Genomic DNA, 56,682 nt, shown 5'->3' on the forward strand with positions numbered 1-56,682 from the left:
GACCGGGGCACCGCCCTCGCCACGCAGGTCCACCTCCGGCCGCTCCCGGTGCCGCCAGTACCAGCCGGTCGGCCGCTGCCGCAGCGCCCCCGCCGCCACCAGCTGGTCCACCGCCTCCTTCGCCCCGTCGCCGAAGAGCGCCAGGTCGTCGGGGGTCAGCGGCGCCTCGACCGCCGCGGAGGCGAGCTGCGGTGCCAGCACATACGGGTTGGCCGGGTCGAGCACGGTCGCCTCCACCGGCCGCCCGAACAGCGCCTCGGGGTGGTGCACGAGATAGGTGTCCAGCGGGTCGTCCCGGGCGACCAGCACGGCGAGCGCCTCCTGCCCGGAGCGCCCCGCCCGGCCGGCCTGCTGCCAGAGGGAGGCCCGGGTGCCCGGGTAGCCGCAGATCAGCACCGCGTCGAGGCCGACCAGGTCGACGCCCAGCTCCAGCGCGTTGGTCGAGGCCAGCCCGAGCAGGTCGCCGTGCAGCAGCGCCCGTTCCAGTTCGCGTCGTTCCTCGCGCAGGTAGCCGGCCCGGTAGGCGGCCACCCGGTCCCCGAGCCCGGGCACCGCCTCGTCGAGGGACCGGCGGGCGTTCGCGGCGACCACCTCGGCGCCGCGCCGGGAGCGTACGAAGGCCAGCGTGCGTACCCCCTCGGCGACCGTGTCGGCGAGCAGGTCGGCCGTCTCCCGCAGCGCCGAGCGGCGGACCTGGGTGAGGTCCGCCTGCTGGTCGGCGGCGGAGTCCGGCGGCAGCAGCGGCGGCTCCCAGAGCGCGAACGTCACCCCGCCGCGCGGCGAGGTGTCCTCGGTGACGGCGGTGACGGGCAGCCCGGTGAGCCGCCCGGCCGCCGTCGCCGGGTCCCCGGAGGTGGCCGAGGCCAGTACGAAGACGGGCGTGCTCCGGAACCGGGCGCACTGCCGCCGCAGCCGGCGCAGCACGTGCGCGACGTGCGAGCCGAAGACCCCCCGGTAGGTGTGGCACTCGTCGATCACCACGTACGTGAGCCGGCGCAGGAAGCCGGACCACTGGGCGTGCCCGGGCAGGATGCCGTGGTGCAGCATGTCCGGGTTGGTCAGCACGAACCGGGAGTGCTTCCGGATCCACTCCCGCTCGGCGCGCGGGGTGTCCCCGTCGTAGCAGGCGGGGCGTACCCCCTCCAGTTCCAGCGCGGCGACGGCGCGTAACTGGTCGGCGGCGAGCGCCTTCGTCGGCGCCAGGTAGAGCACGGTGGCCCGGGGGTCGGCGAGCAGGGTGGCCAGCGCGGGGAGCTGGTAGGCCAGGGACTTGCCGGACGCCGTGCCGGTGGCCACCACCACGTGCCGGCCGTCGTACGCCAGGGTGGCCGCCTCGGCCTGGTGCCGCCAGGGCGCGACCACGCCCCGCCGGGCGAACGCCGCGCGCAGGTCCTCCGGTGCCCAGTCCGGCCACGGGGCGGGCTCGCCGGCCCGTGCCGGCACCCGCTCGACGTGGGTGACCGGGTCGGCGCCGGTGCGGGCGCGCAGCCGGCCCAGCAGGTCGGCCGGCGTTCGCCCGGGGCCGCCACCTGCGACTACGGTGGCCGCGGGCGACGGCCCCGGGTTGCCGCGCGCCGGGTCGGAGGTCACGTCCTGCACTCTCGCACTGGTGTTCGGAGATGGAAAGCGGGGGGCCGGGGTAAGGGGAGGCCCCCGCCGGTGAGCAGAGCCGGTGTCCGGCGGGGATGGTTAGATGCCCAGGAGAGTTTACGGCTCTTGCGAGGGAGGACCGATGGAGCTGTCGCTGGCGACCCGCACCGTGGGCGAGCACACGGTGCTCGAGGTCGGCGGTGAGGTGGACGTCTACACCGCGCCCCGGCTACGGGAGCGGCTCCTGGAGCTGGTCGACGGCGGGGCCCGCCACGTCGTGGTCGACCTGGGGCGGGTGGACTTCCTCGACTCCACGGGGCTGGGCGTGCTGGTCGGCGCGCTCAAGCGGCTGCGCGCGGCCGGCGGCTCGTTCGCCCTGGTCTGCGACAAGGAGCCGCTGCTCAAGATCTTCCGGATCACCGCGCTCGACCAGGTCTTCCCGCTGCATCCCACGGTCGACGCGGCGATCGGCACCGACCCGGCCGGCACCGGCGTCTGATGGCCACGGTCAAGCTCTCCTTCTCGCCGGCCCCGGTGCACGTGCGCACCGCGCGCCTGGTCGGCGTGGCGGTCGCCCGGCGGGCCGGGGTCCGCGAGGAGCTGCTCGACGAGGTGCGGCTGGCCATCGGTGAGGCGTGCACCCGCGCGGTCGCCCTGCACCGCCAGTACGGCGTGTCCGAGCCCGTGCTCGTCGAGATGTCCGACACGGGGGCGTACGCGGTGCGCGTCGTCGACCGCGCGCCGATCGAGGCCGGTCTCGGCCTGGCCGCGCTGAACGCCGACCAGCTCGCCAACGAGTCGCTCAACGAGGACGACCTCACCACCGGTGTCGGCTTCGCGCTGCTGGCCGGTTTCGTCGAGGACCTCCAGGTCCGCCCGGTCGACGAGGGCATCGGCACCGAGGTGCGGATGGTCTGGCCCGTCGGCCGTTGAACTGATCTTCCACCGCTCTCGCCGAGGGCGTCGTGCGCCGTGAGAGGCCGCGTCCCGCCGGGGCGCGGCCTCTTCAGCATGGATGGGCTCCTATATCAGATTTTTCCTCATAACACAGCGACGAAGATCATCGCGGCGGGGTGCCCCCTCGATGTGACCTCCAACACTGTGGAGGGCTACAGTACGCGGGTTGTCAGCAAGTGATCCATCCCGCACCCAGCGCGAACTGTCGTTCCTCGCTGGTCCGTTCGGGGTGGGGTGGCGCGCGCTTGCGACTCCGCATCCAGGCGCCGGGTCGGTGCGTCTGCACCGGCCGGCGCGAGCGTTCGGTACAGGAGGACACAGATGTCCGACACGTTGGCCGCCGAGGGCGGCGGGATCTCCCTCACCGGAAACAACGTCACGTACGTCGTCATCGCCGCGGTCATCGCGCTGGTGGCGCTCGCCTTCGCCGGCGCGCTGACGAAGGCCGTACTGGCCGCCGGCAAGGGCACCGACAAAATGCAGGAGATCTCCGGCGCGGTCCAGGAGGGCGCCTCGGCCTACCTGCTCCGGCAGTTCCGGACCCTGGCGATCTTCGTGGTCATCGCCGTGGTGCTGCTCTTCCTGCTGCCGGTGCACGGCACCGACGGCAGCGAGACGGCGGTGAAGATCGGCCGGTCCGTCTTCTTCGTCGTGGGCGCGCTGTTCAGCGCGTTCATCGGCGGCGCCGGCATGTGGCTGGCCACCCGGGCCAACCTGCGGGTCGCCGCCGCCGCCCGGGAGCGCGAGGGCGGCCGGGAGGCCGCGATGAAGATCGCCTTCCGTACGGGTGGTGTGGTCGGCTTCCTCACCGTCGGCCTCGGCCTCTTCGGCGCCGCGCTGGTCGTGCTGTTCTACCGCAGCGACGCGCCGACCGTGCTGGAGGGCTTCGGCTTCGGCGCCGCGCTGCTCGCCATGTTCATGCGGGTCGGCGGCGGCATCTTCACCAAGGCCGCCGACGTCGGCGCCGACCTGGTCGGCAAGGTCGAGCAGGGCATCCCCGAGGACGACCCGCGCAACGCCGCCACCATCGCCGACAACGTGGGCGACAACGTGGGTGACTGCGCCGGCATGGCCGCCGACCTCTTCGAGTCGTACGCGGTCACCCTGGTCGCCGCGCTGATCCTCGGCCGCGCCGCCTTCGGCGAGCAGGGCCTGGTCTTCCCGCTGATCGTCTCCACCATCGGCGTGCTCATCGCGATCGTCGGCGTCTTCATCACCCGGCTGCGCGCCTCCGACCGCAACGGCCTGACCGCGATCAACCGGGCCTTCTACATCTCGGCGGTGCTCTCCGCGGTGCTGGTGGCGATCGCCACCTACGCGTACCTGCCGGCCACCTTCGCCGAGCTGGAGGGCGGGCTGACCGACGTCGACGAGAACCCGCGGGTGGTCGCCATCGGCGCGGTCGTCATCGGCATCGTGCTGGCGGCGGCCATCCAGGCGCTGACCGGCTACTTCACCGAAACCAACCGGCGCCCGGTGCAGGACATCGGCAAGAGCTCCCAGACGGGCGCCGCCACCGTCATCCTCGCCGGCATCAGCGTCGGCCTGGAGTCGGCGGTCTACTCGGCGCTGCTGATCGGCGCCGGCGTGTTCGGCGCGTTCCTGCTCGGGGGCAGCTCCATCACGCTCTCGCTGTTCGCCGTGGCGATGGCCGGCACCGGCCTGCTCACCACGGTCGGCGTGATCGTCGCGATGGACACCTTCGGCCCGATCTCCGACAACGCCCAGGGCGTGGCGGAGATGTCCGGCGACATCGACGAGCACGGCGCCCGGACGCTCACCGAGCTGGACGCGGTCGGCAACACCACCAAGGCGATCACCAAGGGCATCGCGATCGCCACGGCGGTGCTCGCCGCGACGGCGCTGTTCGGCTCGTACACCGACACGCTGCGCACCGCGTACGCGGACGCCGGGGTGGGCGACGTCGGTGCCGAGATCCTCAACTCGCTGAACGTGGCGAACCCGCGCAACCTGGTCGGCCTGATCATCGGCGCGGCCGTGGTGTTCCTCTTCTCCGGCCTGGCCATCAACGCGGTCTCCCGCTCGGCGGGCGCCGTCGTGATGGAGGTACGCCGGCAGTTCCGCGAGCTGCCCGGCATCATGGACGGCACCCAGCGTCCCGAGTACGGCAAGGTCGTCGACATCTGCACCCGGGACGCGCAGCGCGAGCTGATGACCCCCGGCCTGCTCGCCATCCTCGCGCCGATCGCGGTGGGCTTCGGCCTCGGGCCGGGCGCGCTGGCCGCGTACCTGGCGGGTGCGATCGGCGCCGGCACGCTGATGGCGGTCTTCCTGTCGAACTCCGGCGGCGCGTGGGACAACGCCAAGAAGCTCGTCGAGGACGGCGCGTACGGCGGCAAGGGCTCCGAGTCGCACGCCGCCACGGTCATCGGCGACACCGTCGGCGACCCGTTCAAGGACACCGCCGGCCCGGCGATCAACCCGCTGATCAAGGTGATGAACCTGGTCTCGCTGCTGATCGCGCCGGCCGTGGTGGCGTGGAGCGTGGGCGACGAGCGGAACACCGCCCTGCGGGTGGGGATCGCCGTGGCCGCGACGTTGATCATCGCCGCGGCGGTGGTGTTCAGCAAGCGCAAGGGCGTGGCGATGTCCGACGCCGACTCCGGCAGCGGCGCGGGCAGCCCGGACCAGCGGCCGGAGACGGTCAACGCCTGAACCGTCCGGCATCCCGGTCCCCGGTCGGCCCGCGCGGCCGGCCGGGGACCGCCCGTACACCCCGGCAAACCTGTCCGGTGCCCGGACTCGACAGAGGCCGTACGCTGCAACGCATGCGCACGTGCCGGGCGGCAGCCGCCGGAAAGCTCACGGTGGTCCTGGCCACGCTCGTACTCGTGCTGGCCGGCTGCGGCGGCGGCCCCAGCCCGCGGGCGTGGGCGGCGTCGGTCTGCTCCGCGCTCACCCCGTGGCGGGCCGAGATCAGCAAGCTGACCAGCAGCACCGACCAGCAGATGACCGCCCAGACCACCCCGGCGCAGGCGAAGGAGAACCTGGTGCGGCTCTTCGGCGGCGCGGAGCAGGCCAGCGAGACCGCCCGGCGCAAGGTCGAGGAGGCCGGCATCCCCGACGCCGAGCACGGCGAGGAGGTCTCGGCGGGCTTCCGGGCGTCGCTGGCGAAGGTGCGCGACGCGTACGGCAGGGCCCGCGACACCATCGACGGGCTGGGCACCGGCCAGCCCACCGTCTTCTACGACGGCGTCCGGGCCGCCGTGGACACCCTGAACAAGGAGTACGACGCCAGCGCGCTCGACACCAGCCGGCTCAACTCCGAGGAGTTGAAACGCGCCTTCGACGAGGTGCCGGAGTGTCGCTGAGCGGGACCGGTGACCCGTCGGGCGGCGAAGCGCTGCCGGTGCTCTTCCCGGCGCCCGCGGACCGGGTCGCGCCGGCCGCCCGCCGGGCCGCCCCGCCCCCGCCGGCCGACGCCGACGAATCCGCCCGGCAGTTGACCTTCTTCGGCGCGGAGGCGGCGGACCCGTCCGTCGCCGATCTCGCCGGCCTGCTGGCCGGCCCGGGCGAGGCGGTCCGGATGGGCGGCACGGCCCGGCTCTCGGTCGTGGTCGACGCGGCCTGGCGGGTGCACGTCCTCGTCGCCGAGCTGGCGCTGCGCGGGGTGGCGGCCACCTGGGAGGCGACCACCGACGGGCGGCACGCGGTGCGCACCTCGTACGCCCGCTCGCTGAAGCCGCTCGCGGTGGCCTGGCTGCGCGGTGCGGGCAAGCGGCCGCCCGCCGGCTTCCACCTCAACGGGCGGCGGCTGCGGCTCTGGCTCGCCGCGGCGGGGGCCGCCGAGCCGTCCGGCTTCCTGCTCCGGCTCGGCGCCGCCGACGAGGAGTGCTGGGCGCCGGTCGGCGGGGCGCTCGACGCGGTCGGCCTCTCCGGGGTGCTGCTCGGGCCCGGCGAGGGCGGGCCCGCGTACCGGATCACCGGCCGGCGGCGGCTCGCCCGCCTGGCCGAGCTGGTCGGCGACCCGCCGCCCGCCGCCCCGGCGACGGAGTGGCCGGCCCGGTCCTGACCGCCCGTCGGTGCCCGCCCCGTCGAGCCGGTCGTGCCTGTCCGATGGGGGACAGCAAGTGCGCAATTTCGCGGAAAACGGCCGGGTGGGGCCTCGGCCGAGGGTCCGCCATCGTCACAGTGTCCCGCCCGGCGGCACACGCACGGTGTACGGTGGCGCCGTCCGGCACGCCCCGCCGTCGGCGGAGAAAGAGGCCGCCCCGCCGGGACGGTTTGCCGCCCGCGAAACCCGAAACGCGGGCGGCGCGTTACGTTGGACATCCGGACCGCCGGGGGTCGGCGGGCCGAAAGTGGCCCGAACCGGGCGCCGGTGGCTACGAGCAGGAGTGAGGTCGGGGAGAGACGTGCCGAGCAACGCTGGAACCACCCGTCTGGTCATCGTCGAGTCACCGGCGAAGGCCAAGACGATCTCGGGCTATCTCGGCCCGGGGTACGTCGTGGAGGCCAGCTTCGGCCACGTCCGGGACCTCCCGCGCAACGCCGCCGACGTGCCGGCCAAGTACAAGGGCGAGCCGTGGGCCCGGCTCGGGGTCGACGTCGACAACGGCTTCCACGCCCTCTACGTGGTCTCCGCCGACCGGAAGCAGCAGATCAGCAAGCTGGTGAAGCTGGCCAAGGAGGTCGACGAGATCTTCCTGGCGACGGATGAGGACCGCGAGGGCGAGGCCATCGCCTGGCACCTGGTGGAGACGCTCAAGCCCAAGGTGCCGGTCAAGCGGATGGTCTTCCACGAGATCACCAAGCCGGCCATCCAGGCGGCGGTGGCCAACCCCCGCGAGATCGACCGGGACCTGGTCGACGCCCAGGAGGCCCGGCGCATCCTCGACCGCCTCTACGGCTACGAGGTCTCGCCCGTGCTGTGGAAGAAGGTCATGCCGAAGCTCTCGGCGGGCCGGGTGCAGTCCGTGGCGACCCGGATCGTGGTGGAGCGCGAGCGGCAGCGGATGGCCTTCCGCACGGCGGAGTACTGGGACATCCTGGCCACGCTCGCCGTGGCGAACGCCAACGAGGGGCCGCGCACCTTCAACGCCACCCTGGTCGCGCTGAACGGCGACCGGATCGCCACCGGCAAGGACTTCGAGCCGACCACCGGCCGGGTGAGGGCCGGCGCGGGCGTCGTGCACCTCGACTCCGGCGGCGCCCGGGGCCTCGCGGCCCGCCTTCAGGGGCGGCCGTTCACCGTCACCCGGGTCGAGGAGAAGCCCTACCGCCGCCGCCCGTACGCGCCGTTCATCACCTCCACCCTCCAGCAGGAGGCGGCCCGCAAGCTGCGGTTCTCGTCGCAGCAGACGATGCGCACCGCGCAGCGGCTCTACGAGAACGGCTACATCACCTACATGCGTACCGACTCGGTGAACCTGTCGGAGACCGCCATCGCGGCGGCCCGCCGGCAGATCGTCGAGCTGTACGGCGAGCGCAGCGTGCCGCCGGAGCCGCGCCGCTACACCGGCAAGGTGAAGAACGCGCAGGAGGCGCACGAGGCGATCCGCCCGGCGGGGGACAACTTCCGCACGCCGGGCGACGTGGCCAAGGAGCTGTCCGCCGAGGAGTTCAAGCTCTACGAGCTGATCTGGCGGCGCACCATCGCCTCGCAGATGACCGACGCCGTCGGCTCCAGCGTCTCGGTGCGCATCCGCGCCGTCTCCTCCGCCCAGGAGGAGGCCGACTTCGGCGCCACCGGCAAGACCATCACCGACCCGGGCTTCCTGCGGGCGTACGTCGAGTCCAGCGACGACGAGAACGCCGAGGCCGAGGACGCCGAGCGTCGCCTGCCCAACCTGGTCAAGGACCAGCCGCTCACCGCCGACGAGCTGGCCGCGCAGGGCCACCACACCCAGCCGCCGTCGCGCTACACCGAGGCGTCGCTGGTGAAGGCCCTGGAGGAGCTGGGCATCGGCCGCCCGTCGACGTACGCGTCGATCATGCAGACGATCCAGGACCGCGGGTACGTGACCAAGCGCGGCCAGGCGATGATCCCGACCTTCCTGGCCTTCGCCGTGATCGGCCTGCTGGAGCGGCACTACCCGCGCCTGATCGACTACGACTTCACCGCCAGCATGGAGAACGAGCTGGACGAGATCGCCGGCGGCGACCACGCGGCCGTCGACTTCCTCACGGCGTTCTACTTCGGCAGCGCCAACGGCGTCGGTGACCAGGACATCGCCCGCTCGGGCGGCCTGAAGAAGCTGGTCACCGAGAACCTCAACGAGATCGACGCGCGCAGCGTCAACTCCATCCCGCTGTTCACCGACGACGAGGGCCGCGAGGTCGTCGTACGGGTGGGCCGCTACGGGCCGTACCTGCAGCGGGCGGTGCCGGGCGAGCAGCAGGCGCCGGCCGCCGAGGGCGAGGAGGGTGGCGGTCAGGGCGACCGGGCACCGATCCCCGAGGGGCTGGCGCCGGACGAGCTGACCCCGGAGAAGGTGCACGAGCTGTTCCTGGGCGGCGGGGGCGAGCGCAAGCTCGGCGACGACCCGGGCACCGGTGAGCCGATCCTGCTCAAGTCGGGCCGCTTCGGCCCGTACGTGGCCAGCGGCGAGCGCAAGTCGTCGCTGCTGCGCTCGCAGTCGCCGGACTCGCTGACCTTCGACGAGGCGCTGAAGCTGCTCAGCCTGCCCCGGCTGGTCGGGGTGGCCCCGGACGGCACCGAGGTCCTCGCGAACAACGGCCGCTACGGCCCGTACGTCAAGCAGGGTGACGAGTTCCGCTCGCTGGACTCCGAAGAGAAGATGTTCACCGTCACGCTGGACGAGGCGCTGGCCCTGCTGTCCGCTCCGAAGGCCCGCCAGCGCCGGGCCGCCGCGCCGCCCCTGCGGGAGATGGGCGTCGACCCGCTGACCGAGAAGCCGCTGGTCATCAAGGACGGCCGGTTCGGCCCGTACGTCACCGACGGCGAGACGAACGCGTCGCTGCGGCGCGGCCAGACCCCGGAGGCGTTGAGCATCGAGGAGGCCTCCGAGATGCTCGCCGAGAAGCGGGCGAAGGGGCCGGCGCCGAAGAAGACCGCGGCGAAGAAGGCACCCGCCAAGAAGGCCACGGCGGCGAAGAAGACGGCCGCGGCGACCAAGTCGACGGCGGCGAAGAAGACCACGACGGCCAAGGCCACCACCGCCAGGAAGACCCCGGCGAAGAAGGCGGCCCCCCGAAAGGCCACCACCAGCACCGACTGACTGAGCGCCCGGCTCGCCAGCCGGCAACTGCTGCTGCAAGAGATCTTGGCAGGTCCCGGCCCGTGGAAGGCCCACCGCCTGCCAAGATCTCTTGCCTTGTCCACAGGGGCAGCGCGCGGCGGTGCCGCGTGGGCAGGGTGGAGGGCGTGAGACCGCGCTTCACGCATTCCCTGGCGGCGCTGGGCCGGGCGCTGCCAGGCGACGACGCCGACGAGTTGAGCTGGCTGCTCTTCCGGCAGGACGAGGTGATCAGCCTCGACCAGGCGCTACGACACCTGTCCCACAAGGCGATCCGGCACCGGGTGACCAGCGGGCGGTGGCGACACGTCCACCGTGCCGTCTTCGTCGCCCACAACGGGCCGATCGGTCCCGCACAGCTTCGGTGGATCGCGGTGCTGGCCGCCGGGCCGGGCGCGATGCTCGGTGGGCTCACCGCCGCCCAGGCGGGAGGTCTGCGTGGCTTTCCCGACCTGGCGATCCACCTCCTGCTTCCGGCTGGCCGGCGGCGAGAGCTGCCGCAGCGGGTGGTGGCGCATCGAACGACCCATCTGCCGGAGCGGGACGTGCTCGCGGTCGGGCAGTCGCGTCGGACGACGCCCGCCCGCTCGGTCGTGGACGCGGCGCAGTGGGCGCGTACCGATGTGGAGGCCCGGGCGATCGTCGCGGCAGGCTTCCAGCAACGGATCGTGTGCGAGGAGGAGTTGCGCGAGGTCCTCGACCGGATGCCCCGGTTGCGTCGCCGGAAACTGATCCTGAGCGTCGCCACGGACGCGGCCGGGGGAGCGCACTCCCTGGCCGAGTTGGATTTCCTGAGCATGGCGCGCCGTGCCGGACTGCCCGAGCCCACCCGACAGAGGATCAGGTACGACGCCACCGGACGGCGCCGCTACCTCGACGCGTACTTCGAGGAGTGGAGGGTGCACGTCGAGATCGACGGCGGCCAGCATCTCGACCCGCGTGCCGCCTGAGCGACATGCGCGGCCAGAACGACCTGTGGGTCGAAGGAGACCGCGTCCTCCGCTTCCCGTCCTGGACTCTCCGCGCCCACCCCGCCGAGGTCATCGCCCAACTCCGCACGGCACTTCGCAGAGCGGGCTGGCGGGGCTGACGTCCGCCACGAGATCTTGGAAGCTGCCGTCCCCTGGAGGGGCCCTTCTTCGCCAAGATCGCGCCGAGTGCCTTTGCGCGGCGAGCAGCGCCGTCGCGCGGCAGCACCGACGGGGTCAGCCCAGGACTCGGGTCAGGTGGGGGTTGGTGAAGATCTGGTGCGGGTCCAGGCGGGCGCGCAGCGCCTGGAAGTCCGCCCAGCGGGGGTAGGCCGTCGCGAGCGACTCCGCGTCGCGCCAGTGCAGCTTGCCCCAGTGGGGCCGGCCGCCGAGGCTTGCGGCGACCTGCTCGAATGCCCGGAAGTACGGCTCGTACGGCATGCCGACGTACTGGTGGACGGCCACGTACGCCGACTCGCGCCCGTAGCCGTGGGAGAGCCAGATGTCGTCGGGGGCGGTGAAGCGCACCTCGGCCGGGAAGAGCACCTTGAACGGCAGCCCGTCGACGATCCGGCGCAGCGCGTCGAGCGCCTCGCGCAGGGCGTCGCGCGGCAGCGCGTACTCCATCTCCACGAAGCGGACCCGGCGCGGGGTGCAGAAGACCTGGTCGGAGCGGCCGGTGTAGCGGCGTTCGGTGAGGGCGCGGGCGGAGATGGCGCTGATGCGGGGGGCGAGCGCCGGCACGGTGCGGCCGAGGCGGCAGGCCGCCGCGAAGAGGGTGTTGGAGAGGAACTCGTCGTCCAGCCAGCCGCGCCACCGGGGCAGCGGCCGGTCGTCGGCGGCCACCCGGTCGTTGACCTTGACCTGCACGCGCTCGGTGTACGGGAACCAGTAGAACTCGACGTGGTCGTGCCCGTCGATCAGCGAGGGCAACTCGTCGAGCACGGCCGCCAGTGGCGCCGGCCGCTCGTGGGCGCGCAGCACGAAGGCGTCGACGCAGCGCAGGGTCACCTCGACGAGCACGCCGAGCGTGCCCAGCGACACCCGGGCGGCGGCGAAGACGTCGGGATGCTCGTCGGCGGAGCAGCGCAGCACCTCGCCGGTGCCGGTGACGAGGGTGAGCGCCTCGACGAACGTCGACAGGCAGCCGTACCCGGCGCCGGTGCCGTGGGTGCCGGTGGAGATCGCCCCGGCGATCGTCTGCGCGTCGATGTCGCCCAGATTGGGTAGGGCCAGGCCGTGTGCGGCGAGCAGTTCGTTGAGTGCGCGCAGGGTGATCCCGGCCGGTACGGTGACCAGTCGGCGATCGACGTCGACGCGTACCCCGGTGTCCAGGTCGGTCAGTTCCATGCGTCGTCCGTCGGTGACCGCGACGCCGGTGAAGGAGTGGCCGCTGCCCACCGCCCTGATCCGGTCCCCGGTCGTCGCGGCGACGCGGACGGCCTCGGTGACGTCGGCGAGGGAAGTGGGGCGCAGGATGGCGGTGGCGTTGGCGCGTTGGTTGCCGGCCCAGTTGGACCAGGCTGTCAGGGTTGGCGGTGCGGTACCGGCCATGCGCACTCCTCGACATGAATGTGAAGTGACTTCATATCAGCAACGTTGTCGCAGGTAAATACCGCAATCGAGGTTTGCTCGTTGTACCGGTAGTCACGAACCCGTGACGTGCAGATATGTTCATCCGTCGAAGGGGGGTGGCGAGTGTCCACACCAGCCGCCACAGCCGGGCCGCTGCGCCGCGTACCGGTGCAGGGTCGAAGTGTCGCACGGGTCCAGCGGATGCTGGACGCCTGTGCAGAACTCGTCGACGAGGTGGGGTACGAGGGTCTGACCACGACCCTGCTCGCCGAGCGTGCCGAGGTGGCGATCGGGTCGGTCTACCAGTTCTTCCCGGACAAGCGGGCGATCGTGCAGGCGCTTACCCTGCGCACGATGGAGTCCTACCTCCAGCGGCTCGACGAGCGGTTCGCCTCCGACGACCTGACCCACTGGTGGGACGGGGTCGACGCGGGCATCGACGAGTACATCACGATGCACCGCACCGTTCCGGGATTCCGTACCCTGCACTTCGGCGACGTGGTCGACCTGCACCTGCTCGACGAGCAGCGGGACAACAACGGGGTGATCGCGGACCAGTTGGCCCGCGTGCTCGCCGAGCGCTTCGGGCTGGACGTGCCCGACCTCCGGTTCCACCTGGAGATCGCCGTGGAGGCGGCCGACGCGCTGATCAAGCTGGCGTTCCGCCGGTTGCCCGAGGGCGACGACCGCGTCCTGGCCGAGGCGAAGGCGCTGATCCGGGAGTACCTGCACCGTCAGGTCGACGCCCCGGCCGGCGCCGACCAGCCCGGCTGACCGGGACCGCGCCGGCGCCCGGGGCCGGGCGGCGGCCGGGGTGCGAACGGCCCGGGGTGGCGGCCGGACAGGAAGAAGGTGGCCCGGGGTGCGCCGGGCCGGTGGATCAGAGGAAGGCATGGCCCTCGCCCCGGTAGGTGGGCACGGTGGCCACGACCGCATCCCCCTCGACCAGGTGCAACTCGTTGACGTGCTCGCACAGCTCGCCGGCCTTCGCGTGCCGGAACCACACCCGGTCGCCGACCCGCAGCGCGCCGGCCGCCGCGCCGGCCAGCGGGGTCTGCACCTCGCCGGCCCCTTCGGTGCCGATGAACTTCAGGCCCTCCGGCAGCCACGGCCGGGGCAGCCGGCTGTCCTCGGCCGGGCCGGAGGCGATCCAGCCGCCGCCGAGCACGGTGGCCAGGCCGGGCCCCGGGCGGCGGACCACCGCGCAGGCGAAGGACGCCGCCGGGGTGGGGCGCCAGGCGCGGTACGCGTCGAACAGCGTCGGCCCGTACAGGCCCGATCCCGCGGTGACCTCGGTGACCGCGGGGTCGGCGCTGGTCGCGGCCACGCTGCCGGTGCCGCCGCCGTTGACGAACTCCAGGTCGGCGTGTTCGCGTACGGCGGCCACCGCCGCGCCCCGGCGGGCCAGCAACTCGCGGTACGACCCGCGCTGGGCCAGCCGGATCGCGGAGCCGAGCACCGCCCGCCCGGGCGGTGCGTCGCCGAGGCCGGCGATCTGCGCCTCGTACGCCATCAGCCCGACCAGCCGGAAGCCCGCGCGGGCCGCCACGGTGGCGGCGAGCGCGCCGGCGGCCCGGGCGCTGTGCACCGGCGACCGGCGCACCCCGACGTGCACCCGCCCGCCCAGCGGTCGCCAGGAGGCGTCCAGGTCGAGGCAGACCCGCAGCTCGGGGCGGCGCCCGGGCGGGCACACGGCGTCGACGAGGTCGAGCTGGTCGGTGCCGTCGATCATCAGCGTGACGGCCCCGGCGAGGGCCGGGTCGGCGGCGAGCGCGGCGAGCGCCCCCCGGTCGGCCGTGGGGTACGCCACCAGCGCGTCGTCGGTCACGCCGGCGCGGACCAGCCAGATCGCCTCGGGCAGGGTGAAGGCCATCACGCCCCGCCAGCCGGGTCGCGCCAGCGCCCGGCCGATCAGGTCCCGGGCGCGGACGGACTTGCTGGCGATCCGGACCGGCTTGCCGTCGGCACGTTCGGCCAGCGCGGCGGCGTTGCCGTCGAAGGCCGCGAGGTCCACGACGGCGTACGGCGGGTCGAGGTGCGCGGTCGCCCGGTCGAGGCACTCACGAAGTTTGTCGCTTTCGATGGCCACGTGTGCACGCTAACTGTCTGGGAGGCAATGCGAAATACCCTCGCGTCTGTCCGGGCTGCGGGCGGTGGTCGCGGCGGCCTAGGCTCGGCGAACAGGAGAATGTCGCGGCGGGGTGGGTCCCCGCCGGGTCTAGAGTGTTCCACCGGGACTGCCCAGCGATGGGCCGGCACGTGGAGGTACGGCCATCGAAAGCCAGTTCAACGGCGAGTCGCCCGGCGTGTCGTCGTCCTCGTCCAAGCCCGGGGGCACCGCCGAGAAGCCCGGCGCGGACCACTCCGGTTACGCCGCCATCCGCTCGGTGCTGCGGATCACCCCGTTCCGCCGGCTCTGGATCGTGCTCGGCGCGGCCTCCTTCGGCGACTGGTTCGGCCTGCTCGCCACGTCGGTCTTCGCCGCCTCCCAGGTCGAGGGGAGCACCGCCCAGGGCGCCGCCTTCGGTGGCGTGATCGCCATCCGGCTGCTGCCGGCGCTGGTGCTCGGCCCGATCGCCGGCGTGTTCGCCGACCGCTTCGACCGGCGCTGGACCATGGTCATCTGCGACGTGTTGCGGTTCCTGCTCTTCGCCTCGATCCCGCTGGTCGCGTTGCTCGGGGCGAGCGGGCCCGTCGTGGTCGGCTGGGCGGCGATCGCCACCTTCCTGATCGAGTCGATCACGCTGCTGTGGATCCCGGCCAAGGAGGCCGCGGTCCCCAACCTGATCCCGCGCGCCCGGCTGGAGGCCGCCAACCAGCTCACGCTGATCACCACGTACGGCCTCACGCCGGTCCTCGCCGCCCTGGTCCTCGCCGCGCTCGACGGCATCGTGCGCGCGGCCACCGGGGGCTCGACGCCGGACTGGGCCGCGCCGGCCGACCTGGCGCTCTGGTTCAACGCGTTCTCCCGGCTGGCCACCGCGCTGGTGGTGGCGTACGGCATCAAGGAGATCAGCCAGGGGCAGTCCGCCGAGCGGGAGGGCACCGAGCAGAGCATGCTGCGCCAGTTCAAGGAGGGCTGGCGCTACATCGGCCAGACCCCGCTGGTCCGCGGCCTGGTGCTCGGCATCTTCGGCGCGTTCGCCGGTGGCGGCATCGTGATCGGCACCGCCAAGTTCTTCGCCACCTCGCTCGGCGCCGGTGACGCCGCCTTCTACCTGCTCTTCGGCGCCATCTTCATCGGCCTCGCGCTGGGCATCGGGCTCGGCCCGATGATCGTCAAGGACATGTCCCGGCGGCGCTGGTTCGGCATGAGCATCGTGCTGGCCAGCGCCTCGGTGATGGCCCTGGCCTTCGCCATCCACCTCTCCATGGCGATGGTCGGCGCGATCCTGGTCGGCGCGGGCGCCGGCATGGCCTTCCTCTCCGGCACCACCCTGCTCGGCGGGGAGATCGCCGACGAGGTGCGCGGCCGGGTCTTCGCGGTGGTGCAGATCGGCACCCGGCTGGTGCTGATCCTCGCGATCGGCCTCAGCAGCCTGCTGGCCGGCGTCGGCGGCTCGCGCCGGCTGGAGCTGGCGGACCTGGGCATCTCGATCTCGTCCACCCGACTGCTGCTGCTCGCCGCCGGCGCCGCCGGCATCTTCGCCGGGATCAGCGCGTTCGGGCAGATGGACGACAAGAAGGGCGTTCCCGTCCTGGCCGACCTCTGGGGCTCGATCCGGGGCCGCCCGCTGATGCCGGCCGAGCCGTTCGTCTCCGCCGGCCTCTTCGTGGTCTTCGAGGGCGGCGAGGGCGCCGGCAAGTCCACCCAGCTCACCGCGCTCGCCGAGCGGCTGCGCGGGCAGGGGCGTGACGTGGTGGTGACCCGCGAGCCGGGCGCCACCGCCGTCGGCGAGCGGATCCGGTCGCTGCTGCTCGGCGCGCCCGGCTCCGACGTGCCGTCGCCGCGCGCCGAGGCGCTGCTCTACGCCGCCGACCGGGCGCACCACGTGGCCACCGTCGTCCGGCCGGCGCTCGTCCGGGGCGCGGTGGTGATCAGCGACCGGTACGTCGACTCGTCCCTGGCGTACCAGGGGGCGGGGCGGACGCTCCCCGTCGACGAGGTCTCCTGGCTCTCGTCGTGGGCCACCGGCGGGCTCAAGCCCGACCTGGTGGTGCTGCTGGACGTCGAGCCGAACACCGGCCTGGCCCGGGTGGCGGCGCGCGCCGAGGCGGCCGACCACCTGGAGGCCGAGTCCGTCGCCTTCCACGAGCGGGTCCGGTACGCCTTCCTCGACCTCGCCGCCGCCGACCCGAAGCGCTACCTGGTGCTCGACGCGTCCCGCCCGGTCGAGGAGATCGCCGGCCAGGTGGCCCGGCGGGTCGAGGAGATGTTCGGCACCCCCGGCGGCATCGTGCACCCGCGCCCCGCGCACGGGCCGGACACCTCGGTGCAGCCGGAGTTATCCGAATCGGAGCTGGTACCGATGGAGCGCCGGACCTGATGCCCGACGTCTTCGCCGACCTGGTCGGGCAGGACGAGGCGGTCGACACGCTGCGCCGCGCCGCCGCCGCGGCGTCCGCCGTGCTGCGCACCGCCGCCGTCCCGCCCACGACCGACGCCGCCGGGGACGGGTTCGACGCGCTCGCCGAGGAGTCCGACGGCGGTCAGCCGGCGGCCGCCGTCGACGCGGGGGCGGGAATGACGCACGCCTGGATCTTCACCGGGCCGCCCGGGTCGGGCCGGTCGGTGGCGGCGCGGGCCTTCGCCGCCGCCCTCCAGTGCGCGTACGGCACCGGCTGCGGCGAGTGCCCCGGCTGCCACACCACGATGACCGGCACCCACGCCGACGTCCGGATGGTGGTGCCGGAGGGGCTCTCCATCGGCGTCAACGAGATGCGGGCGCTGGTGCTGCGCGCCGCCAGCACCCCGTCGGGCGGGCGCTGGCAGGTGGTGGTGATCGAGGACGCGGACCGGCTCACCGAGGCGGCCGGCAACGCGCTGCTCAAGGCCATCGAGGAGCCGCCGCCGCGGACGGTCTTCCTGCTCTGCGCCCCGTCCACCCACCCGGACGACATCTCGGTGACCATCCGGTCGCGCTGCCGGGTCGTACCGCTGGCGCAGCCCGCGCCCGAGGCGGTGGCCGAGGTGCTCGTCCGCCGCGACGGCGTCGCGCCCGACGTGGCGCGGTGGGCGGCGGCGGCCGCGCAGGGGCACGTGGGGCGGGCCCGCCGGCTGGCCCGCGACCCGGAGGCGCGCAAGCGCCGGGAGGCCGTGCTCGCCGTGCCGCGCCGGCTGACCGGCGTGGGTGCCGCGTTCGACGCGGCGTCGGCGCTGATCGAGGCGGCCGAGGCGGAGGCCGAGGCGTCCGTCGCGGAGGCCGACGCGGCCGAGCGGGCGGCGCTGGAGACCGCGCTCGGCGCCGGCGGCACCGGGCGGGGGGCGGCCGGCGCGATGCGGGGCGCCGCCGGGCAGCTCAAGGACCTGGAGAAGCGGCAGAGGTCCCGGGCCACCCGGGCGCAGCGGGACGCGCTGGACCGGGCGCTGGTCGACCTGGCCGGCTTCTACCGCGACGCGCTCACCATGGCGCTGCGCGCCCCCGTGGCGCCGGTGCACACGGACACCGCCGCGCTGGCCGGGGCGGGCGCGCAGAAGTGGGACGCCGAGGGGGCGCTGCGCCGCCTGGAGGCGGTGCTGGAGTGCCGGGCGGCGATCGAGGCGAACGTCAAGCCCCGGATCGCCGTCGAGGCGATGATGCTCTCGCTCTGGAAGGGCTGAGCCCGCCGACCGGCCCGCCCGAGCCGGGCCTTCGGTGGTCGCTCCACCCCATGGAGGTCCCCCCGGCCGGACCCCTTGTCCACAGGCATCGACAGGCGCAATTGCTGTGCGGTACGGTCCGGTGTGCCGCGGTGACGGTGGCGGCACGCACAGTGATGACCTGGTCCGGGAGGAGTCCGCCGATGCCGCGGGGGGAGATCGACGAGGCCTGGATCGAGGAGGCGGTGCGGCGCTACCGCCGGATCGAGTCCCTCCAGACCGAGTTCGACCAGGCGGTGTCGACCGTCGAGGTCACCGTGCGATCGCCCGACGGGCTGGTCGAGGTGGTGGTCACCGCCGGCGGGCGGATCACCGACGTGCGCTTCCTGGGCCCGCTGCACACCCGCAACCCCCGCGACGTCGCCGGCTCGGTGCAGGCGGCGGTCACCGCGGCGGCCGACGCCGCCCAGTGGGCCCGGGAGAAGCTGCACAACGAGACGTTCGCCGCCTACCGGCCGCTGGCGGGAGCCTGAGATGGAGAGCCTGCGCGCCCTCGCCGCCCGGCTCGACGAGGCGAGCGAGACCATGACCGCCGTGTCCCGCACGGTCACCGCCGGCGATCCGGCGCAGGCCGCGTTCGGCGCCGACGCCCCCGGCCGGCCCGGCGAGATCGGGCGGGCCCTGCACCGGCAGTGGACGGCCGCCACCGGCGACCGGGCCCGGGAGGCGCACGTCGCCGCCCAACGGCTGGCCGCCGCCGCGGCGGCGGTGCGGGCCGCCGCCGACCACTACGCCGACGTCGACCGCGCCGCCCGCCACCGGCTGACCGGGGAGGCGTGATGGACGCGCTGGACCGGCTCGCCGAGCCCGGCCTCGACCTGCTCCGCCGGGTCGACACGGTGCTCGCCGCGGGGGCACCCGAGGGGCACCGTGTGTGGCCGCTGCTGCGCCGGATGCAGGTGCTCCCCGGCGAGGCCGTCCGGAACTTCCTCGACCTGCATCCGGCACCGTTGGCCGCCGCCGGCCACAGCGCGCGCCGCCTGATCCGGGGCTACGACGAGGCCTGCGCCGCGCTGACCGACCCAATGCTCTGGTCCGGCCCGGCCGCGTCGTCGTACGGGCAGGCCCGGGCGGCCCTGCTGCGCCACCTCGACGAGGGGCCGGAGAGCCTGGTCGGCCGGCTGGAGTCGACGGCCGGCTACGCCGACGCGCTCGCCGACTGGGTGGAGGGCAGCCGGCTCGCACTGGCCCGGGCGCTCGCCGACGTCCTCCGCTGCGCCGAGGCGGTGACCGTGGTCGCGGCGACGTCGATGCCGGCCGGCGGGCCGGGGCACCGGGCAGCGGCGGGTCCTGGCGGGACCGCGGCCGCCGAGATCGCCGCGCGCGTGCTGGCGGTGCTCTGCGTCGCGTACGACGGGGCCGAGACCCTGCTGCGCCAGTGGGCGCCGAGCCTCGCCGAGTCCCGCTGGCGGGCGCCGGTGGTCGACCGCCCCCGCTACGACACCCCCACCCGCGTCGGCTGGTGACGTGCCGGTGTGGACGTGCAGTAGTCGGTCGGCGACTGCCGACCCGGTCGTTCCGGTCCGCGCGTCGTAGGGTGTGAGGCATGGGCATGCTCTGCGCGGTCAGCTTCCAGCGGTACGGGCGCCTCTACTACCTGGACCCGGGCGAGCTGCGTCCCCAGGTCGGCGACAAGGTGCTGGTGCCCACCGACGACGGGCCCGAGGTGGCCGAGTGCGTGTGGGCGGCGCAGTGGGTCACCGAGGAGACCGAGGGCTTCCCCCGGCTGGCCGGCCTGGCCGGCGAGGAGGACCTGCGCCGCGACGAGACGGTGCGCCGCCGCAAGGCCGAGGCGAAGGTCGCGGCGAAGCGGCTGATCCGGGAGCACGCCCTGCCGATGAAGGTGGTGGCGATCGACCACGTGCTGGGGGCCGCCGAGGGCGGCGGCGAGCGGAGCACCATCTACTTCACGGCACCGCACCGGGTGGACTTCCGCGCGCTGGTCCGGGATCTCGGCGCCACCCTGCACTGCCGGGTGGAACTGCGCCAGCTCTCCGCCCGGGACTCGGCACGGGTGCAGGGCGGCATCGGCTCCTGCGGCCGGGACCTCTGCTGCGCCACCTTCCTCACCGACTTCGAGCCGGTCACCATCCGGATGGCGAAGGACCAGGACCTGCCGCTCAACCCGCTGCGCATCTCCGGCGCGTGCGGCCGGCTGATGTGCTGCCTGAAGTACGAGCACCCGCTCTACCAGCGGTTCCAGGAGTCCGCCCCGGCAGTGGGCAGTCGGGTGACCACCCCCGACGGCACCGGCCGGGTCGTGGGGCACAGCGTGCCACGCGATGCGGTGACCGTCCGCATGGACGCGGACGGCTCCCGGTGTTCCTGCTCGCGTGCTTCGGTCTGTGGTCCGCGCCAGGCCTACGAGAGCCGTCCGCCAGTCGGTCGCGGAAGCCGAGGAGAGGTGACCGGCCCCGCCTGACGGGCTGACGCGCACTCGACGTGAAAGAGGTCACCCTCCGCGTCGGGAGACGCGGAGGGCGACCAGGGTGCGGGGGAGAGGTCTACCGGACGTCGGTGAGGCCGTAGGCGCGGTCGATGGTCTGTACGACGCGGTTGCCCGAGCGGTCCCAGGCCTCGGTGCGTACGGAGACCGCCCCGGTGGTCTTCGCCAGCTTCGGGTGCACGACCAGCGCGTGGTAGCTGCCGCCGAGGCCCGGCACGACCACCGCCTGCTTCCAGGTGGCCCCGTCGTCGTACGACACCCAGGTACGCAGCCCGGCGATCCGAGGCGCGTTCGGCGCGGCGTGCGGCGTGACCTCGAACCGGTACGCCCGCCCGGCCTGCGCGGTGTCGGTGAGCGACAGGTCGAAGTCGTGCTCGAGCTGGATCAACGGCTGCCAGTCACACGCGCCCGTGCCGATGTTGATCAGCGCGGTGTAGCACTGCGCCGGCTCCCGTACCGTGCCGGTCGCGCCGGCCGAGCGGAACGTCCAGTCGGTGGCGATCCGCTTCGCCAGCGTCTGCCCGGAGAACCGGTCCTCGCGGACGGTCCGCAGCGTGTACTCGCCCGGCTCCGGAGACACCGTCCAGTGCAGGAAGTTCCCCCCGCGGCCCGGCGGCGGGTTCGGGGTGATCCGGGCGCCGTCCCGCTCGAGCGTTGCCTGCACCCGCCGCGTCCCGGAGACGGAGCTGGTCAGATCCGCCGCCGACGACGAGCGTTCGAGCAGGTAGATAGTGTCCCCGTCCCGGCACGACATGCAGGTGTGCTGCTGGGGCGGGTGGCTCGGCAGGGTGCCCAGCACGACCGGCGGCTGGTGGATCTTCTCCGTCCGTGACAGCGGCCGGGTGAACGTCCCGATGTGGTCGGTGCCGCGGCTGGCGCCGTCGGCCCGGTTGATCACCGTGAAGTACCGCGCCCAGAGGACGTCCGGGCCGGTGACGTTGTAGTACTCGGTGCGGGCGACCGGCACGTCGTAGTCGTGCGCGGCGTTGGCGCTGAAGGTCTGCCCGGGGACGTAGGTGTGGCTGACCTCGTGCGCGTTCGTCTGGTACTGCGGCGAGGGCACCTGGGCGTGCTGCTCGCTGCGCACCTGCACGAGGTCGCGGTGGCGGACGCTGTCGACCGGCTTCGCCGGCATCCGGTCGGCGGTGTGGTGCCGCAGCTTGTACTGGTACGGGCTGACGAGCTGCGCGTCGATGTCGACGTACGGCCGCTTCGCCCCGGCGATCACCTTCGCCACCTTCGCCCCCTGCGCGCCGTCGAGCCAGAGCAGCGGCAGCCGGGGCTTGACGATGTCGTACGGGGGGATCTGGGCGGGCAGGCCGATGTCGTCGCGGCCGACGAAGTACTGGAGCACGCCGGCCGCGCCGGCCTTCGCGGCCTGCTCGATCTCGTCGACGAACCAGCTGTTGGCCGGGCTGTCGAGCAGGATCAGTTTCCCCTTGACGTCCCGGCCGGCCAGCAGGTCGGCCCGGCTGGCGAGCTGGAGTCGCTGGTCGGTGGCGAACTTCGGCGCGAACTCGCTGTCGGTGAGGTAGGTCGGGTTCACCCGGAGCCGGCCGTTGCCGTGCACGGTGGTGATGGCCTCCGGCGCGGCGCGAAGCTGCTCGAACCAGGTCCCGTACTTGCCGATGGTCGGCTTGGCCCGGCTCGGTACGACGTGCGTCCGCCAGCTGTAGGCGTGGCCGGGTCCGGTGTACCACATGTTGGAGTAGGTCAGACCGGACGCCGTGGAGAAGGTGCTGCCCATGGCGAGGTGCACCGCCTCGCTCGGCAGCGGCGTGTCGATCTTCTCGACCTCCACCAGGTCGCGGGCGAGGTCGTACTCCAGGGTGGCGTTGCCGCTGATCGTGTACTGCGGGTTCTCCAGCCACGCCTGGTGGCGGAACGCCTCGGTGTCACCCCAGTAGGCGCCCCAGCAGCTCACGTGGTATTCGCCGTCCGGGACGTACCCGACGCCCTGGATGACGTTCTGGCCCGGCACACCACCCATCATGACCAGGTAGGACGTGTCGTCCCGGAGGTTGCGGAAGTCGCAGGGGGCGTTGCCCATCGCGATGGGGTCACCGGGCACGCCGACGATGCGGGTGGTGATCGTGCGCATCGGCGGCTGCCGGATCAGCCCGACCGCGAGGGTCAGCCGGGTCCCGGTGGCCTCGTCGGTGGCCACGAGCGAACCGGTGTAGCTGCCGATCTCCAGCTCGGCGGCGTCGAGCGAGACGGTGACCTCCCCGGTGCCGCCGGCCGGCACGGTGACCGAGGCGGGGGTGTTCAGGGCGCCGGTGGCGTCGCCACCGGAGATCCGGCGCAGGGTCGGGGTCAGGGTCAGGGTGACCGGCTGCGCGGTGGGGTTGTGGTAGCTGACCTGCCGGTCGAGCCGGGGGTCGGTGTTCGGGGAGACGGTGCCGAAGTCGACGTTGACGGTGCCGGTGGTGACCTGCTGACGCACCGCGCGGGCCAGGTCGAGCCGGCCGGCGCCCTGCTCGTAGGCGGTGTGGCCGGCGTCCTTGCTGGTGCCGATCAGCGTCGGCTTGAGCTGGGCGGCGGTCCAGTCCGGGTGCTGCTGGGCCAGCACGGCCGCCGCGCCCGCCACGTGCGGGGTGGCCATGGAGGTGCCGTTCGCCGAGGTGTACCGGTCGTCGACCGGGGTGCCCATCGAGGTGCCGGCGGCGCGGGCCGCGACGATCCCCACGCCGGGCGCGGAGATGTCCGGCTTGATCGCCCGGTCACCGACCCGGGGGCCCCGGCTGGAGAAGTCGGCGAGCTGGTCGGTCTTGGAGGTCGCGCCCACGGTCAGCGCCGCGTCGGCGGCGCCCGGGGCGCCGACCGTGTTCTCCCGGCCGGAGTTGCCCGCGGCGATGACGAACAGGGTGCCCGTCTCGGCGGTCAACCGGTTCACCGCCTGGCTCGCCGGGTCGGTGCCGTCGGTGGGCTCGCCGCCGAGGCTCATGCTGACGACCTTCGCGCCGCTGGTGGCGGCCCACTCCATCGCGTCGATGATCCACGACATGTCGCCGTTGCCGCCGTCGTTGAGCACCTTCGCGACGAGCAGGTCCGCGCCGGGGGCGACGCCCTTGCGCGCGCCGCCCGAGCCGGCGCCCGACCCGGCGATGGTGGCCGCGACGTGGGTGCCGTGGCCGTGCCCGTCCGTCACCGACTCGACGCCCGGCACGAAGCTCTTCGAGCCCACGACCTTGCCCCGCACATCCGGGTGGTCGGCGTCGATGCCGGTGTCGAGCACCGCCACCTTCACCCCGCTGCCGTCGAGCCCGGCGGCCCACGCCTGCGGCGCGCCGATCAGGGGCACGCTCTCGGCGAGGTCGACCTTGACCTTCTGGTCCAGCCACACCTTGCCGACCCCGGAGGCCAACGACGGTCCGGTGCTCCTCGCCGCCGGTCCACGGGCAGCGGCGGCCCGGTCGGCGCCGCCGGTCAGCGCGGTCCAGAAGTCACCGACCCGGGCCTTGTCCACGGACAACCCGGCGCCGGCCACGCTGGGCAGGTCGCGTCGCACGGTGGCGCCGGGCAGCGCCGCCGGGGAGGCAGCGCGCGCCCTCGTACCCGTGCCGTAGCTCACGATCACCGGCATCGACTGGGCGGCGTCGTCGCCGTAGCCGTTGCGGGCCAGGTACCGCACGTCGAACAGTTCCTGGTCCAGCAGGCCCCGGGCCACCAGATCCTGTGCGGACTGGGGGATGACGTAGACCCCGGTCGGGTCCGAGTAGGAACGGAACGCGTCCGTCGCGGCGGGGCCGTCGGGTGAGCTGATCACCGTGGCGCTGCTCCGGCCGTCCGCCCCTTCCGCGTACCGCACCCGGTGGCCGGTGATCAGGGTGACGGTCGCCTCGAGGCCGTCGCCGGTCGCGGTGGTCACGGTGGCCGTGGCGGTCGGGTTCGGCCCCGGTTCGCCCACCGTCGGTGCGGCGGTCACCGGTGCCGGGACGCCGACGGTGGCGACGGCCACCGCGACGGCGAGGCCGCAGGCGACCCCGCCACGCCGTGATCGCCGTGGGATCAGGCTCGACATGAATATTCCTCTCCGAGGGGTGTACGCAGGGGGAACGGATGCGTCCCGTGGAGCTTCGCAGCGGGTCAGGCGTCACGGAAGCTGTCCGTCTGCCTGGTTCACGCCACTGGCGTGAATGGGGCACCATCCGAAGGGGATCTGCGTCTACGCAGGTGACGGTGGGTACGGATCGCATCACCCGGCCAGACGAACAGCCGCACGGCCCTTGTCGCCACCGCCAACCGGGGGCAGCATGACCGGATGCGGGATGATCGACGGCCGTTCCCCGACCTCGGCCTGTCTCCCGGGCAGCAGGCCCTCTACGAGTCGCTGGTCGCCAGCGCGGACCCGGTGTCACCCGACGTCGCGGGAACCGCCGACTTCGCGCGCCTGGCCGAGCTGGGCCTGGCCACGCGGCTGCCCGGTCAGCCTCCCCGGTGGACGGCGGTGGCACCCGACGTCGCGCTGGGCTCCCTGCTGACCGAGCGCCGGGAGTCCCTGCGGGAACTGCGCCAGCGGGTGACCCGGATGGCCGACCGCTTCCAGCGGGCCGCGACCGCCGAACACTCGGAACTGGTCGAGGTGCTGCACGGGCGCGACGCCATCCACGCCGCCTTCCAGGAGCTCAGAGGCAGCGCCGAGCGGGAGCTGCTGATCTTCGACGCGCCGCCGTACCTGAACGCGTTCGCGGTGCCCGCCGAGGAGGCGGAGCGTCGGGAGGTGCGGATGCGCACCATCTACGACCGGGAGGGCGTGGCCATTCCGGGGCGGCTCGCCAAGCTCGCCCGCTTCGTCTCGGCGGGTGAGCAGGCCCGGGTTGCGGACGTCCCGATGAAGTTGATGCTCTGCGACCGGCGGGTCGGCCTCGTGCCGCTGCGACCGGACCTCGCGCTGGAGACCTGTCTGCTGGTCCGCGACTCCGTCCTGCTGTCGGCGCTGCTGGCCCTTTTCGAAAGCTTCTGGGAACGGGCGGTGCCACTGGACGTGGGGGTGCGGCAGCGGGTCGAGTCGGACCCGGACGCGCCGTCGGACCTCGAACGTGACCTGCTCGCCCTGCTGGTCGCCGGGCTGACCGAACAGGACGTCGCCGAGCACCTCGGCTGCCACCCGCGTACCGTCCGCCGGCACATGAACCGGCTGTTCGCCCGGCTCGACGCGGTGACCCGGTTCCAGGCCGGCTACCAGGCCGTCCAGCGTGGCTGGCTGACCGCCGAGGACCGGGAGGAGCTGTGTACGAACTGATCGGCGACGCCGAGGAGACGGGCTACGATCTGCTGCTCGAACGCCCCGGCACCACCCTCGCCGAACTCGCCGCGATGTGGTCGGGGCCCGGCCGGCTGTCCGACGCGCTCGCCCGGCTGGAGGCCGCCGGCCTGGTCGGCGTCCAACCAGGAAACCCGCCCCGCTACACCGCGTCCGCCACCGACGTCGTCGCCGGGCTCCTCCAGGAGCGCGAGGCGTCCCTGGACCGGACGCACGACCACGTCCTGCGGCTCACAAAGGCGTACCGGGAGGCCCGCGCCGACGTCGACCCGCACGTCGTCGAGGTGGTGCGGGGCCGCCGCGCGATGGAGCAGGCGGTCAACCAGGTGCAGCGCAGCGCCCGCCGAGAGCTGTGCTGCTTCGACAAGCCGCCGTACCTCCACCTGGAGAGCACGGCCGCGACCGACCGGGAGTTGCTCGCCGCCGGAGTGCAGAGCCGCTGCATCTACGACCGGGCGGCCGTGGAGGAGAGCGGGGGCCTGCCCACGATCGAGGAGCTGATCCGGGTCGGGCAGCAGGCCCGTGTCCTGCCCGACCTGCCGATGAAGATGTACATCGCCGACGGTCAGCGGGCGATCCTGCCCATGCAGCCCGGCCCGATCGGGCAGGAGAGCGCCATCATCGTCCACCCGTCGGCGCTGCTCGACGCGCTGCGTACGCTGTTCGACAGCCTCTGGCACCGGGCGGTGCCCCTGCACCTGCCCGCCCACCGCGGTGGCGGCGAAAGCCGGAACCGCACCACGGAGATCGACGACGGGCGGCTGGTGGTGCTGCTGCTCTCCGGGCTGACCGACGAGGCGATCGCCCGCCAGATCGGCGTCGGGTACCGCACCGTGCAACGGCGTATCGCCACGCTGATGAGCGACCTGGGCGCGCGCACCCGGTTCCAGGCCGGCGTCCAGGCGGCGTTCCGCCAGATGTCCTCCCGCCCCGCCGGTGGCGGCAGGCCCCCGCTGCCCGACTAGCGGCCGGCACGCCGGCTGCCGACCGGTGCGGACCTGGTGCGTCTCAGACGATGGTCGTGGGGGGTTCGGCCAGGCGGGGGCGCAGCGGCTGCCTCGGAGCCAGCCAGGAGGAGCCGGGGGACTGGTCGGGGTTGACCTGCCAGTCGCGGGCCACCCGGTCGACGGCGACCGGGTAGATCGTCAGGGTGCCGTCGGGGTCGATGCGCAGCCGCAGGAACGCCTTCGCGTCCTCGATGCCCTGGCCCGCGAAGAGCTCGTTGAGGTTCACCCCGAACGCGCCGGCCACCAGCAGGTACGCGGCCACCAACTGGCTCGCCACCAGCCCGCTCACCGGACCGTAGAGCACCGCCGCGGCGACGGCCGGCAGCGGCCACGGCCAGTCGTAGAAAGGCAGGGCCAGCCAGGCCCAGGTGCCGGCGGCGCCCAGCCCGATCTGGGCCAGCCCGTGACCCACGCCGAGGATCCAGTGCCGGGCGTGCCGTTTGCCACCGGAGCTGGGCGGCTTGGCGAAGAACGCCGCCGCGAGCATCGTGACGATCAGCATCGCCATCAGCGGCACGCTGAACAGCCGCTGGTCCGTCCCGCTCGGGTTGGACACGACGCCGGCCATCGCCAGCATCAGCAGCGTGTGCAGGGTGCCCAGCAGGGTGGTGAAGCCCGGGTTGCGCAGCGGCAGGCGGGGGAAGATCCCCCAGGCGTACCGCCGGGAGCGGGCCTTCTCCGGGTAGCGGCCGGCCAGCTCGTACGGGTGGGAGACGCTGGCCCGCCGGGCGAGGGTGTCGCGCGGCGGCACCTCGATCCGCTCCGGGAGCTGGTGCGTCGGGTAGAGGTACGCGCCGCCGCCCCCGCAGGTGATCAGCTGCCGGTCCGGGCCGGCGTACCGGGCGTAGTGGTGCAGGTCGCCGGAGATCAGCAACCGCACCTGTGCCCCGGTGGGCGCGACGATCGTGCGGATGAAGTAGTCGATCGAGTCGTACGCCGTGGGATGGTCGACGGCCTTGACCCACGTCGGCGCGGGCACGGCCAGGATCACCCGGCTCTCCGGACCCAGCCGCTCGGCGACCCGGTCGAAGTAGGTGAGCTGCGGATCGTCCAGGTACGAGCCGGACTGGTCGTCGAGGCCGAGCAGCCACCAGCCGGCGGGCAGCTCCACCGCGAAGTACGAGCGGGACTGCCCGGTCTCCCAGCCACCGAAGTGCCGGTCCCGGGACCGGACGAAGAGCCGCAGGAAGGCGGTCAGGCCGTCGTACCAGTCGTGGTTGCCGGGCACCGCGAACAGCGTGGGCCGCTCGGGCGGGGTGACCGGCAGCGCGGCCTGGTACGGCCCCTTGCACCGGTCCTCGTACGCCTCGAAGGCCGCCGACGGGTAGACCTGGTCGCCGCCCATGACCAGGGTCTGCGCGCGGGGCAGCCGGTGCCCGTCGACCTCCAGCTCCGGCTGGGCGAGCAGGTAGGCGACCGAGTAGGTGGCGTTGAAGCCGTCGCCCAGGTCGGCCACGTAGTCCAGCCAGAGACCGCCGTCCGGCCCGACCTGCCGGGCGATGCCCGCGTCGAGGGAGTTCTGCAGCTCCCGCTTGTCCAGGTACGCCCCGAAGAGCATCGCCAGCAGCGTACGGATGCCGGTGCTGATCAGCAGGAACGGCGCGAGCCACGGCACGGGCTTGCGCGGGGTGAAGCCCAGTTCCCGGGGGTCGATGCCGCGTGGCCGGCGCGCCGCCCGCCCGCCGGCCGCCTCGCTCGTGTGCGCACTCTCCGCCGCGCCGTCCTGCGGATCCACGTCGGGGACGCGATCGTCGTTCACCCGCCGCAGCGTAGTCCCGGCCGGCGGAGGACGCTGTCCGGCGGACGACGGTTCGGGGCCGGATGTCCGGATGGGGATCCGGTTCGGCCACCGGGCGGGTCGTGCCGTACACTTGACGATCGTTGCCGCCTTAGCTCAGTCGGCTAGAGCGACGCACTCGTAATGCGTAGGTCGACGGTTCGATTCCGTCAGGCGGCTCGGTGAAGAAGCCCAGGTCAACGACCTGGGCTTCGCCGCTTTTCAAGCTCGACCACACCGCCGCCGGTGGTGCTGGTCGGCATCCCGCGCCGTGACCGCCTCGTCCAGCCGGTTGGCGGCCGCGTCCAGGTCGTCACCGAACAGCCCGGCGTACACGTCCAGGATCATCGATCACTGTTGGCCGCGGCTACGAGGGGAACGGCCTCCAGTGCCCCTCGGAAACGACCTCGACGGTGCCGTCGGTCACCTTGATGGCCGTCTGGTCGTCGATTGCGTACGCCGGACCGGCGATCTCGGCCGCCCATCTCTCGGCACCAGCCATGGTGTTGTCCGGCTCGAGACCTAGGTGCGGGAAGATCGAGAAGTCGACGACCCCCAGTGTGCGGTCGTCGGGCGCGGACTGCCACTCGACGAAGTCCGCACCGATCCGGGGGGTCAGCACCATGCTCCCCGCACTCAACCCCACCCAGACGGTGTCCCGCAGCGACGGCAGGAGATCCGCCAGCCCGGACTGCTGCATCCAGTGGCACAGGTACGTCGCATCGCCGCCGGCCACGAGCATGACGTCAGCCTCCCGGACCCAGGGGACCCATCGCTCCTCGCCGATGCTGGGCAGCGCTGTCAGCTCGAGGACGCCCAGCGACTTCCAGCCCAGGTCGCACATGGGTAGCGGCGTCTGCCCGGTGATGAAGCGCCAGGCCGATGCTGGCCCGCCCATGGGGTGGGCTGCCGTAGGGATGCAGAGGGCACTGGAGGCGGCGATCGGCTTCCCCAGCAGGTCGACCAGCGCATCGCGGATGCTCGGGTTCTTGACGCCCGCGGACGTGAGAAGGAGTTTCACGCTCGCCTCCTGTGCGTAGCGGTCATGACGCTCTCCCCGAGAGTTGGGAGATCGGGTGCATGGGAGTACAGACTGGACACCATAACGAAACTCATCGCCGTTGCGACTCCTCAAGCCCTCGCACGCACATCGACATGAGCGGACGTCTCGTCGACGGCCAACCTACCGCCTCCAGATCGCCGGCCCTGTCGCAGATCACCTGGCAGAGTTGCGTCGCACATCAGCTGACGGATCAAACGACGCGAGTAGTTGTTGATTCCGCTCTTTAGATCAAGGCGGCCCGCAGGCGGGCCGCGCCGGCCCGGCTCTGGCCTGCCGGCGACCTCCGGCCGGCATCGGACGGGCCGGTCGGCCACGCTGACCGGCAGCCTCGCGTATTCGTGCGATGCCAGTTCGATAGGGCTGTGGCCGCAGTAACAGCCGTCAGCAACCGTCTTCAGGTCTCGGCAGGACAGGGCCTGAGCTTCCCTCGGTTACTCGGAGGACGATCTGCAGGGCGGCCTGGGCGGGAGTGAGGTGTGCGGTGTCGACGACCTCGGCCTCGGCGTGCAGCCACGTGCGGGCCGCCTCGGCGTAGGGCTCAAGGTACTTGAGACGGAACGGAGACGGAACGGGGTGTTCCCCCTCGATACGCCCGCGCAGGGTGTCTTCGTCGGCGTGGAGGACGAAGTGCCTTACCGGGATGTCATGTTGGGCGAGGCCCGTACTGATTTCGCGCCAGTATGGCTCGACCAGGACAGTCATGGGCATCACCAGAGTGCCGCCGGTGTAGTCGAGCACACGGCGAGCGGTCTCGACGACGAGCTGCCGCCACGGCGGCCAGTGCTGGAAGTTGTCAGTTTCAGGCAGCCCTGGCGTGATGTCCATGAGTGTCTCGCCGACCTTCTCGGCGTCGAAGACCCGTGAACCCGGGATCAGTTGCTGCACGAGAACGCTGGTCGTCGTCTTGCCCGCACCGTGGGTGCCGTTGAGCCATACGATCACAGGGCACATTAACGCGCGTGAGCCGCTTGCCCCTGGACTCTCGTGGGCACCGCCCGCAGTTCGATGACGACGAGGACCAGGGTGTGACCCACCCCCCTGGGTGCCCGATCCGCTACGCCACCCGCCCGGCGTCAAGGGCGCTGCGCGTCGGCACGCCGATGGCTTACGGCCGCCCCGTCCCCCGACCGGCGCCGCAGCCCTCGGCACCTGTCGGGGGACGGGGCGGACCGGCCAGCATTGCTGCCTTTCCGAGGAGGAACGACCATGTCCGTCCAGGAGCCACCAGAGGCAGTGACCAAGAGAGCGCTGGCCATGCTCCTGCATCTGGCGTTCATCGAAATCCGTCTCCAGACGTCGCGCTCGAACGGAGACCAGTCGATGGAAGCACTGGCCAAGCGCCGTGACCGGATCAATGAACTCGCTGACCTCTGCCATAACCTGCCCGGATACCTCGCATCCGACCAGGGGCACCGGGCTGCGGCAGGACTGCGATACGTGTGGGGACTTTCGTCAGGACGCAGACGAGGCTGGCTCCGAACCCGCTTGGACCACCTCGACTACGACTACGGCTGGCTGGAAGCCCTCGACGCCGAGAAGCCCACGGAAGGTCACCATGAGCCGTCCGTGGGCCAGTGACCGTGGTGCACAACGGGCAAGAGACGCAGCCGGGGCGGTTACCGCCGCTCGGCGCGCCCGTCGCCGAAGAACTTGAAGCCGCGGTCCGCGAGCAGTTGGGGCCCGGTCAGCCGAACCTCCGCGCCCGGGGCCGCACGGCCCACCTCGTTCACGAAGTCGATGAGGCCCTCGCCCGACAGGATGTTCCAGGACCGCCCGTCGCGCCGGACCACCTCGACCACGTTTCTGCCCGCTGGCGCCCCGATCTCCGCCAACTCGTCGAGTGCGATCGAGGAGGACGCCACCAGGGTCCGCAGTCGCAGACGGGTGTCGGTGAGTTCCATCCGGTAGACCAGGCGCACCAGGTACCACCAGCTCAGGGGGATCCCTACCGCCAGGAAGAGCAGCCCCTGCCACCACGTCAGGTGGTCGAGATTCGCCACGACGACTGGAACCGCGACCGTGAGGCCCCGTCAGCAGGATCATCAGAGCGATGGAGCGCTGCCCGTACCGCGCCCTGACGGCTCCGCGTTCCATCGTCCGCCCTTCCCGGCGCCCGCTGTGTGAGCCCACTACCCGGGGATGGTCACGCCAAACGCGGCCATCGATTCCTGAGTCCAACTGGCCGTGCCTCTACGGGATCGGCCGCTCAAATTCGGACGGTCGCGCCGGGCGGGTGAGCGCGGGGACGGGCCGGCCGGCTCCCGGGGGAGCGCACGTCGGCCGGCCGGGTGTCGTACGGTTCGAGCCATGCCCGCACCCGATGACGTCCTGGCTGCCGTCCGCGACTTCGTGGCCCGCGTCGACGCGCTCGATCCGGGCGCTCCGCCGCAGGGCGAACTGGTGATCGGCCTGAGTGGCGTCGAGTCGCGGCTGGCGCTGACCGTCCCGGTCGCCCGCGCCCTGGTGGAGGCGTTGCGGGCGTACCACGACCCGCGCGACCGGGGCCGCTGCGACCACTGCGGCGGCGGGCGGCTGGACGACAACTTCCTGTGCGGTGACTGCGGCCGGCCCAGCGGGCTGTTCGGGCAGTTGATCTCCGAGCGGGCCGCCCGGCACGGGGAGGAGGCTGCGATTCCGGCGGCACCCGCCGCGGGTGGTCGACACGCCCGGGACGCCGGCCGCTGACCCCGCCGCACCCCGCGGACCGTGCGGTGACGCGATCCTGCCGGTGGCAACTGCGGCGACCGGGGCCGCGAGCTGCGGGTACGTCGGCGATCGACGATTTCCTGTCGGGGGAGTCCGGCACAATCCGGCCGGCTGGAGCGCCTGACTCACGCGCCCACCCTCGGGTGGGAACCGCGAGTTACGCCGGGCGCCCTAAATACTGACCGTACGCAGTCGTCAACCCTCCGGAGGCAGCCTCATGCAGTACGCACCCGTCGTCGTCGCCCTGCCGATCGCCGATCGCCGGACCTCGTACCGCTTCTACTCGGAGGGGCTCGGCCTGGAGGCCGTCGGCGAACTGGCCGACGACGGCGTCCCCGAGCCCTTGCAGTACGCCGTCAACGACGGCCTGCGCGTCATGCTGGTGCCCACCGGTGGCTTCGGCTGGGCCATCGGTGGCCGCGAGGTGGCCGGGCGCGGGCAGAGCGAGTGCATCGTCAACCTCCCCGCCGCGACGCCGGCCGAGGTCGACGAGATCTTCGGGCGGGCGCGGGCCGCCGGCGCGGAGGTCGTCGTCGAGCCGGGGCAGCAGCCGTGGGCCTACACGGGCACCTTCGCCGACCCGGACGGTCACCTCTGGACGGCGTCCGCGGACGCGCACTGACGGCCACCGGCCCGACCACGAGCCGGGCCGGATGGCAGGACGCGGGCCAGGCTCAAGGGGCAGGGCGTGCGGCAGGTCGCGCACGAGCGGACGGCCCGGGTCGCGAGGACCCGGGCCGTCCGCTGACAGGGGCAGGCGTACGAGAGCCGAATCAGAGGGTGCGGTGCGGGTAGCCGGCGGTGCCGGGCTCCGGGACGACCTCGACCTCGGTCACCACGTACTCCGTGTCGGTCGTGGCGGTGGTCGGCCGGCCGTCCTCGTCGGCGTCGGAGCGGCGCTTCGCGGCCACGGCGGCTCCGGCCGCCGCCGCCCCGGCCACGGCGGCGCCCGCCGCCACGGCCTTGCCGGACACGCCGGCGCTGCCGCTGTCGCCGCGGGTGGCGGCGGCGTGCTCGACGCCCGGCGTGCCGACACCGACGCCGCTGTCGACCGTGCCGCGCCAGGCGCCGCTCTCCACGCCCCGTTCCTCGATGTACGTCTTGAACTTCCGCAGGTCGGAATCGGCCTGCCGCTCGATGATGTTGAGCTTGTCGCCGGCCTTCTCGAGCAGGCCCTCGGGCTCGTACTCCAGGTGCAGGCGGACCATGGTGCGGTCGGCGTCGACGGGCTGGAAGTAGACCGCGCCGGCGTTGGTCACGCCCTCGGTGGCCGCCCAGGCAACCTTCTGGTCGGGCACCTGCTCCAGCACCTTGGCGTCCCACTCGCGCTGGACGCCACCGATCTCGGCGACCCAGTGCATCCGGCTGTCGTCGAGCTGGCGCACCTCACGCACGCCCCCCATGAAGCGGGGGAACTCCTCGAACTGCGTCCACTGGTTGTACGCGGTGCTGACCGGAACCTGTACTTCGATGGACTTCTCGACCCTCGTGGTCATGGGCAATCCTCCTCGTCAGGTCGAACCGCTCTCGTCGGTGGTGAGAGCCGTCCTCGTCAATCGAACTCCTACCCCCGGCAAGGGCCCTCAATCGCCGGGCCTGCCGAAACACCACATCGGACGGCGGCCAGGCACCGGGACCGGGGGCCGGTCAGTCGGCCTGCTCGGGGAGCCCGCGCAGGTGGCGGACCGGCGAGAAGACCACCCACAGCACCCCGGCGAGTGCGCCCGCCGTCGCGATCCAGAGCGCCGGCCGTACGCCGAGGGTGGTGCCGAGCGCGCCGCCGAGCAGCGCGCCGATCGGCCGGATGCCGTAGTTGACGGTGCGCCGGGCTCCGGTCACCCGCGCCAGCAGCGCCTGTGGGGTGAGCGCGGTCTGCACCGAGCCGCCCACGATGTCGAGCATCATCACCCCGACGGCGGAGAGGAACTCCGCGCCGAAGAGCATCCCGAGCACCAGCGGGGTCGGCCCGCCGGCCAGCGGGACGAGCAGCAGGGGAGCGGGGAAGAGGACGAACGAGGCGACCAGCGCCGGGCCGACGCCGAAGCGGCGTACCAGCCGGCCGGTGACGGTCGCGCCGATGAGCCCACCGACCGCGCCCGCGCCCAGCACCGCGCCCAGCAGGCCGGGCGCGAGATGCAGTTCCTGCGTCGCGTAGAGCACGAAGAGCGCGATGAACATGAAGTTGAACAGGTTCACGGTGGTGGTGCCGAGCAGGATCGCGCGCATCATCGGCGTCCGCGCGATGAACCCCAGCCCTGCGCCGAGGGCGAGGCCGCCGCCGCGCGCGGGCGCCGGCTCCGTCGGCCGGATCCGCCCCAGGAAGGACGCGGACACGACGTACGACAGCGCGTCGACGACCAGGGCGATCGGGGCGGTGAGCACCTGCACGAGGACGCCACCGATGCTCGGCCCGGCCACCAGGGACATCGCCCGGCTGCCATTGATGAGGGTGTTTGCATCCACGTAGTCGGGTCGGGCCACGATGGACACGAAGAGCGGCCCCCGGGCGACCTCGAAGAACACGGCGAGCGTGCCGACGGCGAAGGCCGCCGCGTAGAGCTGGGCCATCGTGAGTACGCCGAGCAGGTGGGCGACCGGCACCGCGACGAGCAGCAGTGCGCGGCCGAGGTCGGTGAGGATCATGACCCGGCGCTTGTGCGGGTACCGGTCCACCCAGGCGCCGGCGAGTAGCGGAAGGAGCAGATTCGGGGCGAGCGCGGCGGCGGTCAGGTAGCCCATCTCGGCGGCCGTCGCGTCGAACACCAGCACGGCCAGCAGCGGCAGGGCCAGGGTGGAGATCTCGTCGCCGAAGTACGACACCGTCTGCGCGGACCAGTATCGGCGGAACACCCGCTCGCGCAGCAGCCGCGGCAGCGGACCGCGTCGGGCCGGGCCGCCGGGCGCGGCGGTGCCCGGGGCGACGGTGGCCCCGCCGCTCACGGCTGGCCGCCCGGCTCCTCGCCTGCGGATCCGTCGCGCGGGAAGCCCGCCGCTGCGGTGGGACCGGCGGATTCGGCGCGCGGGGTGGCCGGCACTGCGGTGGGGCCGGTGGGCCCGGCGTGCGTGGACGCCGTCTCGGCATGCGGTTCGGCGGTGGGTTCCGCCGGTGGTGGGTCGGTGAGGACGGCCAGCTGCACGAGGGTGACCTTCCGGCTGTCGGCCGGCCGCTTCGTCGGGTCGGTGACGCGGTCGTCGTACTCGGCGAGCAGGGCCTCGATGCGCTCGGTCAGCCGGCCCATCTCGTCGGCGGTCACGTACAGCGGCCGGTCGGCGAACCCGGTGACCGCCCGCCAGGCCACCGGCTCGTCGGCCCGCCGGGCGAGGAACTCCTCGGCGCGGCGGGTGTAGAGGGCGAGCTGGGTCGCGCTCAGGGCGTCGGTGGCGGCACGTACCTGCGGGTCGTCGGAGGCGTCGTCCCAGGAGGTGTTGTGCGCGGTGGCCCGCCAGGGCCGCTCCCGGGCGTCGGCGCCGGGCACCCGCTCGGCGAGCCCGTACTTGGCGAGCTGCCGGAGGTGGAACGAGCAGTTCGGCACGCTCTCGCCGAGCCGTTCGGCGGTCTGGGTGGCGGTCAGCGGGCCGTGCTGGCGCAGCAGCCCGATGAGGGCCATCCGCAGCGGATGCGCGTAGCCGCGCAGGGCCTTGGCGTCGGAGAGCTTCACCTCGGGCAGCGACATACGCTAAAGCTATCTTTATAAAGATGTCTTTAGCAATGCCACAGGGCGCACCACGAAGGACGACGCCTGCGTCACCCACCCGCCAACGCCGTCCGAAGGCGTCAGCCATAGGTGATCAGGACGCCATGGACGTCAAGAGCGCCCGGTAGCGTCCATGGCGTCCTGATCACCGGGGAGATCGCCGGGGGAGGGCGCCCGCCGGGGGCAGCGGGGTGGCCCTGGGGCACCCCGCGCGGGCTGCCAGGGGGATTTGGTCCGGAGCGGGGGCGGCGGTGGGGCCTCGGACGCTGACGGCGAGGCCCCGGGGCGGGTGGGGCGGCTTCAGGTGTAGATGGTGGTGGCGTATTGCGGGCCGTAGTAGCGTTCCAGGTCGGCCAGGCTCTCGGCCGGATTCTCGACCTCCTTGATCAGCCGGGCCCGGGACGGCAGCGTGTCCGGCTGCCAGCTCTCCGGCTGCCACAGTTGCGAGCGCAGGAACGCCTTCGCGCAGTGGTAGAAGATCTGCTCGATCTCCACCAGCACGGCGAGGATCGGGCGGTGCCCCTTCACGACCATGTCGTCGAACCACGGCGCGTCGCGGACCAGCCTGGCCCGGCCGTTGATCCGCAGCGTGTCCGTGCGCCCGGGGATCAGGAAGATCAACCCGACGTGCGGATTGTCCAGGATGTTGCGGTAGCCGTCGGCGCGCCTGTTGCCCGGCCGCTCCGGGATGGCAATGGTCCGCTCGTCCAGCACCATCGCGAAGCCGGGCGGATCGCCCTTCGGCGAGACGTCACAACTGCCGTCCACGCCCGCCGTCGCCACCAGACAGAACGGCGACGAGGCCAGCCAGTCCCGGTCCCGGGCGTGCAGGACGGGTCGCTCCTTGGTCAGCGCGCGCGGCATCGGCGCCCCCAGCAGCTCACGCAGTTCCTCGTGCGAGGTGATCTCCACCGTCACGTGATCCTCCCTCGTGCGTTGACCCCGGTGGGCGGCATGCCACCTGGGGCCAGCCTAGGACCACCCGGGCCAGCCTGGGGGAGCGCGACCAGCGCGAGGTTTGTCCCCTCCGGGACGGGGGTACCGCCTCATCCGTCCCGCCCGGAGAGACCGAGCAGTGGAGGCCCGATGGAGAGCCGACTCAAGGTGCTGGGTCATCCCGTCCACCCGATGCTCGTCATGTTCCCCGTCGGCCTGCTGGTCACCGCGGTCCTGTTCGACCTGGTGGACACCGTCGGCGGGCCGGACTTCCTCGGCGAGGTCGCGTACTGGAACATCACCGTCGGCCTGATCGGCGGCCTGCTGGCCGCGGCGGCCGGGACGTTCGACCTGCTGGCCATCCCGCCGGGAACCCGCGCGAAGCGGGTGGCGCTGACCCACGCCGCCGCCAACGTGGCGGTGATCCTGCTCTTCGCCGCGATCTGGGTGGTCCGGCTCAACGCCGAGTCCCGGGCCGCCGGGGGCGCGCTGATCGCCATCGAGGTGGTCGCGCTGGCCATCCTCGGCGTCAGCGCCTGGCTGGGCGGGGAACTGGTCGACCGGCTCGGCGTCGGCGTGGACCGGGAGGCCGGGCTGGACGCGCCCAGCTCACTGCGTCCCCCGGCGGCCACCCACCGGGTGGGGGAAGCGCGATGAGCGAGCGCGGCAGGCGGATCATCGAACTCGGCGGGGCATGAGCGAGCGCAGCGGAGGGGCGGCATGAGCGAGCAGAGTGGCGGGGCCGGCCGGGGCTGGCGCGGCCGGCAGCAGGGCTGGGACCCGATGGGCGAACTCCAGTCCCTGCGTTCGGAGCTGCGCCGGCTGGTCGGCGGCCGGACCGGGCCGCCGGACGTCGAGATGGCCGAGACCGCCGACGGCTGGGAGGTCGTGGTGCGGCTGCCCGGGGTGGCGCCGGAGGAGGTGGCCGTCGAACTGGACGACCGCGAGCTCTGCGTCCGGGCCCGCTCCGAGGCCGAGGTCAACGCCGACCACGGCATCCCCGGCGGCTTCGAGACCCGGGGCTTCGAGTACCGGGTCGATCTGCCGTCCCGGGTGGACCCCGACAGCATCGACGCGGTCATGGACCACGGCCTGCTCCGGGTGCGGCTGCCGCGCGCCGCCCGGCCCGCGCCGCGCACCATCACCGTCGGCCGCACCGGCCCTCGACCGGCCGGCCCCGACGGGGGTACGCCGAGCGTCGTCGACCCGGCTGCGGACCGGGAGATGCACCACCCGGACATCGCCGTCGGCGAGACCGACCGGCCGTAACGAGCCGCGTGGGCACCCCGAACCTGCTCGGCCCGGCCGCCGGGCGCGTGCCCGGTGTCGAGCGGATCGCCGTGCTGCGCGCCAACGCGCTCGGGGACTTCATCTTCGTCCTGCCGGCGCTGGACGCGCTGCGGGCCGCGTACCCGGAAGCGGAGATCGTGCTGCTCGGCGCGCCGTGGCACGCGAAGCTCTGGCGCGACCGGCCCGGGCCGGTGGACCGCGTGCTGGTGGTACCGCCCGCACCGGGGATCCGGGGCCCCGATCCGGGCGAGCCGGAGTCGGCGCCGGACGAGTTCCTCGCCGCGGCCCGCGAGGAGCGCTTCGACCTGGCGGTGCAGCTGCACGGCGGCGGTGCCAACTCCAATCCGTTCGTGTGTGCCCTCGGCGCGCGGGTCACCGTGGGGCTGCGGGCCGAGGACGCGCCGCCGCTGGACCGCTGGATCCGGTACGTCTACTACCAGCACGAGGTGATCCGCTACCTGGAGGTGGTCGGCCTGGTCGGCGCGGACGCCACCACGATCGTGCCGACGCTGGCCGTGACCGACGCCGACCGGGACGAGGCGGCCGAGGTGCTCGGCCCGGCGGAGCGGCCGAGGGTGGCGCTGCACCCCGGCGCCACGGACACCCGCCGGCGGTGGCCCGCCGAACGCTTCGCCGAGGTGGCCCGCGAGCTGGTCGGCGACGGGTACGAGGTGCTGGTCACGGGCACCCCCGCAGAGCAGGAGGTGGTGGACCGGGTGGTCGCGGCGGCCGGGGTGCCGGTCCGGCCGCAGGTGGGCACGCTCAGCCTCGGCGGGCTGGCCGGCTGCTACGCGGGCTGCGAGCTGGTGGTCTCCAACGACACCGGGCCACTGCACCTGGCCGCCGCCGTGGGCACCGCGACCGTCGGCATCTACTGGGTCGGCAACCTGATCACGGTGGCGAACCTGCTGCGCGGCCGGCACCGCCCGATCAGCTCGTGGACGGTGCTCTGCCCGGTCTGCGGGGTGGACTGCACCCCGGGCATCTACCCGCACCGCCCCGGCGACGGCGAGTGCCCGCACCGGGACTCCTTCGTCATCGACGTGCCGGTGGTCGAGGTCCTGGAGGCGGCCCGCGAGCTGCTCCGCCCGGAGCCCGGCGCCCCCTGAGCACCCCCCGGCGCCGCCGCGCCGCGTGCTCCCGGGCCGCCGCGCCGCCGCCCTCAGGCGGGCTGGGCCGTCTCCTCCTCGGCGAGCACGACCTCCCACGCCTCCACGTCCCGGTCGGTGACCGTGGTCGGCGACTCCAGGTGGTACGCGCCGCTGGGCAGGACGCCGGCGCCGCCGAAGCGCGCCAGCACGGCGAGCTGGGCGGCGACGTCCTCGCCCTGGTGCTTCTCGTGCACCCGCCGCCAGAAGTCGAACCCTCCGGAGTCGACCAGCTTCGCCCGGTCGTAGAGCACGCAGCCGCCGATCCAGGACACCTTGTACGCCCGCCAGGCACCCGCCGGCAGGTCCCGCTCGCGCGTGACGTGCAGCAGGTTCGCCGCCGAATGGATCGACGCCCGGTCCCACTGCGGGGTGCCCGGCCGGATCCGCTCCGGGGTGGGCCGGTCCGTCCACTCCTCGTAGTGCCGGTGCGTCTCCGGCCGGACGTCGTCGGCGTACGACAGCCCGTGCACCGCGTTGCCGACGAAGCCGCAGCCCAACTCCTCGATGGCGGTGACCAGCCGGCGCAGCGTCCCCGGCTCCAGCCAGACGTCGTCGTCGAGGCAGAGCACGTACCGGGCGGCGGACGCGGCCAGCAGGTACGCCCGGTGCTCGGCCAGCCCGCGCCGGGGCAGCCGGCGGGTCAGCAGCACGGGGTGCCCCCGGTGGCGCAGCACCCGAACCATGGTGGCCGCCGCCGGGTGCCGGTACGCGGCGTCGCCGTCGGACTGGTCGCTGACGACCACCCCGAAGCCGGGCACCCCCTCCTGGGCGGCCAGCCCGGAGAGGGTGACCGCCAGCTCGGCGGGGCGGTTGCGGGTCGGGATCAGCACGTCGAGCAGCCGGTCCGCGCGGAACCCCCCGGCCGTGCCGAGGTCGAGCGGGCGGTTCACGACGGCTTGCTCGTCAGGGAGGTGTCCTCCTGCTGCGGCTCCTGGCCGTGCGCGCGGATCCGGTCGATGATCGCCGAGGTGGACCGGTCGGGCACGTACCCGAGGGTGCGGACCTGCCCGCCGAGCCGGCGCACCAGTGGCGCCTCCGGCACCATCTCCGGCGGGTAGTCGCCGCCCTTGACGTACACGTCGGGGCGGACCGTCTCGATGAGCCCCGCCGGGGAGTCCTCCTCGAAGACCACCACGTGGTCGACGCACGCCAGCGCGGCGAGCAGGGCGATGCGGTCCTCGACCGGGTTCACCGGCCGGTCCGGGCCCTTGAGCCGGCGTACGCTGCCGTCGGAGTTGACCGCCACCACCAGCAGGTCGCCGAGCGCGCGGGCCTGCTCCAGGTAGCGCACGTGGCCGCGGTGCAGCACGTCGAAGCAGCCGTTCGTGAAGACGATCGAGCGGCCGGCCCGGCGGTGTTCCGCGACGAGCGCGGCCAGCTCGCCGGTGCCGACCAGCGCCCGGTGGCCCGCCCCGTCGACCGGTGCGTCCAGCGCGACGAGCAGGTCCTCCCGGCGGCACACGCAGGTGCCCGTGTCCGAGACGGTGATGGTCGCGGCGAGCTGGGCCAGCTGGGCGGCGGTGGGCAGCGGTGCGTCGGCGGCCAGCGCCAGCGTCATCGCCGCCAGGTACGCGTCGCCCGCCCCGACCGCGTGGCTGGCCGGCACCGGGGTGCTGTGGCTGCGCCGGGGCTCGCCGTCCGCCCCGCCGACCACCGCGCCGTCGGTGTCCAGGGTCACCGCCACCACGTCCGCGCCGGTGTGCGCGCGCAGCTCGGCGAGGCGGGACTCGGCCAGCACGGCCCGGTCGACGCCCGCGCCGGCCGTGGCGTTCACGGTGACGCCGGTGCCGGTCACGGTGAGCCCGTCCCCGGTCATCGCCACCCGGCCCTCGCCGGCCGTCGGCTCGCCGGTCGGGTTCGTCGAGCCGGCGCGGTGCGGGCCGGCGCCGCCGGGGGCGACACCCACCGTGAGTTCGGAGGGGCCGTCGGCCGGGTCGCCGTCCGGGTGGTCCAGGTGCAGCCCCGCACCGGGCGCCGGGCGGGCACCGGCGGCCCGGGCGAGCAGCCGGGTCGCCTCGGCGAAGCTGGGGGTCACCACCGTCGGGGCCAGGCCGCGCCAGTCGGCCAGGTCGTGGGCGTCCAGCGCGACCGTCGCGTACCGCTCCCGGTGCGTCACCAGCCAGGCGCGCACCGGTGCGGGCAGCGCGCCCAGCCCGTAGTCGCAGACCACCAGGGTGGGCGCCTCGCCACCCGCGGCGCGCAGCTCCTCGGTCGCGCAGTCCAGCGCGGTGAGCAACCGGCCCACCCCGTTGGCGTCGAGCGCGTCATCGGCGTCGCCGGAGTCCTCCCGGAGCAGGATCTGGTTGCCGGCCAGCATGCGCCGCTTCACCGGCGTCGGGCGTGCGGGCTGGTTGACCGTACGGTCCCAGACGCCGGCCCGGTCCAGACAGTCGTGCAGTTCGTCGCCGGCGACGTCCGCGCCGACCGGCGCCACCAGCACCGCCCGGCCCCCGAGCGCGGCGACGTTGACGGCGGTGTTCGCCGCCCCGCCGGCCGCGGAGATCCGCCGGCGCAAAGTGAGGACCGGGGCTGGTGCCTCCCGGCAGAGCCGGTCGGACTCGGCGAAGCGCCACTCGTCGAGCATGGCGTCGCCGACCACCAGGACGGGACGACCCAGCCAACCCTCCACCACCGCGGCGAGCCGGCGCTGTTCCGCTGCTCCTCCTGCCATGCCGTCCCGGGTCCCCCGGGGCATCCGGGCCAAACCTGCCCCCGCCCGGCAGGGGTTTCGGGCACCGGGCCCCGGGAAGGGACGGAAGGTACCCCCGGAGAGGAGAGGCACCGAGATGGCAGCGACGACACTTCAGGGCAAGCGGATCGCGTTCCTGGCCGCCGACGGCGTCGAGGAGGTCGAGTACGTCCAGCCCCGCGAGGCGGTGGAGCAGGCCGGCGCCACGGTGGAGCTGGTCTCGCTCAAACCCGGCACCATCCAGTCCTTCAACCACCTGGACCAGTCCGAGACGTACGACGTGGACGTGACCGTGGCCGACGTGGACGCCGGCGGCTACGACGCGCTGGTGCTGCCGGGCGGGGTGGCGAACCCGGACTTCCTGCGGACCGACCCGGACGCGGTGCGCTTCGTCAGGGCGTTCTTCGACGCCGGCAAGCCGGTCGGGGTGATCTGCCACGGGCCGTGGACGCTCATCGAGGCGGACGTGGTGCGGGGCCGCCGGCTCACCTCCTGGCCCAGCCTGCGCACGGACCTGGCCAACGCCGGCGCGGACTGGGTCGACGAGCAGGTCGTCACGGACGGCGGTCTGGTCAGCAGCCGTAAACCGGACGATCTGCCGGCCTTCTGTGCCAAGATCGTCGAAGAGTTCGCCGAGGGCCCGCACTCGTCCCGCTGACCGGTCGTTGGTCGTGAGGCCGGTGGCCGCCACCGGCCTCACGACCGACGAGGTGCCCGCCGGTCCGCACGCATGTTTCGGGTGGGCGGGGAAAGGAGGCGGGATGACCACGGAAGCCCCGGCGCTCGGCGGGCGGCAGATCCGGCTGCTGATGTTCGGCCTGATGACCGGCATGCTGCTGGCCGCGCTCGACCAGACCATCGTCGGCACCGCGCTGCCGACCATCGTCGGCGAGCTGGGCGGGATCAACCACTACTCGTGGGTGGTGACCGCGTACCTGCTCGCCTCCACGGCCTCGACCCCGCTCTACGGCAAGATGGCCGACCTGTACGGGCGACGCCCCGTCTTCCTGTTCTCCATCGGCACGTTCCTGCTCGGCTCGCTGCTGGCCGGCCTGTCGCAGGACATGACCCAGCTCATCGTCACCCGGGGGGTCCAGGGCCTCGGCGCCGGCGGCCTGATGACGCTCGCGTTCACCATCATCTCGGACGTGGTGTCGCCCCGGGAGCGCGGCCGCTACCAGGGCCTGTTCGGGGCGGTCTTCGGCCTCTCCTCGGTCGCCGGCCCGCTGGTCGGCGGCTACTTCGCCGAGACCGACTGGCGGTGGATCTTCTACATCAACGTGCCGCTCGGGATCCTGGCGCTCATCGTCTGCTCCCGGGTGCTGCGGCTGATCCCGTTCACCCGGCGCGACCACTCGATCGACTGGCTCGGCGCGGCGTTGCTGGTCGCGGGGGTGAGCTGCCTGCTGCTCGCGCTGAGCTGGGGCGGCAACGAGTACGCCTGGGGCTCCGGGGTGATCATCGGCCTCTTCGTCGCGGGCGCGGTGCTCGGCGTGCTCTTCGTGCTCCAGGAGGCCCGGGTGGCCGAGCCGATCCTGCCGCTGCGGCTGTTCCGCAGCGCCACGTTCGCGCTGGCCAACTCGGCCGGCTTCGTGCTCGGCCTGGTGATGTTCGGCTCGATCATCTTCATCCCGCTCTACCTCCAGATCGTCCGGGGCGCCTCGCCCACCCGCAGCGGCCTGTTGATGCTGCCGATGATGGCCGGCATCATCGTCACCTCGGTGCTGACCGGCCGGGCGATGAGCCGGATCGGGCGGTACAAGTGGTTCCCGGTGTCCGGCGCGGCGGTGCTGCTGGTCGGCATGCTGCTGTTCACCCGGCTGGAGGTGGACACCTCGCTCTGGGTGGCCTTCGCTTACATGGTCGTGATCGGGGTCGGGCTGGGGCTCTGCATGCAGTCGCTGATCCTGGCCGTGCAGAACTCCGTGTCGATGCGTGACCTGGGCGCCGGCACCTCGTCGGCGACGTTCTTCCGGTCGCTGGGCGGCTCGTTCGGCGTCGCCATCCTCGGCGCGGTGCTGTCGTCGCGGCTCACCTCGGAACTCGCCGACCGGCTGCCGGGCGCGATCGCCGTACTGCCGCCGGAGCAGCAGGCCGCCGTCGCGGCGAGCGGCGGGGCGGACGTCTCGGTCAACGACCCGGCGACCATCCTGGCGCTCCCCGCCCCGGTGCGCGCGGCCGTCCAGGCGGCGTTCGTCGAGTCGCTGCACCTGGTGTTCCTGACCACCGGCCTGATCGCGATCGTGGCGGTGCTGGTCACCCTGGCGCTGCCGAACGAGAAGCTGCGCGGCGCGGGCCCGGGCGGCGCCACGGGCGGCACGGACGGCCTCGGCGGCGAGGGTCCGGCGCCGGGCGGCAAGCCGCTGTCCAAGGAGTCGAAGCAGGAGGCCGCCGCCGAGATGGAGGCGAAGAGCCAGACGATGCTCTGAGCCGGGCTACACGTCAACCTTCAAAGACGAGGCACCCGGGGTGTGCTTCCTGGACCACGTGGGGGTGCGGGTGAGCGGAGCCCACCCGCACCCCCACTGTGACCATTACCTGGCGTCGTCCTTCAGCATCCAGACCAGCAGCGTCACCGCGTGCACCAGCATCGCCAGGCCCAGGATGATCGCGACGAGGCTTTGCGCGTACGGGTCGAGTTCTCCCGTGGTGACCAGGTAGGTCAGGGCGAGGTCGCCCGCAGTGGCTCCCGCCACCCTGGTTTCGGTGGTTTGATTGCTCATGAGCGTCCTCCGGGACGTTTCGAGACGACCGCCGCCTCCCACCGTTCAGAGCCGGATGCGGCGGTCGTTCTCTCCTTCCGGCCCCCGGCCGGGGACCTCCTTCTTGGATGAAGGACGCACGGGTCGCATGGCAAGCACGTCGCGCACTCGATCGACGCCGCGGGGTCGCACGACGGTCAGGCGGATGTCAGGACGACCGAGACCCGGCCGCACTCCGCTGCGAAGCTCGCGAACACGGCCTCCGCCATTGGCGTGCCGGAGTCCTGGCCGGCGCGCAGGGAACGGTTCAACAGGGCCAGAAGGCTGTCGATGCCGGTCAGGACGACCCGTCCGGGCACGAGCACCGATTGGGAGTACGACCTCGCCCGGTCGGTCATGCCGCTGAGGCACAGCAGGGCCCGGGCCTCCTCCCCACTACCTTCGTCGACGAGCATCTGCTGAACCACCGCGCTGGTGACGCGTTCGGTGGCGACGACCAGCGTGCCGGTCTGGCCGGTGGGCAGCCGGAACTGCACACGGTCCGCCATGCCCTGCACCTGGAGGTGGTACTGCTCCAGGAGACCGGTCAGGAGGTCGATCACTTCCGGCAGGTCCTCCGCCAGGCTGAAGTCCGTGAAGTAGTCGCCGTAGGAAGGCGCGTCGGGATCGTCGGCGACCGGTTTCTCACTCAATCCGACGGGAAGCCGGGCCTGAAGTGGCTGCTGCCGACGCTCAGCGGCATCCAGCGCGGCCCGGGCGGCTTCGATCTCCACTTCGGTCAGCCCCAGCCGGGCCGTCGTCAGGAGATCGCGCAGTTCCTCGGGCTCCTCGTCGCCAGGCAGGGTGATCAACCGTTCCCGGTGCAGCGCCTCGACGTGTAGATCGAGCAGCGGAGTGAGCCATGCCGGGACACCTGACCACATCGCCTCGGCGAGCGGGCGTAGCCGCTGGGTGCGAGGGCCGGTGTTCCGGTGCCGCGCGAAGTGGTCGGCGGCGCCCAGGACATTGCTCACCTGGTCGCACAACTGCTCAACATCGGCGAGATGGAGTTCGACCCGGCGTACCTCCTTGGTGACGCGACGCCGGCGCCGGCGTCGATCACGCTCGTAGCGGGTGCCGGCCTCCACCCGTCCTTTGATGTCTGCGAACGGCACGCCGTGCCGCCACAGGTAGGCGACGAGCGCACGCAGCACCACGTTCACGTCGCGCAGCCCGTCCGAGTTCTGTAGGAGGCCGACCACGGCACTTTCATCACCGTGTCCCTGATCGACCACGACGGACTCCGGAAGAGGGCTGAGCACGGCGTTCGGGTCGCGCTGCCGCAGTTCCCGAAGCAGTTGTCTCTCGGCGGTGAGCCGGGCGTCGCGCCCCTCGGCACGTAGCGGCGCGATGAGGCGGCCGACCGACTTGATCGTCTCCTGTTCGAACTCGCCGTGCGTCCAATCCGGCTCCCACGGTGACATCGAGATCCAGTTGAGTCGCCGCACCGGAATGCTGGTAGCGGCCACGGCGATCAGGTCCAGCTCGCTCGCACCGCGGACCGCTAGGTCGGCGAGCTGTTCCAGCACCGGGGCCGTCGACAGAGGCAGGTTGTTGACGGCGACCGCGACGCCCAGCGGGGACGCTTTCCACCCGTGGGCATCGAGCTTCGCGACCAGCCCCTTCTTGGTCAGTCCCTGCAACATGTCCTCCGCGCGCGGCAGGTCCCCTGGGGCCAGATCCGCCAGAAGGGTGGCGCCGATGACCTCCTGTGCCCGGGCGACGTGCTCCGCCAAGGGCTGGCTTCGGCCGCGTGCGGTCATGTCCTGAAGTACGAGCGACGCAATATCGTCGCTGGTCATCTGGCTTGCGACCTCGGTACCGCCGTGCCGGGGCAGGACGAACTGCTGCCACAGGCCCTCGACGGTGCTGAGCGTCGTCGCGTCCATCTCGTCGTTGGGGCGAAGCTTGCGGTGCAGGTAGTCGGCGTCCTCTGTCAGCACCCACGCGTCACCGCTCTTGCTCAGCCCGAGACGGCCCGCTCGCCCGATGCGGTTCTTCACGTCCCCCAGTCCCAACGACCGGAGTTCTCCGGTGGACCCGCCGGTACTCACCGTGGAGCTGGCGAGCACGACCACGTCGACGGGCAGGTTCAGGCCGACACTGAGCGTGTCAGTCGTTACCAGCACCCGCAGCAGACCGGCCCGGAACTCGTCCTGGACGAGTTCCCGTAGGGGACGAGTGAGCTGCCGTGTGTGATAGGCGCAGCCCGTCATCAACGCGGTCTCGACGTCCTTTCGGGCGCCGTGCGCGGCGGTGCGGCTCAAGCGCTGGCGTCTCTCCTCGGCCACCTCGGTGGCCAGCGACTCGTCACGGTACCGACCGAACCGCCAAGGGTTGTTCCGCGTGCGCCGGATGGGACCGAACTCCCGGTCCATCGCCGCCTGGATCGCCCCGGCCAGCGAGAATGCGCTGGTCCGCGACCGCGTGTACACCAACACGCGAAGGTCGGGATTCTCCTTCAGCTTGTGCAGGACCACCGCTGGCGCCAACACGTTGCCGCCGCTGCGAGCGCGGGCGAGGATCGAGCGCGACGCGCCTTCGTCCTTCGCCCAGTCCGACAACATCTGGGACTTCAGGTCCAGCTCGGCCTCTTCGATGGCACCGCCGTCGCCGTCGCCGTCGCCGTCGTCGCTGACAGCGCTGGTGTCGCGCAGTTTGCGCCACGTGAAACCGTCATAGGCGCGAACGTCGAGGGACACCGGGCGCTCGGAGGTGTGCCGGTGCCGCTCCTGATTGACGTCGAGCCATCCGGCGAGTCGCGTCCGGCTGTCCTGCGACAGCACTGCGCTGATGCCGACGATGGGCAACTTCGGGTAGTTCAGGCGGACCTTCGTCAGCATCGACTCCAGCCGCGGGCCACGCCCCTCGTCGTTGAGGTACTGCAACTCGTCGACGATCAGGACACCACAGCCCGACAGGGGATCCTGGCCGCTGCTGAGGTAGGCGTCGAGCGTCTCGTAGATCATGACCGCGACCTCGTACCGTCCCGAGGCCAGATCCTCGACGTTCTCGGGGTAGTCGCGGCTTCCGCCGAGCACCCGGAACTGCAGGCCGGCGTCCGCGAACCAGCCGGTCAGCTCGTTGACGACGTCGCCGACGAGCGCCTTGAGCGGCAGGGCGATGACTGCCCGGCGATTACGGTGGCCGAGTTCGCGCCGGCCGACCACGTATCCGGCGGCGAGTTGACCCAGTAGCGACTTGCCGCTGCCGGTGACCGCGCTGAGTAGCAGGTTCTCGCCCGATCCCATGGCTTCGGCGAGGATCGGAATGGTCTCGGCCTGATAGGTCGTCAGCCGCGGCTTGCCGGTGTACCGCGCCAGCCGGCGCCGGGTCGCAGCGGCCAGACTCGGCGGGAGCATCTGATCGAGGACGCTGAGCGAGTCGACCTGCCCGGTCTGCTGTGGCACGGGCTCGATCGAACTGCCGATCCGGCGAACGATGTCCCGGGCGGCGAACTGCTCGCCCTGAGAGCCCTTCAACCCCGCCCGGGTCCGACGCAGTGCCCAGTCCTTACGGCTCTTGTGGCTGTCCTCGTTGGGATAGATCCCCCGATTCGGCTGGTAGGCCGCGCTTCCTACCGAGGCTCGGCCCTCGAGCCCGGCGAGCACCAGCTCGTACCAGCACCAGACCGATTCCTGCCTGATCCGGAGGTCGGTGTCGGGCGAGTCCGGCCGGAAACCGAACTCCTCCGCCATCTCGGCCAGGACACCGGCGATCAGCGCGTGCAGCAGGTGCCCGTTGGCGGCAACACCGTCGGTCTTCTGCCACACCTCTTCGAAAGCGGCGGCGTGCTCGGGGTGACGCCCCAGCAGCGCTGCCCGCCCACGCAGCACCTGTGGGTGTTCCTCACTGAGGCCTGAGGCCACGCGGAAGAACTCGCACTCCGCGAGCGACAGCAGTTGGTTCCGCACCGATGTGGTCTGTCCCCGACGGATAAGTCGTGTGACCTCCCGGGCCTGGTTCAGCCCCACGGACAACGACTGCCAGGCCGAGTCGTCCTCGGCCGCGGGCACTCTCGCGATGTCGCTGGTCATGTCCTACCCCTTCGCGCGAACCCGGATCGACAACGACCGGGACTGACCTCGTGCATGCCGGTCGCACAGGTCGCACGGCAACTCCTGACAGGACGTCTTGGCGAACGGGAGTCGCACGGAGTCGCAAAGCCGAGCGTGGATCGGACTGCGCTTCCGCCAGACGCGTGCGTCACCGTTTGTCAGGGCCGCTTCACCGTAAGGCGAGCGCGGAGGTGGGGCACACCACCCGACAGGTTGGAGACCGGACACCGAATGTCACCCGAACTTCGCACTCCGGCAACGGTCGGCCGCCGTCGATCTTTGGGGTGTTGATCCGGCGGTCGCGCGAGGGCGGAGGATGGAACGGGCGGCGGCGAAGGATCGGCCGGCCTACTTGAGGATCAGCCGGTTGGTCTGTTCGAAGACGTCCAGGTCGGCGACGGTCTCGGCGACGCTCGCGGAGAGCGGGGCCGGCAGCTGCGCCCGGTGGAAGAAGCCCGCGTCGGTCGTCTCGTCGGTGACCCGGGTCAGCTCGCCGTCCCACTCGTCGACGCGGAACGCGGTCGTGAAGATCTGGTACGTGTGGCCGTACATGTTGGTGTGGGTGCGGTCCGGGCCCGTGTAGAGGGCGAAGGCGCTGACCCGCAGCGCGCGCAGCCCGGTCTCCTCGCGTACCTCCCGGACGGCGCAGTCGGCGATCGACTCGCCCAGTTCCATCGCCCCGGCGGGCAGGGCCCAGTGCCCGTTGTCGGAGCGCTGGATCAGCAGGAGACGCCCCGCGTTGTCGCGGACCACGGCGCGGGCGCCGACGAACATCAGCGTCCGGTCACCGGCGAGCGCGCGCAGCTGTCCCACGTACGAATCGGCCCAGGAGATGCTCACCCGGACAATTTACGGGGCCCGTCCGGGGGCGACCCGATTTCCAGGGTTCCCAACCTGTGACCGGCGACACTACTTTGTTACCCATGCGTAGCACGATGATGGACGCCCCACTCCAGGTCTCCCGGATCCTGCACCACGGCACCACCGTGCACGGCACGGCGGAGGTGGTCACCTGGACGGGCGGCGAGCCGCGCCGGATGACGTACGCCGAGGTCGGGCGGACGGCGGCCCGGCTGGCCCACGCGCTGCGCGCCGAGTGCGGTGTCACCGGCGACGAGCGCGTCGCCACCTTCATGTGGAACAACGCCGAGCACCTGGTGGCGTACTTCGCGGTGCCCAGCATGGGCGCGGTGCTGCACACCCTCAACATCCGGCTCTTTCCCGACCAGGTCGCCTACATCGCCAACCACGCCGAGGACCGGGTGGTGCTGGTCGACTCGACGCTCATCCCGCTGCTGGCCCGGGTGATCGGCGAGATGACGACGGTGCGACACGTGGTGGTGGTCGGCGGCGGCGACCCGGCCCCGATTGCGGCGGCGGCCGGCGACCGGATCGTTGTGCACCACTGGGACGCGCTGCTGGCCGACCGCCCGGACGTCTTCGACTGGCCCGAGGTGGACGAGCGTGACGCCGCCGCCCTCTGCTACACCTCGGGGACCACCGGCAACCCGAAGGGCGTCGCCTACTCGCACCGCTCGATCTACCTGCACTCGCTCCAGGTCTGCATGCCGGAGGGGTTCGGTCTCGGCCCGACCGACCGCGAACTGGCCATCGTGCCGATGTTCCACGCCATGTCCTGGGGCCTGCCGTACGCGGCCTTTCTCTCCGGGGCGTCGCTGATCATGCCGGACCGGTTCCTCCAGGCCGCGCCGATCGCCGACATGATCGCCGCCGAGCGCCCCACCCTGGCCGGCGCGGTGCCGACCATCTGGAACGACCTGCTCGCCCACCTGGACGCCCACGACGTGGACAGCTCCTCGCTGCGGGAGGTGATCGTCGGCGGCTCCGCCTGCCCGCCGGCGCTGATGCACGCGTTCGCCGACCGGCACGGCATCGACGTGATCCACGCCTGGGGGATGACCGAGATGTCCCCGCTGGGCTCGGTCTCCCGGCCGCCGGCCGGCGCGACCGGCGAGGAGGCCTGGCGTTACCGCTACACGCAGGGCCGGGTGCCGGCCGGGGTCGAGGCCCGCATCGTCGGACCGCTGGGCGAGCCGCTGCCCGCCGACGGGGCGTCGGTCGGCGAGCTGGAGGTCCGTGGGCCGTGGGTGACCGCGCGGTACGTCGGCGACGACGTGCCGGACGAGGAGAAGTTCCGCGACGGCTGGCTGCGTACCGGCGACGTGGGCACCCTCTCGCCGGACGGCTACATCACGCTCACCGACCGGGCCAAGGACGTCATCAAGTCCGGCGGCGAGTGGATCTCCTCGGTCGAGCTGGAGAACGCCCTGATGGCTCACCCGGCGGTGCTGGAGGCCTGCGTGGTGGGGGTGCCCGACGAGCGCTGGGGTGAGCGGCCGCTGGCCACGGTGGTGCTCCGCGATCCGGCGGCGGCGTCGGTCGAGGAGCTGCGGGAGTTCCTCGCCGGGTCGGTGGCCCGCTGGCAGTTGCCGGAACGCTGGGCCGTCATCGATGCGGTGCCGAAGACCAGCGTGGGCAAGTTCGACAAGAAGGTGGTGCGGTCTCAATTCGCCGGGGGCGAATTGAGTGTTCGGGAGCTTACCGTCCCGTAACGTTCTCAGGCGCACCGTCGCCTGTAGGGGTAGGGACCACTCCTGAACTCCCTCCCCAGGGGCGGCCCCGGCGTTCGCACCGCGCCGGGGCCGCCCGCTCCATGCGGTTACCCGCACCGTCATTGTTGCGAAACTTGTTCGCCTCTGTGTCCACTACCGGGAAATTTGCCCAGCTCAGAAGGCTTTTCGTCACTCGCCCTCGCTGGTGGTGATGAGCACCTTGCCGACCACCGAGTTCTCCACCGCCCGGTGCGCCGCGACGGCCGCCGAGAGCGGGTGACGGTGCAGCGGCAGCCCCGCGTCCTCGCCCACCCGGATCCCGCCCTGCGCCGCGGCGGCGGCAACGTCCACCACCGCCTGGGCCTTGGCCGCCTTCGGCTCGGTGTAGACGAGGACGAACTGGAACCGCGCGTTCGGCGCCATCAACGGCCGGATCGGCAGGGTCACCTCGTCCCCGCCGTCGTCGGCGTAGACGCAGACCGCGCCGCCGCGCCGGAGCAACTGGACGTCGACGGCGGCGTTGCGCGCCGCCGAGACCTCGACGACCGTGTGCACCCCGTCGGGGGCGATCTTGCGGACCTCCTCGACCACGTCCTGCTCCCGGTAGTTGACCACGAAGGACGCGCCGGCCGCCGCCGCCAGCTGCGCCTTCTCCGGGCTGCTGACGGTGGCGACCACGCAGGCGTCCGCCCAGCGGGCGAGCTGGATGGCCGCGTTGCCCACCGCGCCCGCCCCGCCCTGCACGAGCACCGTGTGGTCGCTGAGCGCGCCCGCGTGCAGCCTGTCCGGGGTGTACTCGCCCGCCGTCAGGCACCGGTGCGCGGTGAGGAAGGGGATGCCCAGGCATGCTCCCAGGTCGAAGGAGGCGTCCCCGAGGGGCACCGCCTGCCGGACCGGCACCACCGTGTACTCGGCGGCGGTGCCCCAGGGCCGCTGCCACGCGGCCTCCCACAGCCAGACCCGCTCGCCGATCAGTTCCCGGTCGACGCCCTCGCCGACCGCCTCGATCACCCCCGCGCCGTCCTGCCCCGGCGTCTGCCAGTCGCCCGGCATCGGCCCCTGCCGGCGCGCCTTCCAGTCCGTCGGGTTCACCCCCGACACGGCCACCCGCACCAGGACCTCGCCGGGGCCCGGCTCCGGCACCGGCCGGTCGAGAAGTTGCAGCACCGAGGCGTCGCCGGTGCGCTCGTACACGATCGCCTTCATCCCCGTCTCCTCACCCGGCGGCCCCCGGCGGGCGCCGTCGGCTGCGGTACCCGGCGGAACCGCGCTCATGCCGGCACCGGCCGGGCGCGAACCGGACAACCCGGCAGCCCACCGGTCCCGGCCACCCGGACGGAACGGCCGCCGCACACCGCCAGCCGACTGCGCGCGAAGCCGACGGCGACGCGCGAGCCCGCTGCCCGCGGCGGCGACGCGCCGACCCCACCGCCCGCGGCGCCGCGCGAGGCTGTGACGGCGACGGCACCGGTGGCGCGAGCCTGCCTACCCGAGCCGGTCCACGGTCTCCGGGGTCAGCTCCCCGACCGAGCCCAGCACCAGCGCCGCGAGCCGCTCGGCGTCCGGGTCCAGCGGGTACGCCCCGTGGGGCACCGCCACCACCGTCATCCGAGCGGCGGCGGCCGACCGGACGCCGTTGGACGAGTCCTCCACGGCGACGCAGCGGGCCGGGTCGACGCCCAGCCGCTCGGCGACCGCCAGGTAGACGTCCGGCGCCGGCTTGCCCCGCGCGGTCTCCTCGGTCGACAGCGTGGCGCCGAACGCGTCGGTCAGGCCCGTCGCGGCCAGTGCCGCCGCGATCAGCCGGGTCGGCGACGAGCTGGCCAGCCCCAGCGGCCACCGTTCGGCCAGCCGGCGCACGACCTCGTCGGCCCCGTCGATCAGCGGTACGCGGGCCGCGTACCGCCGGGTCATCTCCTCGACCACCTCGGCGGCGACCTGTTCGGCGCTGCGGTCGACGCCCAGTTCCCCGCTGAGGTACCGGGCCCACTCGCCGGTGCTCATGCCCATCAGCCGGCGCTGGGTGTCGGGCTGCCACGTCCCGCCGTGCGCCGCGACGTACGCCCGCCGGACCTCCTCCCAGACCGGCTCGGAGTCCACGATCACGCCGTCCAGGTCGAAGACCACCGCATCCGCCACGAACCCATCCTGCCTCATCGGCGGCGTCCGGGCCGGCGGGCGGGGGTCAGGTCCGCAGCGCGGGCAGGCCGATCGGGTTGCCCTCCGGGATGACGGTGTGCGCGGCGCGGGCGATCGGTTCGAGCAGCTCCCGCAGCCGTTCGGTGCGCTCCGGGCCCAGCATCCGCCACGGGCGGGCGGCGGCGGCGTCGGTGGCGTCCTCGATCGCCTGGAAGCGGGACCGGCCCTGCGCGGTCGGCTCCCCGTCCGGGGTGAGCCAGCCCCGCTCGGTCAGCCGGGCGCGGGCGGCGGCCCACTGCTCCTCCGACCAGCCCCGGCCGAGCAGGTTCAGCGGGGAGATGTCGACCGCGACCCGCCAGGCCAGCGTCTCCACCGGGTCGAGGTCGGCCGCGACCAGCGCGGCGATGTGCCCGTCGCCGCGCTGCTCGCGCAGGGTGGTGGCGGCCTGCCAGAGTCGGGCCAGCGGGTACTCGCCGCGCGGCAGGGCGGCGTTGGCGGCGCCCAGCACCCGGCCGGCGGGCTCCGCCTCGGCGGCGGCGGCCTCCAGCAGCTCGGCCGCCTCGACCAGGTGCGACTCGGGCAGCTCGTAGGTCAGCTCGGCCAGCGCCTGCACCGCGCCCGTGAGCCGCGCCCGCAGCGCCTCCTCGGGGGTGGCCAGCCGCCAGACGGCCGGCAGCGCCCGCGCCACCGTGTGCGGGGCGAAGTTGAAGAACGCCGCAGTCACCGGCGCGGGCTCGGCGGGCCCCAGCGGCGCGGCCCGGCCGGCGAAGTAGCCGCGCCAGAAGCCCCGCAGCCCGACCGCCTCGAAGGCGGCCCGGGCACGGGGGTGGAAGTAGGTGATCGCGTGGACCGGCTCGTAGTGGGTCCACAACACCCGGGCGGTCCGCCCCGCGTCGTCCAGCGCCGTCACGTGCACCTCCGCGTCCGGTCCGGTCATCGCCCCGGACGGCCGGACCGCCCGGGGTGACGCTGAACCTACTGCCGGTGGCTGAGGGGCCGGAAGCCCTCTGTGGGCTACTGCATCAACGGCGGGCGACATCCCGGGCGAACCGGGCCGCTATCGCGGGGCAACGGCCCGGTCACGAGGGTCGACCGATTCGGTTCGCGGTCACTGGGCCGCGAGCACGTCCACCACGAAGCGCAGCGGGCCGGCCGGACGGCCGCCGGCGGCGTCGTTGCCGTACGCGAGCTCGGCCGGGATGTCGAGCTGGACGCGGCTGCCGACGGTCACCCCGACGAGGCCCTGGTCCCAACCCGGGATGACCTGGCCGACGCCGATGGCGAAGGTCGCCGGCTGGCCGCCGCTCCACGACGAGTCGAACTCCTTGCCGTCCTTGTAGAAGACGCCGACGTAGTTCGTGGTGATCGTCTGGCCCTTCTGCACCGCCGGGCCGGTGCCCTTGATCAGCGGGGTCACGGTGAGCTTCTTCAGCTCGCCCTTGCCGGCGGCGACGGTCGGCTTGCTGCCCAGGGCCGGGTCCGCCCCCTGCGGGAGCTGCGGGGCGGGGGGCGCGTCGGCGGCGGGGGCGCTGGCGGACGGGGCCGCCGACGGGGCGCCGGCCGTCTGGTCCTTGTCGCCGTCGCTGTTGCGCCCGATCGTCACGAAGACGGTGATCAGCACCGCGACCACGGCGACCCCGGCGAGCCCGCCGGCCCAGGCCTGCCGGCGGCGCTTCGCCTCGGCCGCCTTCTGTGCGGCCAACTGGGCGGCCAGCCGCCGCTCCGACTTCTGGGACCGGTTCTGCGTACGCTCGCTCACGGCGTCGACTCCCTGCTGCGAAGGTGGTGGCCGGCATCGGAGTGCCGGGGGAAAGCCGACGCACACGGTACCCGCCCGGCCGCCCACCGCGCCGCCTCGACCGTGGCCGCTCCCGCCGCACGGGTCACGCCGGCCCCGGCACCACCATGAAGTCGGTCACGAACGAGGTGACCCGGCCGTCGGCGGTCCGCCCGATCCAGGTGCCGTAGCAGCCGTCGCCCCAGCCGGACCAGACCGTCACCACGTTGGCCCCGGTCGTCTCGTCGAGCACCGCGGCGACGTGCCCCGGCACCGGCCCGCCCGTCGGCTCGTCCGCGACGAAGACGTCCGTGACCGCGTCCTCGTCCCACGCCTCCAGCGCGGCCAGCGCGGTCGGGTCGGCCAGGGTGCCGATGCCGGTGTCCACCCCGTAGCCGAACCAACCGTCGGGCTTGAGGGCCGAGACGTCCTGGTCGCCGACCAGCGCCATCTCCCAGTGGACCGTCGGCTCGTCGTGGACCACCAGTTCGAGGGCGGCCACCCGCCGGTCCGCCTCGGTGTCCTCGCCCCGCACCACCGCGACCCAGGCCCGCGCCGGGTAGCGGCCGGGGGCCACCCCGACCGTGAACGGTTCGTCCTCGGGGCAGGCCACCGGGTCGCAGCCCACCACCCGCCCCGTCGGCAGCACGACGTCGCCCACCGGGTGCACCTCCATGACGTACGTGGCGTGCTCGTCGGCGAAGCGGGCGCCGGGCGTCAGCAGCCGGTGCAGGTCGGGGGTGTACGGCATGGGGTTCCTCTCGCGGCGGGGGCCGGCGGAGCGTACCCGCGGTGGACCTCGCCGGGCGAGACCGCCCGCGGGCTCAGCCGTCGAGATGCCGGGCCAGGGCCTGGCGCAGGTGGTGCTTCGGGCGGGAGCCGACGATCGAGCCGACCACCTCGCCGTGGCGGAAGACCAGGAGGGTGGGCAGGGACATCACGCCGTAGGTGCGGGTGGCCGTCGGGTTGGCGTCGGTGTCGATCGTCGCGACGACCATCCGCCCGGCGAACTCCGTGGCGAGTTCCGCGAGGCTGCGGGAGACGGCCCGGCACGGCGGGCACCAGTCCGCCCAGAAGTCGACCACCACCGGCCGGTCGGCGGCGAGCACCACGGTGGCGAAGGTGTCGTCGGTGACGACGGTCAGCGAGCCGTCCGGCGCAGTCTCGAGCATGTTTCCTCCCGGTGGGTGATGGCGTGGGCGAGCTGGTCGCGCAGCTCCCGGCGGACCGCGTGCAGCCGGTCGATGCCGGCGTCGAC

At 73.0% G+C, this 56,682-nt stretch carries 47 protein-coding genes, 1 tRNA gene and 3 pseudogenes (2 of these 51 cut by a window edge); 26 read left to right on the forward strand and 25 right to left on the reverse strand.

Annotation, left to right across the window (positions count from 1 at the left end; translation table 11 throughout):
* Positions 1–1,590, reverse strand: a pseudogene (locus tag ACFHW0_RS16620) (DEAD/DEAH box helicase); its annotated part reaches 804 nt to the left of the window's first position; the annotation flags it as partial.
* 142 nt (positions 1,591–1,732) lie between these two features.
* Between ACFHW0_RS16620 and ACFHW0_RS16625 the strand changes: the two are divergent.
* From ACFHW0_RS16625 to ACFHW0_RS16655, 7 genes are all read left to right on the forward strand, one after another.
* The gene (locus tag ACFHW0_RS16625; protein WP_210833090.1) at positions 1,733–2,089 is read left to right on the forward strand and encodes an STAS domain-containing protein; all 357 of its coding nucleotides are present in this window, start codon (positions 1,733–1,735) and stop codon (positions 2,087–2,089) included.
* Complete coding sequence (locus ACFHW0_RS16630) at positions 2,089–2,523, forward strand: ATP-binding protein (protein WP_121397049.1); 435 nt, start codon at positions 2,089–2,091, stop codon at positions 2,521–2,523. Before ACFHW0_RS16625 ends, ACFHW0_RS16630 begins: the two co-directional genes overlap by 1 nt.
* Positions 2,524–2,868: 345 nt before the next feature.
* Complete coding sequence (locus ACFHW0_RS16635) at positions 2,869–5,223, forward strand: sodium-translocating pyrophosphatase (protein ID WP_416608613.1); 2,355 nt, start codon at positions 2,869–2,871, stop codon at positions 5,221–5,223.
* 113 nt (positions 5,224–5,336) lie between these two features.
* Entirely contained in the window at positions 5,337–5,879 is a 543-nt protein-coding gene (locus ACFHW0_RS16640) for a hypothetical protein (RefSeq protein WP_416608615.1), read from the forward strand.
* On the forward strand, positions 5,870–6,580 hold the full coding sequence (locus ACFHW0_RS16645) for a hypothetical protein (protein ID WP_416608617.1): 711 nt from the start codon (positions 5,870–5,872) through the stop codon (positions 6,578–6,580). The genes ACFHW0_RS16640 and ACFHW0_RS16645 overlap by 10 nt, the downstream gene beginning before the upstream one ends.
* Before the next feature lie 343 nt (positions 6,581–6,923).
* Positions 6,924–9,749: a type I DNA topoisomerase gene (gene topA / locus ACFHW0_RS16650; protein ID WP_416608619.1), complete on the forward strand. Its 2,826-nt coding sequence runs from the start codon at positions 6,924–6,926 to the stop codon at positions 9,747–9,749.
* Between the two features lie 146 nt (positions 9,750–9,895).
* On the forward strand, positions 9,896–10,717 hold the full coding sequence (locus tag ACFHW0_RS16655; protein WP_416608621.1) for a hypothetical protein: 822 nt from the start codon (positions 9,896–9,898) through the stop codon (positions 10,715–10,717).
* Between the two features lie 255 nt (positions 10,718–10,972).
* On the opposite strand, the gene ACFHW0_RS16660 is transcribed toward ACFHW0_RS16655, so the two are convergent.
* On the reverse strand, positions 10,973–12,289 hold the full coding sequence (locus ACFHW0_RS16660; protein WP_416608623.1) for a D-arabinono-1,4-lactone oxidase: 1,317 nt from the start codon (positions 12,287–12,289) through the stop codon (positions 10,973–10,975).
* A 222-nt stretch (positions 12,290–12,511) separates the two neighbouring features.
* On the opposite strand from ACFHW0_RS16660, the gene ACFHW0_RS16665 reads away from it, so the two are divergent.
* Complete coding sequence (locus tag ACFHW0_RS16665) at positions 12,512–13,084, forward strand: TetR/AcrR family transcriptional regulator (RefSeq protein ID WP_366641154.1); 573 nt, start codon at positions 12,512–12,514, stop codon at positions 13,082–13,084.
* Between the two features lie 106 nt (positions 13,085–13,190).
* Here ACFHW0_RS16665 and ACFHW0_RS16670 read toward each other — a convergent pair whose 3' ends face one another.
* Entirely contained in the window at positions 13,191–14,399 is a 1,209-nt protein-coding gene (locus ACFHW0_RS16670; protein WP_416608625.1) for an alanine racemase, read from the reverse strand.
* A gap of 334 nt (positions 14,400–14,733) precedes the next feature.
* On the opposite strand from ACFHW0_RS16670, the gene tmk reads away from it, so the two are divergent.
* From tmk to ACFHW0_RS16700, 6 genes are all read left to right on the forward strand, one after another.
* Positions 14,734–16,797, forward strand: a complete 2,064-nt coding sequence (gene tmk / locus ACFHW0_RS16675) for a dTMP kinase (RefSeq protein ID WP_416608760.1) — start codon at positions 14,734–14,736, stop codon at positions 16,795–16,797.
* Positions 16,797–18,071, forward strand: a complete 1,275-nt coding sequence (locus ACFHW0_RS16680) for a DNA polymerase III subunit delta' (protein ID WP_416608627.1) — start codon at positions 16,797–16,799, stop codon at positions 18,069–18,071. The genes tmk and ACFHW0_RS16680 overlap by 1 nt, the downstream gene beginning before the upstream one ends.
* A 182-nt stretch (positions 18,072–18,253) precedes the next feature.
* The gene (locus ACFHW0_RS16685) at positions 18,254–18,583 is read left to right on the forward strand and encodes a YbaB/EbfC family nucleoid-associated protein (RefSeq protein WP_121397041.1); all 330 of its coding nucleotides are present in this window, start codon (positions 18,254–18,256) and stop codon (positions 18,581–18,583) included.
* Between the two features lies 1 nt (position 18,584).
* Entirely contained in the window at positions 18,585–18,890 is a 306-nt protein-coding gene (locus tag ACFHW0_RS16690; protein ID WP_416608629.1) for a hypothetical protein, read from the forward strand.
* A complete protein-coding gene (locus ACFHW0_RS16695) occupies positions 18,890–19,576 on the forward strand; it encodes a hypothetical protein (RefSeq protein WP_416608631.1) in 687 nt (228 codons plus the stop codon). The genes ACFHW0_RS16690 and ACFHW0_RS16695 overlap by 1 nt, the downstream gene beginning before the upstream one ends.
* An 80-nt stretch (positions 19,577–19,656) precedes the next feature.
* Positions 19,657–20,532: a PSP1 domain-containing protein gene (locus ACFHW0_RS16700; protein ID WP_416608633.1), complete on the forward strand. Its 876-nt coding sequence runs from the start codon at positions 19,657–19,659 to the stop codon at positions 20,530–20,532.
* 82 nt (positions 20,533–20,614) lie between these two features.
* Here ACFHW0_RS16700 and ACFHW0_RS16705 read toward each other — a convergent pair whose 3' ends face one another.
* Positions 20,615–24,580 (reverse strand): S8 family peptidase, encoded by a 3,966-nt coding sequence (locus ACFHW0_RS16705; protein WP_416608635.1) that lies wholly within the window; start codon positions 24,578–24,580, stop codon positions 20,615–20,617.
* A 240-nt stretch (positions 24,581–24,820) separates the two neighbouring features.
* On the opposite strand from ACFHW0_RS16705, the gene ACFHW0_RS16710 reads away from it, so the two are divergent.
* Together ACFHW0_RS16710 and ACFHW0_RS16715 are read left to right on the forward strand one after the other, a co-directional pair.
* Complete coding sequence (locus ACFHW0_RS16710) at positions 24,821–25,801, forward strand: LuxR C-terminal-related transcriptional regulator (RefSeq protein ID WP_416608637.1); 981 nt, start codon at positions 24,821–24,823, stop codon at positions 25,799–25,801.
* Positions 25,789–26,787, forward strand: a complete 999-nt coding sequence (locus ACFHW0_RS16715) for a hypothetical protein (protein WP_416608639.1) — start codon at positions 25,789–25,791, stop codon at positions 26,785–26,787. Before ACFHW0_RS16710 ends, ACFHW0_RS16715 begins: the two co-directional genes overlap by 13 nt.
* A gap of 43 nt (positions 26,788–26,830) precedes the next feature.
* On the opposite strand, the gene ACFHW0_RS16720 is transcribed toward ACFHW0_RS16715, so the two are convergent.
* Positions 26,831–28,564 (reverse strand): metallophosphoesterase family protein, encoded by a 1,734-nt coding sequence (locus ACFHW0_RS16720; protein ID WP_416608762.1) that lies wholly within the window; start codon positions 28,562–28,564, stop codon positions 26,831–26,833.
* Positions 28,565–28,712: 148 nt separating this feature from the next.
* On the opposite strand from ACFHW0_RS16720, the gene ACFHW0_RS16725 reads away from it, so the two are divergent.
* Positions 28,713–28,786 (forward strand) — tRNA-Thr (locus ACFHW0_RS16725).
* 42 nt (positions 28,787–28,828) lie between these two features.
* Here the strand turns inward: ACFHW0_RS16725 and ACFHW0_RS16730 are convergent.
* From ACFHW0_RS16730 to ACFHW0_RS16740, 3 genes are all read right to left on the reverse strand, one after another.
* Complete coding sequence (locus tag ACFHW0_RS16730) at positions 28,829–28,954, reverse strand: hypothetical protein (RefSeq protein WP_416608641.1); 126 nt, start codon at positions 28,952–28,954, stop codon at positions 28,829–28,831.
* A gap of 19 nt (positions 28,955–28,973) precedes the next feature.
* Positions 28,974–29,627 carry a Type 1 glutamine amidotransferase-like domain-containing protein gene (locus ACFHW0_RS16735; RefSeq protein ID WP_416608643.1) on the reverse strand — a complete coding sequence of 218 codons (654 nt, stop codon included), beginning with the start codon at positions 29,625–29,627 and terminating at the stop codon, positions 28,974–28,976.
* Between the two features lie 423 nt (positions 29,628–30,050).
* Positions 30,051–30,611 carry an AAA family ATPase gene (locus ACFHW0_RS16740; RefSeq protein WP_416608645.1) on the reverse strand — a complete coding sequence of 187 codons (561 nt, stop codon included), beginning with the start codon at positions 30,609–30,611 and terminating at the stop codon, positions 30,051–30,053.
* Between the two features lie 264 nt (positions 30,612–30,875).
* On the opposite strand from ACFHW0_RS16740, the gene ACFHW0_RS16745 reads away from it, so the two are divergent.
* The gene (locus tag ACFHW0_RS16745) at positions 30,876–31,247 is read left to right on the forward strand and encodes a hypothetical protein (protein ID WP_416608647.1); all 372 of its coding nucleotides are present in this window, start codon (positions 30,876–30,878) and stop codon (positions 31,245–31,247) included.
* A gap of 38 nt (positions 31,248–31,285) precedes the next feature.
* Here ACFHW0_RS16745 and ACFHW0_RS16750 read toward each other — a convergent pair whose 3' ends face one another.
* Positions 31,286–31,669 carry a hypothetical protein gene (locus ACFHW0_RS16750; protein WP_416608649.1) on the reverse strand — a complete coding sequence of 128 codons (384 nt, stop codon included), beginning with the start codon at positions 31,667–31,669 and terminating at the stop codon, positions 31,286–31,288.
* 307 nt (positions 31,670–31,976) lie between these two features.
* On the opposite strand from ACFHW0_RS16750, the gene ACFHW0_RS16755 reads away from it, so the two are divergent.
* Positions 31,977–32,354, forward strand: coding sequence for a hypothetical protein (locus ACFHW0_RS16755; protein WP_416608650.1), 378 nt, complete (start codon positions 31,977–31,979; stop codon positions 32,352–32,354).
* A gap of 238 nt (positions 32,355–32,592) precedes the next feature.
* Positions 32,593–32,997 carry a VOC family protein gene (locus ACFHW0_RS16760; RefSeq protein WP_416608652.1) on the forward strand — a complete coding sequence of 135 codons (405 nt, stop codon included), beginning with the start codon at positions 32,593–32,595 and terminating at the stop codon, positions 32,995–32,997.
* 424 nt (positions 32,998–33,421) lie between these two features.
* Here ACFHW0_RS16760 and ACFHW0_RS16765 read toward each other — a convergent pair.
* The 4 genes and pseudogenes from ACFHW0_RS16765 to ACFHW0_RS16780 form a co-directional block, all read right to left on the reverse strand.
* A pseudogene (locus ACFHW0_RS16765) lies at positions 33,422–33,871 on the reverse strand (SRPBCC family protein); the annotation flags it as partial.
* Between the two features lie 151 nt (positions 33,872–34,022).
* The gene (locus ACFHW0_RS16770; RefSeq protein WP_416608654.1) at positions 34,023–35,315 is read right to left on the reverse strand and encodes an MFS transporter; all 1,293 of its coding nucleotides are present in this window, start codon (positions 35,313–35,315) and stop codon (positions 34,023–34,025) included.
* Positions 35,312–36,049 carry a winged helix-turn-helix domain-containing protein gene (locus tag ACFHW0_RS16775; RefSeq protein WP_416608656.1) on the reverse strand — a complete coding sequence of 246 codons (738 nt, stop codon included), beginning with the start codon at positions 36,047–36,049 and terminating at the stop codon, positions 35,312–35,314. The genes ACFHW0_RS16770 and ACFHW0_RS16775 overlap by 4 nt, the downstream gene beginning before the upstream one ends.
* Before the next feature lie 321 nt (positions 36,050–36,370).
* On the reverse strand, positions 36,371–36,988 hold the full coding sequence (locus ACFHW0_RS16780) for a pyridoxamine 5'-phosphate oxidase family protein (protein ID WP_416608658.1): 618 nt from the start codon (positions 36,986–36,988) through the stop codon (positions 36,371–36,373).
* Between the two features lie 168 nt (positions 36,989–37,156).
* On the opposite strand from ACFHW0_RS16780, the gene ACFHW0_RS16785 reads away from it, so the two are divergent.
* The 3 genes from ACFHW0_RS16785 to ACFHW0_RS16795 all read left to right on the forward strand — a co-directional run bounded on the left by ACFHW0_RS16785 (position 37,157) and on the right by ACFHW0_RS16795 (position 39,405).
* Positions 37,157–37,663: a DUF2231 domain-containing protein gene (locus ACFHW0_RS16785; RefSeq protein ID WP_416608660.1), complete on the forward strand. Its 507-nt coding sequence runs from the start codon at positions 37,157–37,159 to the stop codon at positions 37,661–37,663.
* Between the two features lie 63 nt (positions 37,664–37,726).
* On the forward strand, positions 37,727–38,275 hold the full coding sequence (locus ACFHW0_RS16790; RefSeq protein ID WP_416608662.1) for an Hsp20/alpha crystallin family protein: 549 nt from the start codon (positions 37,727–37,729) through the stop codon (positions 38,273–38,275).
* Positions 38,276–38,283: 8 nt separating this feature from the next.
* Positions 38,284–39,405 carry a glycosyltransferase family 9 protein gene (locus tag ACFHW0_RS16795; protein WP_416608664.1) on the forward strand — a complete coding sequence of 374 codons (1,122 nt, stop codon included), beginning with the start codon at positions 38,284–38,286 and terminating at the stop codon, positions 39,403–39,405.
* A 53-nt stretch (positions 39,406–39,458) separates the two neighbouring features.
* Here ACFHW0_RS16795 and ACFHW0_RS16800 read toward each other — a convergent pair whose 3' ends face one another.
* Positions 39,459–40,337, reverse strand: a complete 879-nt coding sequence (locus ACFHW0_RS16800; protein ID WP_416608666.1) for a glycosyltransferase family 2 protein — start codon at positions 40,335–40,337, stop codon at positions 39,459–39,461.
* Positions 40,334–42,118: a D-glycero-beta-D-manno-heptose 1-phosphate adenylyltransferase gene (gene rfaE2 / locus ACFHW0_RS16805; RefSeq protein ID WP_416608668.1), complete on the reverse strand. Its 1,785-nt coding sequence runs from the start codon at positions 42,116–42,118 to the stop codon at positions 40,334–40,336. Before rfaE2 ends, ACFHW0_RS16800 begins: the two co-directional genes overlap by 4 nt.
* 115 nt (positions 42,119–42,233) lie before the next feature.
* Here rfaE2 and ACFHW0_RS16810 point away from each other — a divergent pair, with 115 nt between their 5' ends.
* Together ACFHW0_RS16810 and ACFHW0_RS16815 are read left to right on the forward strand one after the other, a co-directional pair.
* A complete protein-coding gene (locus ACFHW0_RS16810; RefSeq protein WP_416608670.1) occupies positions 42,234–42,794 on the forward strand; it encodes a type 1 glutamine amidotransferase domain-containing protein in 561 nt (186 codons plus the stop codon).
* A gap of 103 nt (positions 42,795–42,897) precedes the next feature.
* Complete coding sequence (locus ACFHW0_RS16815; protein ID WP_416608672.1) at positions 42,898–44,565, forward strand: MDR family MFS transporter; 1,668 nt, start codon at positions 42,898–42,900, stop codon at positions 44,563–44,565.
* A gap of 105 nt (positions 44,566–44,670) precedes the next feature.
* Here the strand turns inward: ACFHW0_RS16815 and ACFHW0_RS16820 are convergent, their stop codons facing one another.
* From ACFHW0_RS16820 to ACFHW0_RS16830, 3 genes are all read right to left on the reverse strand, one after another.
* On the reverse strand, positions 44,671–44,859 hold the full coding sequence (locus ACFHW0_RS16820) for a hypothetical protein (RefSeq protein WP_416608674.1): 189 nt from the start codon (positions 44,857–44,859) through the stop codon (positions 44,671–44,673).
* Between the two features lie 176 nt (positions 44,860–45,035).
* Positions 45,036–48,914 carry a DEAD/DEAH box helicase gene (locus tag ACFHW0_RS16825; protein WP_416608676.1) on the reverse strand — a complete coding sequence of 1,293 codons (3,879 nt, stop codon included), beginning with the start codon at positions 48,912–48,914 and terminating at the stop codon, positions 45,036–45,038.
* Positions 48,915–49,283: 369 nt separating this feature from the next.
* Positions 49,284–49,775 carry an NUDIX domain-containing protein gene (locus ACFHW0_RS16830; RefSeq protein ID WP_416608677.1) on the reverse strand — a complete coding sequence of 164 codons (492 nt, stop codon included), beginning with the start codon at positions 49,773–49,775 and terminating at the stop codon, positions 49,284–49,286.
* 98 nt (positions 49,776–49,873) lie between these two features.
* Here ACFHW0_RS16830 and ACFHW0_RS16835 point away from each other — a divergent pair, with 98 nt between their 5' ends.
* The gene (locus tag ACFHW0_RS16835; RefSeq protein WP_416608764.1) at positions 49,874–51,508 is read left to right on the forward strand and encodes a fatty acid--CoA ligase; all 1,635 of its coding nucleotides are present in this window, start codon (positions 49,874–49,876) and stop codon (positions 51,506–51,508) included.
* A gap of 189 nt (positions 51,509–51,697) precedes the next feature.
* On the opposite strand, the gene ACFHW0_RS16840 is transcribed toward ACFHW0_RS16835, so the two are convergent.
* The 7 genes and pseudogenes from ACFHW0_RS16840 to ACFHW0_RS16870 form a co-directional block, all read right to left on the reverse strand.
* A complete protein-coding gene (locus tag ACFHW0_RS16840) occupies positions 51,698–52,714 on the reverse strand; it encodes an NADPH:quinone reductase (RefSeq protein WP_416608679.1) in 1,017 nt (338 codons plus the stop codon).
* Between the two features lie 279 nt (positions 52,715–52,993).
* Positions 52,994–53,665: an HAD family hydrolase gene (locus ACFHW0_RS16845; protein WP_416608681.1), complete on the reverse strand. Its 672-nt coding sequence runs from the start codon at positions 53,663–53,665 to the stop codon at positions 52,994–52,996.
* Positions 53,666–53,693: 28 nt separating this feature from the next.
* Positions 53,694–54,584, reverse strand: a complete 891-nt coding sequence (locus tag ACFHW0_RS16850; protein WP_416608683.1) for an SCO6745 family protein — start codon at positions 54,582–54,584, stop codon at positions 53,694–53,696.
* Between the two features lie 171 nt (positions 54,585–54,755).
* Positions 54,756–55,443: pseudogene (locus tag ACFHW0_RS16855) on the reverse strand (FKBP-type peptidyl-prolyl cis-trans isomerase).
* 87 nt (positions 55,444–55,530) lie between these two features.
* Positions 55,531–56,175 carry a DUF4241 domain-containing protein gene (locus ACFHW0_RS16860; protein ID WP_416608685.1) on the reverse strand — a complete coding sequence of 215 codons (645 nt, stop codon included), beginning with the start codon at positions 56,173–56,175 and terminating at the stop codon, positions 55,531–55,533.
* 73 nt (positions 56,176–56,248) lie between these two features.
* Positions 56,249–56,596, reverse strand: a complete 348-nt coding sequence (trxA, locus tag ACFHW0_RS16865; protein WP_416608687.1) for a thioredoxin — start codon at positions 56,594–56,596, stop codon at positions 56,249–56,251.
* On the reverse strand, positions 56,566–56,682 hold the final stretch of the coding sequence (locus ACFHW0_RS16870) for a MerR family transcriptional regulator (protein ID WP_121397016.1). 276 nt of this gene lie beyond the right edge of the window; the window shows 117 of its 393 coding nt (coding positions 277–393); its start codon lies off the right edge, out of view — the gene reads right to left on this strand; it ends in the stop codon at positions 56,566–56,568. The genes trxA and ACFHW0_RS16870 overlap by 31 nt, the downstream gene beginning before the upstream one ends.

Source organism: Micromonospora sp. LOL_025, assembly GCF_048060285.1.
Classification (GTDB): Bacteria; Actinomycetota; Actinomycetes; order Mycobacteriales; family Micromonosporaceae; genus Micromonospora.

Coding starts and splice junctions, on each gene's coding strand:
- ACFHW0_RS16640 (WP_416608615.1), top strand. CDS start 5,337: ATGCGCACGTGCCGGGCGGCAGCCGCCGGAAAGCTCACGGTGGTCCTG.
- ACFHW0_RS16630 (WP_121397049.1), top strand. CDS start 2,089: ATGGCCACGGTCAAGCTCTCCTTCTCGCCGGCCCCGGTGCACGTGCGC.
- ACFHW0_RS16710 (WP_416608637.1), top strand. CDS start 24,821: ATGCGGGATGATCGACGGCCGTTCCCCGACCTCGGCCTGTCTCCCGGG.
- ACFHW0_RS16760 (WP_416608652.1), top strand. CDS start 32,593: ATGCAGTACGCACCCGTCGTCGTCGCCCTGCCGATCGCCGATCGCCGG.
- ACFHW0_RS16860 (WP_416608685.1), bottom strand. CDS start 56,175: ATGCCGTACACCCCCGACCTGCACCGGCTGCTGACGCCCGGCGCCCGC.
- ACFHW0_RS16695 (WP_416608631.1), top strand. CDS start 18,890: ATGGACGCGCTGGACCGGCTCGCCGAGCCCGGCCTCGACCTGCTCCGC.
- ACFHW0_RS16680 (WP_416608627.1), top strand. CDS start 16,797: ATGCCCGACGTCTTCGCCGACCTGGTCGGGCAGGACGAGGCGGTCGAC.
- ACFHW0_RS16665 (WP_366641154.1), top strand. CDS start 12,512: ATGCTGGACGCCTGTGCAGAACTCGTCGACGAGGTGGGGTACGAGGGT.
- ACFHW0_RS16775 (WP_416608656.1), bottom strand. CDS start 36,049: ATGTCGCTGCCCGAGGTGAAGCTCTCCGACGCCAAGGCCCTGCGCGGC.
- trxA (WP_416608687.1), bottom strand. CDS start 56,596: ATGCTCGAGACTGCGCCGGACGGCTCGCTGACCGTCGTCACCGACGAC.
- ACFHW0_RS16745 (WP_416608647.1), top strand. CDS start 30,876: ATGTCCGTCCAGGAGCCACCAGAGGCAGTGACCAAGAGAGCGCTGGCC.
- ACFHW0_RS16820 (WP_416608674.1), bottom strand. CDS start 44,859: ATGAGCAATCAAACCACCGAAACCAGGGTGGCGGGAGCCACTGCGGGC.
- ACFHW0_RS16810 (WP_416608670.1), top strand. CDS start 42,234: ATGGCAGCGACGACACTTCAGGGCAAGCGGATCGCGTTCCTGGCCGCC.
- ACFHW0_RS16785 (WP_416608660.1), top strand. CDS start 37,157: ATGGAGAGCCGACTCAAGGTGCTGGGTCATCCCGTCCACCCGATGCTC.
- ACFHW0_RS16825 (WP_416608676.1), bottom strand. CDS start 48,914: ATGACCAGCGACATCGCGAGAGTGCCCGCGGCCGAGGACGACTCGGCC.
- ACFHW0_RS16730 (WP_416608641.1), bottom strand. CDS start 28,954: ATGATCCTGGACGTGTACGCCGGGCTGTTCGGTGACGACCTGGACGCG.
- ACFHW0_RS16690 (WP_416608629.1), top strand. CDS start 18,585: ATGGAGAGCCTGCGCGCCCTCGCCGCCCGGCTCGACGAGGCGAGCGAG.
- ACFHW0_RS16700 (WP_416608633.1), top strand. CDS start 19,657: ATGGGCATGCTCTGCGCGGTCAGCTTCCAGCGGTACGGGCGCCTCTAC.
- ACFHW0_RS16660 (WP_416608623.1), bottom strand. CDS start 12,289: ATGGCCGGTACCGCACCGCCAACCCTGACAGCCTGGTCCAACTGGGCC.
- ACFHW0_RS16755 (WP_416608650.1), top strand. CDS start 31,977: ATGCCCGCACCCGATGACGTCCTGGCTGCCGTCCGCGACTTCGTGGCC.
- rfaE2 (WP_416608668.1), bottom strand. CDS start 42,118: ATGGCAGGAGGAGCAGCGGAACAGCGCCGGCTCGCCGCGGTGGTGGAG.
- ACFHW0_RS16815 (WP_416608672.1), top strand. CDS start 42,898: ATGACCACGGAAGCCCCGGCGCTCGGCGGGCGGCAGATCCGGCTGCTG.
- ACFHW0_RS16635 (WP_416608613.1), top strand. CDS start 2,869: ATGTCCGACACGTTGGCCGCCGAGGGCGGCGGGATCTCCCTCACCGGA.
- ACFHW0_RS16790 (WP_416608662.1), top strand. CDS start 37,727: ATGAGCGAGCAGAGTGGCGGGGCCGGCCGGGGCTGGCGCGGCCGGCAG.
- ACFHW0_RS16850 (WP_416608683.1), bottom strand. CDS start 54,584: ATGACCGGACCGGACGCGGAGGTGCACGTGACGGCGCTGGACGACGCG.
- ACFHW0_RS16685 (WP_121397041.1), top strand. CDS start 18,254: ATGCCGCGGGGGGAGATCGACGAGGCCTGGATCGAGGAGGCGGTGCGG.
- ACFHW0_RS16705 (WP_416608635.1), bottom strand. CDS start 24,580: ATGTCGAGCCTGATCCCACGGCGATCACGGCGTGGCGGGGTCGCCTGC.
- ACFHW0_RS16625 (WP_210833090.1), top strand. CDS start 1,733: ATGGAGCTGTCGCTGGCGACCCGCACCGTGGGCGAGCACACGGTGCTC.
- ACFHW0_RS16835 (WP_416608764.1), top strand. CDS start 49,874: ATGGACGCCCCACTCCAGGTCTCCCGGATCCTGCACCACGGCACCACC.
- ACFHW0_RS16840 (WP_416608679.1), bottom strand. CDS start 52,714: ATGAAGGCGATCGTGTACGAGCGCACCGGCGACGCCTCGGTGCTGCAA.
- ACFHW0_RS16845 (WP_416608681.1), bottom strand. CDS start 53,665: ATGAGGCAGGATGGGTTCGTGGCGGATGCGGTGGTCTTCGACCTGGAC.